A 57,671-nucleotide genomic window follows, 5' to 3' on the forward strand; every position below is an offset into this window, starting at 1 on the left:
TGTACCGCTACTTCGGCGGCTCGGGCGCGATGCAACTCCCGGTGCCGATGATGAACATCGTCAACGGCGGCGCGCACGCGAACAACAGCCTGGACATCCAGGAATTCATGATCGTGCCGGTCAGCCAGCCGACTTTCCGCGAAGCACTGCGCTGCGGCGCGGAAGTGTTCCACGCGCTGAAGAAGATTCTGAGCGACCGCGGCATGAGCACCGCTGTGGGCGACGAAGGCGGCTTCGCGCCGAACTTCGGCAGCAACGACGAATGCCTGTCGACCATCCTGCAAGCGATCGAAAAAGCCGGCTACCGCGCTGGTGAAGACGTGCTGCTCGCGCTCGACTGCGCCGCAAGCGAGTTCTACCACGACGGCAAGTACCAGTTGGCGGGCGAAGGCCTGCAACTGTCGTCGACGGAATTCGCCGACTATCTGGCAAATCTGGCCGACAAGTTCCCGATCGTGTCGATCGAAGACGGCATGCACGAAAGCGACTGGGCCGGCTGGAAGACCCTGACCGACAAGCTCGGCAAGAAGGTCCAACTGGTGGGCGACGATCTGTTCGTCACCAACACGCGCATCCTGAAGGAAGGCATCGAGAAGGGCATCGCGAACTCGATCCTGATCAAGATCAATCAGATCGGCACGCTGACGGAAACCTTCGCGGCGATCGAAATGGCGAAGCGCGCCGGCTACACGGCCGTGATCTCGCACCGCTCGGGCGAAACCGAAGATTCGACGATCGCGGACATCGCGGTCGGCCTGAACGCCGGTCAGATCAAGACGGGCTCGCTGTCGCGCTCGGACCGCATCTCGAAGTACAACCAGTTGCTGCGCATCGAAGAAGACCTCGGTGATATCGCCAGCTATCCGGGCAAGTCGGCGTTCTACAATCTGCGCTAATGGCCCGGATGCCAGACCGACCGATGAGCCGGTTCTCCTTCGTTTCTGATTGACCCCGCCGCCCTGCGTATAGCGCAGGGCGGCGTGTATTTATTGTGCTTACTTCATGCGGCTTGTCACTGCTGTCCTGATCGTACTGCTGGCGTTGATCCAGTACCCGCTTTGGTGGGGACACGGCGGTTGGTTGCGCGTGCACGAGTTGCAACAGCAACTGGCGCAGCAACTGCAAAAGAACGCCGATTCGAAGCTGCGCAATGAACGCATTCAGGGTGAAGTGCAGGATTTGCAGAACGGCACGGCCGCGGTGGAAGAGCGCGCGCGTTACGAAATGGGCATGGTGAAGGACGGCGAAGTGTTCGTGCAATTCGTGTCGCCGAACCAGTCGCTGCCGAACGCGAATGCGAATACGCCGGCGGCCAATACGTCGACGCGCGGTGAGATTTCGGCCGCACCGCTGCATGTGGTGCCGAATCCGGAATCGCGCGCGAAGCCGGAGCGCAAGCACGGCGGCAAGGCGGCGGCGAAAGACAAGAAGGCGACGCACTGAGTAGTGCTAGACCGATTGCGGCGCAGTGGGCTGGCAGGATGAAAAAAAGCGCGGTGTGAATGAACTCACAACCGCGCTTTTTCTTTGGGGCAATGAACGGCGATAAGGGCGATAAGGGCGATAACGACGATAAAACGGTCCAGGCAATCACCCAATCCGCCCAGCGGCTACCACGCCCAATACGGGCTATATCCCACTCCGATTCCCGTACCCCAGCCGCGTCCCCAACCGCCGCCGTAATAACTGCCGTACACGCTGACAGGCACCGGCTGCGAGTAATACCGCGAGTAAGCCTGCGCGGCGTTTTCGGCGGCGATCGCCTGATTCTGCTCGGCCATCGTCTGACGATCGATCGCGTCGTAGCGGGCGCGTTCTTCAGGCGTCAGGGGTTGCGCGGTGGCTGCAATGCCGGACTGATCGGCTGGCAGACGGCTATAAATCGGCGACGGACCCGGCGGGTCCATCACGCAACCGGCCAGCACCGCGCTGCCGGCCACGACGGTCAGCACGCTCAACGTGCGCGTGCGATGCATCAACGAAATAGCCAACGAAACAGGAATGTTCATTTTCGATCTCCATCGGCCGGATGCGTCGAGCAGCATGGTGTGCTCGCTGCGCATCGCCAATGATTCAACCCACTATTCAACGTTACCGCGCAATCTCACCGCGTCACGCCACCGCGCCGCCCGGAACCGCGGTTCAGTGCCGCTGATCCGCCGCCGGCGTCACGCCTTGTGAGAGCGCGTTAGCGACGAAAAGTTGCGCCACGTCGACCGGATCGAACTCGTAGCGCTGATTGCAGTACTCGCAATGAATTTCGACATGGCCGCGCTCTTCGATCACGCTGTCCACTTCGTCGCGGCCCAGCATCTTCAGCATCGCGCCGACTTTCTCGCGCGAGCAAGAGCATTCGAAGCGCGCGGTTGCCGGCTCGAAATGCTGGACATTCTCCTGCCAGAAAAGGCGGCGGAAGATCGTTTCCGGTTCTTCCTTCAGCAATTCGTCTTGCGACATCGTGCCGCCGAGCGTGCATACGCGTTCCCACGTGTCGACGTCGAGATCGCCCGGATGCGGGACGATGCCGCCGTCGCCGGGCAGCTTTTGCAGCAGCATGCCGACCGCGCGCTCGGTGTTCGCCGCGAGCCACAGGCGCGTGTCGAGCTGCTCGGAGTGGTGCATGTAGTGTTCGAGCACTTCCGCCATCGACTTGAGCGGGCCGTCTTCACCCGACAGCGGCACGATACTTTGATAGGGCTGCTGGCCGGGCTGCTTGTCGCGCGGATCGAGCGTGATCACGCAACGGCCGTGGCCGCTCGCGTTGACGAGTTCGATCATGGTGGCCTCGTCGCCGATCGTGTTGCCGTTCTCGCCGGACAGCTTGGCGGTGGCGCGCATCGACAGATCCGAGCTGCACTGCACCACCAGCATCTTGACCGGGCCGTCGCCGAAAATCTGCATGATGAGCGTGCCGTCGAACTTGAGATTCGCCGACAGCAGCGCGCAGGCGGCCATCATCTCGCCGAGAATCGTCCGTACGGGCGCCGGATAATTCCGGCGCGTCAGCACTTCCTGCCAGGTATTGCGCAGCGAAACGATTTCGCCGCGCACCGGCGCCGTGCTGAACATGAATTTTTGCAACTGGTCGCTCACAACTTTTCCTCGGTCGAATGACGCGGCCGATGCCGCGTCTTGCGCGCCGCGCGCCCGGCTGATCAGCCGATGCGCACGAGCTGCGCCTTGAAATACTCGCGGCGTTCGGCGTAACTTGCCGTGCCGCGCTGCATGTTGGCGATATCCGTCTCGGTCAGTTCGCGCACCACTTTGGCGGGCGCGCCGAGAATCAGCGAATTATCGGGAAAAACCTTGCCTTCGGTGACGACGGCGCCCGCTCCGACCAGACAGTTGCGGCCGATCACCGCGCCATTCAAGACCACGGCCTGAATTCCGATCAGCGAGCCGGCCTTGATCGTGCAGCCGTGCAGCATCACCTGATGGCCGATCGTCACGTTCGGCTCGATGGTCAGCGGGAAGCCCGGGTCCGTGTGCAACACCGCGTTTTCCTGCACGTTGCTGCCCGCGCCGACGGTGATCGGTTCGTTGTCGCCGCGAATCGTCGCACCGAACCAGACGCTCGCGTTTTCCTCGAGCGTCACATTGCCGATGATAGTGGCCGAATCGGCGACGAACACGCTTTCATGGATGGTCGGGGCTGCTTCGCCGAGCTTGTAAATGGTCACAGTGTCTCCTGTTGGTCGGTCGCCGCGCGGCTCGGGTGCGCTGTGCACGTTGCCGGATGCGCGGCCCGGGCGGCATTCGCCCGCCGCTCCGGCGCCCTGGGCGCGCGAGATGGTCGAATCGAGTATTGTAAACGGTTGTGTGGTTGGGCCGCTCGGCATTGCCGTCGGCCTGCCAGGCGGTGTGCAGCGGGCAGTGATATAGCCTGTGCCGTGCCGTGTCGATTATGCCTTTTGCGTGTTGCGCGCTCTCTTGCCGATCTGGTTGCCATGATGTCCGTCGTTCCGTCTGATTCACTTGCGTCCTGCTCCGGAAGCCCCGTCAATCGTTCGAATTGCGCGCGTAGCGGAGCGCTTGCCGCTTTACGCGAAACCGACCCGGCGACCAAAGCGGCAGCGGCCCGCGCGCTTCACGCCGCGGTACTCGACGGGAGCATGGTCAACTACGCCGATCTGACGCTAATCGAGCCGGAAGGACTGCCAGGCCGTCCGCCGCGTCCCGAACTGGTCGATCCACGTCAGTTGAAACGCCGCAGCATGCAATCTCCACAGGGGCGCGCGGTGCTGTTGCACGCGCTCGCGCACATCGAATTCAACGCGATCAACCTCGCACTCGACGCCGTCTGGCGCTTTGCCGGCATGCCCGCGTCGTTCTATGTCGACTGGCTCAAAGTCGCCGCGGAAGAGGCGTATCACTTCTCGCTGTTGAGCGCCCGGCTCGCGGAATACGGCCACGCTTACGGCGACTTCCCGGCGCACGACGGCTTGTGGGACATGTGCGAGCGCACCGCCGGCGACGTACTCGCGCGCATGGCGCTCGTGCCGCGCACGCTCGAAGCGCGTGGTCTCGACGCGTCGCCGCCGATCCGCGCCCGCCTCCAGCAGGCGGGCGATCAGGCGTCGGCGGCGATTCTCAACGTGATCCTGCGCGACGAAATCGGTCACGTGCTGATCGGCAATCGCTGGTTTCGTCATCTGTGCGACGACAGCGCGCTCGATCCGCACGACGCCTATACACGTCTCGCCGCCCAGTATCACGCACCGAAATTGCGTGGTCCGTTCAATTTCGACGCACGCCGCGATGCCGGCTTCGACGAAGCCGAACTGGCCGCGCTGGTCGCGGCGGCGGGTCTCGATATGGCGGTCGGCCTGTCTGCTGAAGCCGATTCGGCGGCCGGAGCCGTGAGGATTGCCAAGCCGTCCGATCCGGCACAGCGAACGCAGCCGCCAACGTCGCCGCCAGCAACCGACTGAAGCCTTTCAACCGCCCGACCTCACGCGTCGGTCGGCTATCTCGTTATAATCGAACGACCATTCTTTTTTCGGGCGTCCGCTCATGAATACCTCTCTGTCTGAATTCGTCACCGTGCGCGGCGTGCGTCTGCATGTCCGTCGCTGGGGTCATCCGGATGCGCCCCAACTGTTCATGCTGCACGGCTGGATGGATGTGGCGGCGTCGTTCCAGTTCGTCGTCGATGCGTTGAGCGGCGACTGGCAGGTGATCGCGCCCGATATGCGCGGTTTCGGGCTGTCCGAATGGCCGGTGGCCGAGCGCGGCGGCGGCAATTACTGGATCCCGGACTATCTCGCCGACCTCGACGCGCTGCTCGACCACTACGCGCCGTCCGGCGAGGTCAATCTCGTCGGCCACAGCATGGGCGCGAACATCGTCAGCATTTACGCGGGCGTGCGGCCGGAGCGGGTACGGCGTGTGGTCGACCTCGAGGGCTTCGGGCTTGCGCCGTCGCATGCCGCGCAGGCGCCCGGCCGTCTGCGCAACTGGCTCGACGAATTGCGCGATCCGCCGCAACTGAAGCGCTACGCGTCGCTCGACGAGGTCGCCGGGCGTCTGATCAAGACCAATCCGCGGCTCGACCCGCAGCGCGCGCAGTTCCTCGCGCAGCATTGGTCGAAGCCGGACGGGGAAGGGCGCTTCATGTTGCTCGCCGATCCGGCGCACAAGCTGCGTGGCCCGACGCTGTATCGTCTGGACGAGGTAATGGCCGTGTGGCGTAAGGTGAGCGCGCGGGTGCTGCACGTCGAAGCCGCGAATTCGCCGACGCTCGCGCAGATCGCCGGCGAGATTCCGCTCGACGAATTCAAGGCGCGCTTCCAGGCGTTCCCGAACTGGCGCGAAAAGATCATCGACGAAGCCGGGCATATGGTTCATCACGACCAGCCCGAACAGGTCGCGGCGCTGATCGAGGCGTTCTGCGCCTGAACCCGGCGGAAGCGGTGGAAGCGGCCGAAGCGGCAGAAGCGCCTGAAACGGCCCAAAACCGCAAAAGCGGCGCCGGATCGGCCCGGCGGCAAGAGATAGGTCTGCGCCCGCTTACTGCGTTGCAGTAAAATGGGCCGCAGACCCTTTTCAAGACAACGATGAACGCCGACCTCCACTGTCATTCCACCGTTTCCGACGGCCAGTTCGCGCCGGCTGAAGTCGCGCGCCGCGCGCATGCGGGCGGCGTGACGTTGTGGGCGCTGACCGATCACGACGAACTGGGCGGCCAGCGCGAGGCGAGGGCCACCGCCGACGCGCTCGGCATGGCCTACCTGAGCGGCGTCGAGATTTCGGTCACGTGGGCATCGCGCACCGTGCATATCGTCGGGCTGGGCATCGATCCGACTTCGTCGGTGCTGATCGACGGCCTTGCGCGCACTCGCAGCGGCCGCGCGGCGCGCGCCGAAGCGATCGGCGAGCAACTGGCCACGCTTGGCGTCCCCGATGCCTATCAAGGCGCACTGAAGTACGTGTCCAACCCGGACATGATCTCGCGCACGCATTTCGCGCGGTTCATGGTCGAAAGCGGCTACGCGAGTTCCACACAAGATGTCTTCACGCGCTTTCTCGGCGACGGCAAAGCCGGCTACGTGCCGCACCGCTGGGCCAAACTCGCGGACGCGGTCGGCTGGATCCAGGCGGCGGGCGGCGAGGCGATCATTGCCCATCCGGGGCGTTACGCGTACTCGCCGCTGGAATTCGACGCGTTTTTCGCCGAATTCATCGATCTCGGCGGAAAGGCGATCGAAGTCGTCACGGGTAGCCATACGCCCGATCAGTACCGCGAATACGCGGATGTCGCGCGCCGCTTCGGCTTCGAGGCGTCGCGCGGCTCCGATTTTCATGCGCCCGGCGAAGGCCGCGTCGATCTCGGCACGCTGCCGCCCCTGCCTTCCGATCTGAAGCCCGTCTGGGAACGCTGGCTGTGAGCGCGCGCCGTGCCGCGGCGGCACGACCTGCGCGAACGCCGTGTTGCCGGATGCGCGCTGGGCATCCGGCGCTTTTCGTCGGACCCGGCGCGCCGCAGCCCGCCTTCACCTTAGCCACACGTCGCCACCGTTAGTCATCATGTCCCAATACTTTCGGCTTCATCCGGATAACCCGCAGCCGCGACTCGTCAAGCAGGCGGTGCAGATCATCAACGACGGCGGCGTGGTCGCGTTGCCGACCGATTCGAGCTACGCGCTCGCGTGTCATCTCGACGACAAGGATGCGGTCGAACGTCTGCGGCGGATTCGCGGCCTCGACGAGAAGCAGTTGCTGTCGCTGCTGGTGCGCGACCTGTCGGAGCTCGCCAATTTCGCGATGGTCGATAACCGGCAGTACCGGCTGATCCGATCGGTCACGCCGGGCCCGTACGTATTCGTGTTGCAGGCCACCAAGGAAGTGCCGCGGCGCCTGTCGCATCCGTCGCGCAAGACGATCGGCCTGCGGGTGCCGGAGCACGCGATCACGCTCGCGATTCTCGAGGAACTCGGCCAGCCGCTGCTCGGCTCGACGCTGATCATGCCGGGCGAGACGCAGCCGCTGAACGACCCGGAGGAAATCCGCGCGCGACTCGAAAAGCAACTGGATCTGGTGATCGATGGCGGCCCGTGCGTGTGCGAACCGTCGACGGTGATCGATCTGACCGGGCCCGAACCCGTGCTGGTGCGCCCGGGCCGCGGCTCGCTCGCGCCGTTCGGTCTCGAAGAAACGGCATGAGCGAAAGCGGACAAACGCACGCAACCGCGTTGTTACAATAGCGAGTTATGGATTCTTCCCTGATACAGACCATTGCGGTCTATGCATTGCCGGTCATTTTCGCGATCACGCTGCACGAGGCGGCGCACGGCTACGTCGCGCGCTGGCTCGGCGATAGCACTGCTTACGTGCTCGGCCGCGTCTCCGTCAATCCGATGCGGCACATCGATCCACTCGGCACGATCGCGATTCCGTTGCTGCTCTATTTCGCGACCAGCGGCGCCTTCATGTTCGGTTATGCGAAGCCGGTGCCGGTCGCCTTCGGCAACCTGCGCAATCCGCGCTGGGGTAGTCTCTGGGTGGCGGCGGCCGGACCGGCCTGCAATTTCGTGCAGGCGCTGATCTGGGGCCTGTTCGGTGTCGCGCTCGCGGTGCTGGCCGTCGAGGAACCGTTCTTCACGCGGATGGCAGCGGCGGGTGTCGGCGTGAACCTCGTGCTCGGCGTGCTGAACCTGTTTCCGCTGCCGCCGCTCGACGGCGGCCGCGTGCTGATGGCGCTGTTGCCGCCGCGGCAGGCGATCGCGCTGTCGCGCCTCGAACCGTACGGCTTTTTCATCGTGATGGCACTCGTGATGACGGGCACGCTCACGCGTTACTGGCTGAACCCGCTGGTCACGCTCGGCTACGGCGCGATCACTGCAATTCTGACTCCACTTGTTTCGCTTTTCTAAATAACCATGTTCCCAGACCGTATCTTCTCCGGCATGCGGCCCACCGGGTCGCTGCACCTCGGCCACTATCACGGCGTGCTGAAAAACTGGGTGCGGCTGCAGTCCGAATACCCGTGCTTCTTCTGTGTGGTCGACTGGCACGCGCTGACCACGCACTACGAAACGCCCGAAGTGATCGAAAAGAACGTCTGGGACGTGCTGGTCGACTGGCTCGCGTCCGGCATCGATCCGGCTCAGGCCACGCTGTTCATCCAGAGCAAGGTGCCCGAGCATGCGGAGCTCGCGCTGCTGCTCGGCATGAGCACGCCGCTCGGCTGGCTCGAACGCGTGCCGACCTACAAGGAACAGCAGGAGAAGCTGAAGGACAAGGATCTGTCCACGTACGGCTTTCTCGGCTATCCGGTGCTGATGGCGGCGGACATTCTGCTGTATCGCGGCTCGCTCGTGCCGGTCGGCGAAGACCAGGTGCCGCACGTCGAAATGACGCGTGAAATCGCGCGCCGTTTCAACTACCTTTACGGCCGCGAACCGGGCTTCGAACAGAAGGCGAACGAAGCCGCGAAGAAGCTCGGCGGCAAGCGCGCGAAGCTCTATCACGAGCTGCGCAACGCTTACCAGCAGGAAGGCAACGACGAAGCGCTCGAGCAGGCGCGGGCGATGTTGCAGGAATCGCAGAGCTTGTCGATGAGCGATCGCGAGCGTCTGTTCGGTTACCTCGAAGGGTCGCGCAAGATCATTCTGGTCGAGCCGCAGGCCATGCTGACCGAAGCGTCGCGCATGCCGGGGCTGGACGGCCAGAAGATGTCGAAGTCGTACGGCAACACGATCGGCTTGCGTGAAGACGCGGAAACGATCACGAAGAAAGTCCGCACGATGCCGACCGATCCCGCGCGCGTGCGCCGCACCGATCCGGGCGATCCGGACAAGTGCCCGGTGTGGCAACTGCACCAGGTCTACACGGACGAAGCCACGCACGAGTGGGTGCAGAAGGGCTGCCGGACCGCGGGGATCGGTTGCCTCGACTGCAAGCAGCCGGTGATCGAAGGCATTCTGCGCGAGCAGCAGCCGATGCTCGAACGTGCGCAGAAGTACATGGACGATCCGTCGCTGCTGCGCGCGATCGTCGCCGACGGTTGCGACAAGGCCCGCAAGTACGCGACGGAAACGATGCGCGACGTGCGCGAGGCAATGGGTCTGTCGTACAACTGAGCGTCTGGAGCGATCCGATGAGTGCGCCTGCCGACACCGTATCTGCTTTGCCGCACGACGGCCCGCATGGCGGCCCGTCCGCTGGCGAGCCGTCGCGCTGGGTGCGCCATTGGGCGCATCTGGTCGTGGCGGGCGGCGCGGTGCTGGACGTCGCGTCGGGAGCGGGGCGGCACGCGCGCTTTTTCGCGTCGCTGGGTCATCCGGTGACCGCGCTGGACCGCAACGCGGCCGCGCTCGAAACGCTGCGCGCCGAACCGCTCGTCACCACGATCACGGCCGATATCGAAGGCGCCGCGTGGCCGTTGGCTGCCGGCGCGAAGTTCGCTGCGGTCGTGGTCACGCACTATCTGCACCGGCCGCTTTTCCCGCAACTTCTGGCATCGCTCGCGCCCGGCGGCGTACTGGTTTACGAGACCTTCGCGCAAGGCAACGAAAGCGTCGGCAAACCGTCCAATCCGGCGTTCCTGCTCGCGCCCGGCGAGCTGCTCGAGGTCGTGCGCGGGCGTCTGCGGGTGGTCGCATTTCAGGACGGTTTTCTCGCGCAGCCGCGTCCGGCTTATGTTCAGCGGATCTGCGCAATTCTGGAGGCGGAGCGCCCGGCCGGCACCGCGCAGGCGGCACCCCCGCCTTCTTACGAGCTGGCTGGCTAATCCGCTACAATCGCGGTTTACCTGATCAAATTCATGGCGTTTCATGACTAACGGCACCCAAAGCGGCACCCAGAGCGGCAACAGCACAAGCGGCGTTCAGATTCGCGGCAGCATTCCTGCCATCATCACCCCGATGCTCGAAGACGGCAGCCTCGATCTGCCGGCGTTTCGCGCGCTGATCGACTGGCACATCGCCGAGGGCACGAACGCGCTGGTCGTGGTCGGCACGAGCGGCGAATCGGCCACGTTGTCGGTGGACGAACACGTGCTGATGGTCAAGACCGCGGTCGAGCACACGGCGGGCCGGATTCCGGTGATCGCCGGCTCGGGCGGCAATTCCACCACCGAAGCGATCGAACTCACGCAGCAGGCCAAAGACGTCGGCGCGGATGCCACGCTCCAGGTCGTGCCGTACTACAACAAGCCGACTCAGGAAGGCATCTATCGCCACTTCGCGAAGATCGCCGAAACCGTCGACTTGCCGGTGATTCTGTACAACGTGCCCGGCCGCACCGTTGCCGACATGAGCAACGAAACGATCCTGCGTTGCGCGCAGGTGCCGGGCATCATCGGCGTGAAGGAAGCGACCGGCAACATCGACCGCGCCGCGCACCTGATCAAGTCGGCGCCCGCGCATTTCGGCATCTACAGCGGCGACGATCCCACCGCGATTGCATTGATGCTGCTGGGCGGTCACGGCAATATTTCGGTCACCGCGAACGTCGCGCCGCGCGCGATGAGCGAGCTGTGCAAGGCCGCGCTCGCCGCGGACGCAAAGACTGCCCGTGAAATTCATTTGAAACTCCTGTCGCTGCATAAGAACCTGTTCATCGAATCGAATCCGATTCCGGCGAAATGGGCGTTGCAGCAACTGGGTCGTGTGCAGGGCGGAATCCGCCTGCCGCTCACGCCGCTCGACGCGCAATACCACGAAGTGGTGCGTGCCGCGCTGCGCGAAGCGGGCCTGCTGGGTTAAGCGGACTTAGTCGCCACCTCAGCGCTCAGTAAAGAAAGCCTGCCACCGGCACTCCCTTAACCGACGTCGATCCAGCCCACGTTCCCGGCACACAGAACCAGGCACCGCGTTCCAGCATCACGAAGGACCTCATGAAACGTTCCGCACTTTCCCTCCACGCAACCCGCATGGCGGCGCTGGCGCTTGCCCTCACGACGCTCGCCGGCTGTGACACGCTGAACGACTGGTTTGCTTCCGACCGCGTCAACTACAAGGGCGCTGCCAGTGCACCGCCGCTCGCCGTTCCGGGCGATCTGAGCACCACGCCGACCGATGGGCGTTACGTGGCGCCGCCGGCCAATCTGGCGCTGGGCGGCTCGCCGAAGCGCGCGGTCACCGCCGCGGGCAACAGCACCGAAGGCCAGCCGAATGCGCAGGACCCGTTCGGCATGCACATCGAACGCGATGGCGATCGCCGCTGGCTGGTGGTCGACGGCCGCACGCCGGAACAACTGTGGCCGCAGTTGCAGGAGTTCTGGCAGGAAAGCGGCTTCGCGCTGAAAACAGACGCGCCGGCCACCGGCATCATGACCACCGACTGGGCTGAAAACCGCGCGAACATTCCGGACGACTGGTTCCGCCGCACGGTCGGCAAGGTCATCGATTTCGCGTACTCGTCGGGCACGCGCGACAGCTTCCGCACGCTCGTGTCGCGTGGGCCGTCGGACACCACGGATATCTCGATCACGCACAGCGCGATGGAAGAAATCCTGACCGGCCAGGACAAGACATCGTCGCGCTGGGAAGAGCGTCCGCGCGATCCGGCGCTCGAAGCGCTGTTCCTGACCAAGCTGATGCAGAAGTTCGGTCTGACCGAAGCGCAGTCGAAGCAATTGCTGACGGATGCGCACGCCGCTACCGCGCCGGCCACGATCGATCAGAACGCGGGCGCCTCGACGCTGGATCTGCCGGAATCGTTCGACCGCGCGTGGCTGCGCGTCGGTCTCGCGCTCGACCGCACGAACTTCACCGTCGACAACCGCGATCGCGCGAAGGGCATCTACTACGTGCGTTATGCCGACTCGATGCAGGAACTGAAGAAAGAAGGCCTGTTCGGCAAGCTGTTCTACAGCGGCAATTCGGCGAAGAAACCGGGTCAGGAATTCCTCGTCAATGTTCGCTCGAAGGGCGATGCGGCGACTCAGGTCGCGGTGCTGGACGCGAGCGGGCAGTTGGATAACTCGTCCGACGCGCAGCGCATCGTGACGCTGCTGCACGCGCAACTGAACTAGGCGGCTGTGCGCTTCGCCAGTCTCGGCAGCGGCAGTGAAGGCAATGCGTTACTGGTGGAAGCGCATAGCGGCGCGACCACCACGCGCATCCTGCTCGATTGCGGCTTTTCGGCCAAGGAAGTCGAGCGGCGCCTCGCGCGGCTCGATGCGAGCGTCGAAGGTCTCGATGCGATCCTGATCACGCACGAACATAGTGACCATATCGGCAGCGCGTTGACCCTGGCGCGCAAATGGTCGATTCCGCTGTACATGAGTTGGGGCACCGCCCGCGCGGTGGGCGCCGACGAAGCCGACGTCGACCTGCAGGTGCTGTGGGGCGATGAGCCGGTGGCGATCGGCGACCTCAGCATCCTCCCTTATACCGTTCCTCACGACGCCCGCGAGCCGCTGCAATACGTGCTTTCCAATGGCGCGAGCCGGCTCGGCGTGCTGACTGACGTCGGAACGTCGACACCGCATATCAGCGCCGTGCTGAGCGGTTGCGACGCGCTGGTGCTCGAATGCAATCACGACGTGCGGATGCTGGCGGGCAGCCGCTATCCGCAATCGTTGAAGGCGCGCATCGGTGGCAATCACGGGCATCTGAACAATGAGGCGGCGGCCGAGATTCTGGCCTCGCTCGATCGCTCGCGCTTGCGCCACCTCGTGGCCGCGCATCTGAGCCAGCAGAACAATTCGCCGGAACTTGCGCGCGCTGCGATGGCCGGCGTGCTCGGTGCGGCACCCACGGAGGTGGTGGTGGCGTCGCAAGACGAGGGATTTGCGTGGCTGAGCTTGTGATGTGCCGCTGACGGGTCGCATATCGCTGCATCCGCTAGTAGCGGCGCCACAATAAAAAACGCCCGTGACGATTGCTCGTCACGGGCGTTTTTTCAGGAGGGCGGTTTTACTGCCGCGCCTCGCTCAACTTAATTGCGGTTGCCGCCGAAGATACCGAGCAGCGCAAGCAAATTGACGAACACGTTGTACAGATCCAGATAGATCGCGAGCGTGGCGGTGATGTAGTTCGTTTCACCGCCGTTCACGACGCGCTGGACGTCGAACAGCATGTAGGCCGAGAAGATCACGATGGCGAGTACCGACACCGTCAACATCAGCGCCGGCAGGTGCAGGAACACATTCGCGACCGATGCCAGCAGCAGCACGATCACGCCCATGAACAGCCACTTGCCGAGACCCGAGAAGTCGCGCTTGCTGACCGTGGCGATCGTTGCCATCGACGCGAAGATCACGCCAGTGCCACCGAAGGCGAGCATGATCAGCGATGGGCCGTTCGAAAAACCGAGCACGAAGCTCAGGATGCGCGACAGCATCAGGCCCATGAAGAACGTGAAGCCGAGCAGCACGAACACGCCAGCTGCGCTGTCTTTGGTTTTCTGGATCGCGAACATGAAGCCGAAGGCGATCGCGAAGAACGCCAGCATGCTCATGGCCGGACTGGTGGCGGCGAACAGCGAAAAACCCGTAGCCAGGCCCACCCATGCGCCCAGCACTGTCGGAATCATCGACAGCGCGAGCAGCCAGTAGGTGTTCCGTAGCACGCGGTTACGCGTTTCGACCGTGCTGACCGCGCCATTGCGGCCAAAGCTATACGGATGATCGTTCATGGTCTCTCCTTACGTCAGAAGCGTGTTGCGTGGTTGTGCAGCGCCGGCCGGGATTTTTGCCGCCAGTCGCGTTGCTGCTGTCCCTAAGATTGGCGCGGTGGCGGGGAGTTTCAATGCTCCAGAAACATCCACTCGGCCTACGCTACCAGCAATCGGGAACTCCTGCTTGGAGTCTTTCAATGCTGTAAGGGTTCAATCACAATCATACACGGGAACATGCTACAATAGCGGATTCATTTGAATCTGTAACCTCTTAATTTTTTGGAGTTTTTATGGCAATCGAACGCACCCTGTCGATTATCAAGCCGGACGCAGTGGCCAAGAACGTGATCGGTCAGATCTACACCCGCTTCGAAAACGCAGGCCTGAAGATCGTTGCCTCGCGCATGGTTCACCTGTCGCGCGCAGACGCAGAGAAATTCTACGCAGTGCACGCCGCTCGTCCGTTCTTCAAGGACCTCGTGGATTTCATGATCTCGGGCCCGGTGGTCGTGCAAGCGCTGGAAGGCGAAAACGCAATCCTGAAGCATCGCGAACTGATGGGTGCAACGGATCCGAAGAAGGCCGAGAAGGGCACGATTCGCGCTGACTTCGCAGACAGCATCGACGCTAACGCAGTGCACGGTTCGGACGCAGCGGAAACGGCAGCTGTTGAAATCGCGTTCTTCTTCCCGCAAGTGAACGTTTACTCGCGTTAAGTTGTTGGTGTCGGGCGGGCGATTCGTCGGCAATCTCCGGATTGGTCACGCGAATCCGCCCGGTTACGCCGGCAAAGTAGTAAGGTAAAAGCAGCAGGAATGGGCGCGAACGGCATTGCGTTCATGCAGCTTGTTGCATGAATGTAGTCTCGCACTGAAATGGCAGGATTCGATATGACGAGCAGTCCCACCGTCAACCTTCTCGACCTCGACGCCCAAGGGCTCGTCGCTTATTGCGACAGCCTGGGCGAGAAGCCGTTTCGCGCCAAGCAATTGCAGCGCTGGATTCACCAGTACAACGCTGCCGACTTCGACGGCATGACCGATCTCGCGAAGTCTTTGCGCGAAAAGCTCAAAGGTCGCGCAACCATCGCGATGCCCGGCATCGTCAGCGACCATATTTCGACCGACGGCACACGCAAGTGGCTGATCGACGTCGGCAACAGCAACGCAGTCGAAACCGTCTATATCCCCGAAGAAACGCGTGGCACGCTGTGCGTGTCGTCGCAGGCCGGGTGCGCGGTGAACTGCCGTTTCTGTTCGACCGGCAAACAGGGCTTCTCCCGCAATCTCAGCACCGGCGAAATCATCGGCCAGCTGCGCATGGCCGAGTTCGCGCTGCGCGCGACGCGCGGCACGGACGGCGGCCGCGCCACCGGCGGCGACGGCAAGGGGGAGCGCGTCGTCACCAACGTCGTGATGATGGGCATGGGCGAGCCGCTGCTGAATTACGACGCGGTAGTGCCCGCCATGCGCCTGATGCTCGACGACAATGCTTACGGTCTGTCGCGTCGGCGCGTCACGTTGTCCACCTCGGGCGTGGTGCCGATGATGGACCGGCTCGGCGCCGATCTGCCAGTGGCGCTCGCGGTTTCGCTGCATGCGCCGAGCGATCCGCTGCGCGACATGCTGGTGCCGCTGAACAAGAAGTACCCGCTGCGCGAATTGATGGCCGCTTGTCAGCGCTATCTGAAAGTCGCGCCGCGCGATTTCATTACCTTCGAATATTGCATGCTCGACGGCGTGAACGACAGCGAAGCGCAAGCGCGCGAATTGCTGGCTGTCACGCGCGACGTACCGTGCAAGTTCAACCTGATTCCGTTCAATCCGTTCCCCGAATCCGGGCTGTTGCGCTCGAAGCCGGAACAGATCAAACGGTTTGCACAAGTGTTGATGGACGCGGGCGTCGTCACCACGGTGCGCAAGACTCGCGGCGATGATATCGACGCTGCCTGCGGTCAGTTGGCCGGTGCGGTGCAAGACCGCACGCGCCTTGCTGAGCGCACCGGGAAGGCAGCGAAAATTATCGAGGTTCGTGCCGTGTAAGCGCGCGAAAACGGGGCGCTAACGTGTTCGGCTCAGTTCGCGCGAACATGCGAAAACGCTCCCGCTCGGCGGCAATTGAAAAGAAAGTTTGCAGAAGCGATCGGAAGCGGCACACAAGGCCGCGCATTTTGTTATAAACGGTCTGCGATTCGGGCATGGGGCTGTGGTCTCGCCGGTCGCACGAGTGAAAAAGAATCGACGCGAAAAGGATTTGGGATGAGTGAGCCGCAGCACCCGCAGCCGCAGGACACAGACGCAAACGAAGGCCATCCGGCGCCGGTCGCCCGGGCGGCTGTGCAGCCTGTCGTGCAGTCCGGCTTGACGGGTTTGGACTCCCTGGCAGCGGTGGGCGCGCGCTTGACTCAATTGCGTGAATCGAAGAACTGGACGATCGACGACGTCTCGGCGCGTCTGAAGGTGTCCGCGACCAAGTTGCGTGCGCTCGAATCGGGCGATCTCACCCATTTGCCGGACACCACGTTCGCGTTGGGCGTCGTGCGCAGCTACGCGAAGATGCTCGGCGCCGATCCCACGCCGTTCACGCAGGCTTTGCGCCGCGAAAAGGGCGTGCCGGCGCCCGATTTGTCGATGCCGGCGTCATCAGGTAAAGATTTGCCGCGCGGCAAGGTGTCGTTGTCGCTCGGCGGTAGCGGGCAGAAGAGCCGCTCGTGGTTGTGGGGCGTCGCTGCGGTGATCGTCGCAGTGATCGCGCTCGGCATGTGGCATACCAACGGCGGCGAGTCGTCGGCCTGGCTGGCGCGGCTTAAGGCTAGCGCCGGCGGTGCGACGGGTGGCGCGACCGACGCATCGGGCGCGGTGGCGGCGGCCCCGGCGGCAGGGTCCGAAACAATGGCGGAAGATGCAGCGTCCGCGCCGGACACACAGGCTGCGGCGGATAATGCGGCGTCGGCCACGCCGATGCCGGCGCCGCTCGCAACCGGCACGGCATCGGCGCCGGCAGTGACTGCCATGGCTCCGGCCGCGGTACCGGCTGCGCCGAAGGCCGGCTCGCAGGCGCAGGCCGTGGCGGCTCCGGCCGCCAGCGCGCCGGCAGTCGTGGCGAGCGCCTCGGCACCTGCTGCGGGTGAAGCGATCGTCGCGCTGAGCGTGACGCAGGACAGTTGGTTCAGCGTGCGTGGCAGGGATGGCAAGGAGGTGTTCTCCGGCCTCGTGCACGCGGGCGATACGAAGGAAGTGACGGGCGTGGCGCCGTTCAAGGTCACGGTCGGCAACAAGGCCGGTCTCGAGTCGCTTACGCTCGACGGTCAACCGGTCGATCCGGCGAAATATTCGGCAGCCAAGGGCAATGTGGCGCGCTTCGCGCTGCCTTGACATGGTGTGCGTCGCAGCCGGAAGGTTGCGGCGCTTTTTCAATTCAGGCGCTACGTCTTTGTTTAGCGCATGCGGCGTAAATGGGTTTTTCGATGCAATCCGAAGCGCAATCCCAATCCAGTAGCAAGATCGTTTCGAACGAACCGGTGTTCGGCGGCCACGCGGCGCGGCGCAAGTCGCACGCGGTCGATATCCGCTGGGGCGGTCAGCTTGTGACCGTCGGCGGCGACGCGCCGGTGCGCGTTCAGTCGATGACCAACACCGATACCGCGGACGCGATCGGCACCGCCATCCAGATCAAGGAGCTCGCGCAAGCCGGCTCGGAACTGGTGCGCATTACCGTGAACACGCCGGAAGCGGCGGCGGCCGTGCCGGCCGTGCGCGAGCAGCTCGATCGCATGGGCGTGTCGGTGCCGCTGGTCGGCGATTTTCACTACAACGGCCATCTGTTGCTGCGCGATTACCCCGCGTGCGCCGAATCGCTGTCGAAGTATCGGATCAATCCGGGCAACGTCGGCCACGGCGCGAAGCGCGACACGCAATTCGCGCAGATGATCGAAACCGCCGCGAAGTACGACAAGCCGGTGCGGATCGGCGTCAACTGGGGCAGTCTCGACCAGGATCTGCTCGCGAAGATGATGGACGAAAACGCCGCGCGCGCCACGCCGTGGGAAGCGCAAAGCGTGATGTACGAAGCGCTGATCCAGTCGGCGATCGGCTCGGCGGAACGCGCGGTCGAACTCGGCCTTCCCCGCAACAAGATCATCCTGTCGTGCAAGGTCAGCGGCGTGCAGGATCTGATCGCGGTTTATCGCGAGCTCGCGCGCCGTTGCGAATTCGCGCTGCATCTGGGTCTCACCGAAGCGGGTATGGGATCGAAGGGCATCGTCGCGTCCACGGCGGCGCTTTCGGTGCTGCTGCAGCAGGGCATCGGCGACACGATCCGTATTTCGCTGACGCCGGAACCCGGCGGCCCGCGTACCGGCGAAGTGATCGTCGGTCAGGAAATCCTGCAGACCATGGGCCTGCGTTCGTTCACGCCGATGGTGATCGCGTGCCCCGGCTGCGGTCGTACCACCAGCACGCTGTTCCAGGAACTGGCGTCGCAAATCCAGACTTATTTGCGCACGCAGATGCCCGTGTGGCGCGATCAGTATCCTGGCGTCGAGAAGATGCACGTCGCGGTAATGGGCTGCATTGTCAACGGTCCGGGCGAATCGAAGCAGGCGAATATCGGCATCAGCTTGCCGGGTTCGGGTGAGAACCCGGCCGCGCCGGTGTTCATCGACGGCGAAAAGGTCAAGACGCTGCGCGGCGACAATATCGCGCAAGAATTCCAGCAAATCGTGAGTGATTACGTCGAGCGCAGCTACGGTCGCGGTAAGGCCGGCAGCGACGCGAGCCACGCCGAAGCACTCAACTAAACCGTCAATCGAAGACAGATGACTGAACAGAAGAAAAAGCTCGACAAGCTGTCCGGCGTGAAGGGGATGAACGACATCCTTCCGCAGGAAGCCGGGCTGTGGGAATTTTTTGAAACGACCGTCAAGTCGATGCTGCGTTCGTACGGATACCAGAATATCCGTACGCCGATCATCGAGCATACGCAGTTGTTCAAGCGCGGGATCGGCGAAGTGACGGACATCGTCGAGAAAGAGATGTACAGCTTTACCGACGCGCTGAACGGCGAAAATCTGACGATGCGCCCGGAAAATACCGCGGCCGTCGTGCGCGCGACGATCGAGCACAACATGCTGTACGACGGCCCGAAGCGTCTGTGGTATATCGGCCCGATGTTCCGGCACGAGCGTCCGCAACGCGGCCGTTATCGCCAGTTCCATCAGGTCGGCGTCGAAGCGCTGGGCTTTGCCGGTCCGGATGCGGACGCTGAAATCATCATGATGTGCCAGCGTCTGTGGGACGATCTGGGCCTGATCGGCATCAAGCTCGAACTCAATTCGCTGGGTCTCGTCGAAGAGCGCGCGGCGCACCGCGTCGAATTGATCGCGTACCTCGAAAAGCACATGGACGTGCTCGACGAAGAAGCGAAGCGTCGTCTGTACACGAACCCGCTGCGCGTGCTGGATACCAAGAATCCGGCGATGCAGGAAGTCGCGCAGAACGCACCGAAGCTGATCGATTTTCTCGGCGAGGAATCGCGTGCGCACTTCGAAGGTTTGCAGCGCATTCTGAAGGCGAACAACATCCCGTTCACGATCAATCCGCGTCTCGTGCGTGGTCTCGATTATTACAATCTGACCGTGTTCGAATGGGTGACCGACAAGCTCGGCGCTCAGGGCACGGTGGCGGCCGGCGGCCGCTACGACCCGCTGATCGAACAGCTCGGCGGCAAGCCGACGGGCGCGTGCGGCTGGGCGATGGGTGTCGAACGGATCCTCGAATTGCTGAAGGAAGAGCAGCTCGTGCCGGAAGACGAAGGTTGCGACGTGTACGTGGTCCATCAGGGCGACGCGGCGCGCGAACAGGCCTTCATCATTGCCGAGCGTTTGCGCGACACGGGGCTCGACGTGATCCTGCATTGCAGCGCCGACGGTCAGACGGCCAGCTTCAAATCGCAAATGAAGCGTGCCGATGCAAGCGGTGCGGCATTCGCGGTGGTGCTCGGCGAGGACGAGATCGCGAACGGCACGGTCGGCGTCAAACCGCTGCGTGATACAGGTTCTAACGGCGGTAAAAACGAGCAACAAAACGTGCCCGCCGAAGACTTGACCGAATTTCTAATCAATGCGATGGTTGCAACCGCCGAAGAGGGCGACGACTGATCGCGATGTCGTCGGGCCGATTGGCTCGACACGCACACGTATCAAGAAAGAGGAAATCGCCGGGCGATGAGTTACCACGACGAACAAGAATCGATTGAAAGCCTGAAGGCCTGGTGGACGCAGTGGGGCAATGCGACCACGTGGGTCGTGCTGGTGGTATTGGTTGCCGCAGCCGGCTGGAACGGCTGGAATTTCTGGCAACGCCGTCAGGCCGCGGAAGCCGCGGTGCTGTACGACCAGGCGCAGCAAGCCGTGGCATCGGGCGACAAGGCGAAAATCACGCGCGTCGCCACTGACATGGAAGACAAGTTCAGCAGCACGGCTTACGCGCAAATGACCGCGCTGGGCGCCGCCAAAGCGTTGTACGCAGCGGGCGACGAAGCCGCTGCGAAGAGCCAGTTGCAATGGACCATCGATCACGCCAAGGACGACGAGTTCAAGCAGATCGCGAAGCTGCGTCTCGCTTCGCTGCTGCTCGACGACAAGGCGTACGACCAGGGTCTCGCGCTGCTCGCCGAGCCGCAGTCGGATGCCTTCAAGGGTCTCGTGGCCAATGGCCGCGGCGACCTGCTTGCCGCTCAGGGCAAGCGTGACGACGCGCGCACGGCTTACAAGCTGGCGCTCGACTCGCTGTCGACAAACGATAGCTCGGCCCGCCAGTTGATCCAGTTCAAGCTGGACGCGCTGGGCGGCTAAGCGCCGCACGCAGCGCACCGCGTGCCACGAGCAACTGCTCTCCTTTAATCCATTTCCTGAATGCTTCGTCCACCGATGAATCTGCTGAAACGTTACGCTGTGCCCGTTGCCTGTGCGATGACTGTCCTCACGATGGCGGCTTGCTCATCCACGAAAGACGACCGCCGCGTGCCGACGCCGCTCACCGAGTTCAAACCCGTACTCGACGTGCAGCAGGCGTGGAAGGCTAGTGTGGGCAAGGCGGGGCGCTATCTGTTCTCACCGGTTGCGGTCGGCAATGCGGTGTATGCGGCCGGCGCGAACGGCTCGGTCGCGAAGATCGACGCGCAAACCGGCAAGGACATCTGGCGCGTGAAGCTGCGCGACGATCTGTCGGCCGGTGTCGGCAGCGACGGTACGTTGACGGCCGTCGGCGGCCTGAAGGGCGACGTCTACGTGCTGGGCGCGGATGGCAAGCAGTTGTGGACCGCGAAGGCGCCGGGCGAAATCATTTCGCCGCCGCTGGTCGGCAACGGTCTCGTCGTCGTGCGTACGGTCGACGGCCAGATCGTCGCGTTCAACGCGCAAACCGGCGAGCAGAAGTGGAACTACCGCAACCGCGCGGTGCCGCTCAATCTGCGTGTGTCGTCGGGTATGACGTTCGCGGGCGACGCGGCCGTGCTGGCGGGTTTCCCGGGCGGCGCGTTCGCGGCGATCAATCTGCAAACCGGCGACAACTACTGGCAAACGCCGGTGTCGTATCCGAAGGGCGTGACCGAAGTGGAGCGCATCAACGACGTGACCGGTCCGCCTACGCTGGTCGGTTCGGAAACCTGCGCGGTGACGTTCCAGGGCCAGATTGGCTGCTTCGACGCGAACTCGGGTCGCGCGGTGTGGGAAAAGGCGTTCTCGAGCACGAGCGGTCTCGCGCAGGATGAAACTGCTGTCGTCGCGGCCGACGACTGGTCGGTGGTGTCGGCGTTCGACGTGAACAGCGGCGCGCCGCTGTGGAAGAACGACAAGCTGAAGAACCGAGAGCTCGGTGTGCCGTACATCCTGGGTCATGCAGCGGTGCTGGGCGACTATCAGGGTTACGTGCATTTCCTGTCGCGTGACGATGGCACGCTGGTGGCGCGCGTCAAGACTGACGGCAGCGCGATCACCGCGGCGCCGGTGCTCGCCGGCGAAACGCTGGTCGTGCAAACGAAGGACGGCGACCTGTACGGTTATCGTCCGCGTTGATATTGCCGCGCCCTTAGCTCGGGTGCGGTAAAGCGTGCAGGCCGGCTTAGCCGGCCGCACGTGTTTTTGATGGTTGAAGGTACCCAGAGTCAAGAAAAAATATTGCGCCGGACTGGCTGGTCCGGCAGTCGGATCAGAAACGGCCCACGTGGCCAGCGGTGGCTGCTTGCGGCGCCACCTTCGGCGGTAACTGAAAAGCTTCGCACCCAATGGGCGTGCGAGCCGTCGAGCAAGAAAGACTGAATCGGGCGGCCCTGTTGGCGCTGTCCATCCAGCCAAATCCCCGTCCGCCCGGGCGCGCATATTGACAGTGCATCCGGGGCTGGCCGAATTCGTGATAATTTTCGTCAAACGCTGCCCAACTGTCATGTGGCGGCCGCATGGCGTCGCTACGCGGCCGGTCGATTTCGATCCCGCGTTTCACCGTGAACAACATCTGATGAAACCCGTTATTGCCCTCGTCGGGCGCCCCAATGTGGGGAAATCCACGCTGTTCAACCGTCTCACGCGTACGCGCGATGCGCTGGTTGCCGACCTGCCCGGTCTTACCCGCGATCGTCACTATGGTGAAGGGCGCGCCGGCGACCGGCCGTATCTGGTCGTCGATACCGGCGGCTTCGAGCCGGTCGCGAAAGACGGCATCCTGCATGAGATGGCGCGACAAACCCGCCAGGCGGTCGAGGAATCGGACATCGTCGTATTCATCGTCGACGGCCGTAACGGGCTCGCGCCGCAAGACAAGTCGATCGCCGACTATCTGCGCAAGGTCGGCCGGCCGATCTTCCTCGTCGTCAACAAGGCGGAGGGGATGAAGTACACCACGGTGGCCGCCGACTTCTACGAACTCGGTCTCGGCGATCCGCGCGCGATTTCCGCGGCGCATGGCGACGGTGTCACCGAAATGATCAACGAGGCGCTCGCAGTCGCTTACGCGGGCCAGCCGGAAGAAGACGACAGCGAGAAAGAAACGCGTGGCGTGAAGATCGCGATCGTCGGCCGGCCGAACGTCGGCAAGTCGACGCTGATCAACGCGCTGGTCGGCGAAGAGCGCGTGATCGCGTTCGACATGCCGGGCACCACGCGCGATTCGATCTACGTCGACTTCGAACGCGGCGGCAAGCCGTATACGTTGATCGACACGGCCGGGTTGCGTCGTCGCGGCAAGGTGTTCGAAGCGATCGAAAAATTTTCAGTCGTGAAGACGCTGCAATCGATCTCGGACGCGAACGTCGTGATCCTGTTGCTCGACGCGCGTCAGGACATCTCGGAGCAGGACGCTCACATTGCCGGGTTCGTCGTGGAGCAGGGCCGCGCGCTGGTTGTCGGCGTGAACAAATGGGACGGCCTCGATCCGCATGTGCGCGAGCGCACCAAAGCCGATCTCGAACGCAAACTAAAATTTCTCGACTTCGCTAAATTCCACTTCATTTCCGCAGCGGAAAAGACGGGCATCGGTCCGTTGATGCGTTCGGTCGACGACGCTTACGCTGCTGCAATGGCCAAGTTGCCGACGCCGAAATTGACGCGCGCGTTGATCGATGCGGTGGAATTCCAGCAGCCGCGCCGACGCGGTCCGGTGCGGCCGAAATTGCGTTACGCGCACCAGGGCGGACAGAATCCGCCGATCATCGTGATTCACGGCAACGCGCTCGATGCGATCACGGAAACGTACAAACGCTACCTCGAAAACCGCTTCCGGGAAACTTTCAAGCTGGTGGGGACTCCATTGCGCATAGAGTTCAGATCGTCGACGAACCCTTACGCGGATAAAGGCTGAAGATCGGGCCGGGAGTCTGTTTCAAACCCGGCCTCGAACCCGGGCTGAAATCCAGCCCGAGGCCAAGGCTGAAACCCGCGTGTGTGCTGGGTTTGGCCGCTTGGGTCATGCCCTCGCGCGAAAACGAAAATCGGCTATAGTGTAGCGGTTGACGGCGGATCTCTTTTTCTTCGCCGTCAATTCAGTCAACCTGCAAAAAAATACGGAGTTTGCTATGAGCAACAAAGGGCAATTGTTACAAGACCCGTTTTTGAACGCACTGCGTAAAGAGCATGTGCCGGTGTCGATCTACCTGGTCAACGGCATCAAGCTTCAAGGGAACATCGAATCGTTCGACCAGTACGTCGTGTTGCTCCGGAATACGGTCACCCAGATGGTCTACAAGCACGCAATCTCGACTGTCGTGCCTGCCCGTCCGGTGAATTTCCACCCGGATTCCGAACAGTCCTAACCCTCGACGCGGCCGGCGTAGCGTCGCCCGTTGGCGAATACTCCCGGCCGCGTCATTTTGATACCCTCCAATTTGATCAATGCAGCGCTTGTCGGCATCGACTTCGGTAAGATCGATTTCGAAGCCAGTCTCGAAGAACTCAGCCTGCTCGCACAAAGCGCGGGCGCGAATCCTTTAGTCACCCTCACCGGGCGTCGCTCGAGTCCGGATGCGAAGATGTTCGTCGGCAGCGGCAAGGCCGAAGAGCTGCGTCTCGCGTGTGAGGCGAACGACATCGAACTCGTCATTTTCAATCACGCATTGGCTCCCGCGCAGCAGCGCAATCTGGAGCAGGCGCTTAATCGCCGCGTGATCGATCGCACCAGTCTCATTCTCGATATTTTTGCGCAACGCGCCCGCAGCCATGAAGGCAAGCTGCAGGTGGAGCTCGCGCAGTTGCAGTATCTGTCCACGCGACTTATCCGCGCATGGACCCACCTCGAGCGCCAGAAAGGCGGTATCGGTTTGCGCGGCCCGGGTGAAACGCAGCTCGAAACCGACCGCCGGTTGATCGGCGAGCGGATCAAGGCGTTGAAGACCCGGCTCGAAAAACTGCGCCGGCAGCATGGCACGCAGCGTCGTCAGCGTTCGCGCAATCAGACCCTGTCCGTGTCGCTCGTCGGTTATACGAACGCGGGCAAGTCCACGCTCTTCAATGCGCTGACGAAAGCCCAGGCGTACGCCGCCGACCAGTTGTTCGCCACGCTGGACACCACTTCACGCCGTGTCTATCTCGGTGACGAAGCGGGGCAGGTGGTGGTGTCGGATACGGTCGGATTCATTCGCGAACTGCCTCACCAACTGGTGGCGGCGTTTCGCGCCACGCTCGAAGAAACGATTCACGCCGACCTGTTGCTGCACGTGGTCGACGCATCGAGCGCCGTGCGGCTCGACCAGATCGACCAGGTGAACGAGGTGTTGCGCGCAATCGGCGCGGACACGATCCGCCAGGTGCTGGTGTTCAACAAGATCGACGCGGTGCCCGAGTTGGCGGCCCGTGGCGACGCGGTTGAGCGGGATGAGTATGGTAATATTTCGCGCGTCTTTTTGAGCGCGCGCACGGGGCAAGGGCTGGATACATTGCGCGCTGCCATCGCTGAAATCGCTACTGCCGAACCTCTTCCCGATATGCTGGTCGATCAATCGGAAGAAGACCGGTCGGCAGCACCACGCGACGACCATAAGGTCACAGAACTCGGGCACTGACCCGCTCCAATTGCACTGACCCGCTGTCTACTCTGGTGAACGAACACAGGTGAACGATTACAACGAGCGGAGTATCTGGCTGCGCATGCGCGCCATGCTTTCATTGAACGATCCGCGCTGGGGCCGGGGCGACGGCAATGGCAATGGCGAGCGTCAACGGCCTAACGAACCCAAACGTCCGCAGGGCAAAGACGGAGAAGGTCCGCCCGATCTCGACGAGATGTGGCGCGATTTCAATCGCCGTTTGAGCCGGGTGTTCGGGCGCAAGGGTGGTGGCGCGGGCGGCGGCCGCCCGGATAACGGCCGCGGTGCGCGCATCGGCGTGGGCATCGTGATCGGTGTGCTGATCGCGATCTACCTCGGCAGCGGCGTGTTCGTCGTGCAGGACGGTCAGGCCGGCGTCGTGCTGCAGTTCGGTCAATATCGATACACCGCGGGGCAGGGTGTTCACTGGCGTCTGCCGTATCCGTTCGAAACGCATGAACTCGTCAATGTCGGTCAGACCCGTCAGGTGGAGATCGGTCGCAACAACGTGGTGCGTCTCGCGAACGTGAAGGACGCGTCGATGCTCACGCGTGAAGCCGATATCGTCGACGTGCGCTTTGCCGTTCAATACCAGATCCGCAAGCCGACCGATTACCTGTTCCGCAGCGTCGATCCCGATCAGAGCGTGATGCAGGCCGCGCAAGCCGCGGTGCGCAGCATCGTGGGTACGCGCAGCACCAACGATATCCTCAATCAGGATCGCGAAACAATTCGTCAGCAACTGACCGCGTCGATCCAGCAGTCGCTGGACGAATATCAGTCCGGGCTCGCCGTGACCGGTGTGACGATCCAGAGCGTGCAGGTGCCCGATCAGGTGCAGCCCGCTTTCGACGCCGCCGCCAAGGTGCGCCAGGACAACGATCGCGCGAAGAGCGAAGCAGAGGCCTATGCGGCCGATCTGCTGCCGCGCGCGCAGGCCGACGTCGCGCATCAGGTCGACGAAGCGAAAACGTACAGCGAAAAGACCGTGGCGCAGGCGCAAGGCGATGCCGACCGCTTCAAGCAGGTCTACGCACAGTACTCGAAAGCGCCCGCTGTGATTCGCGAGCGCATGTACCTGGAAACCATGCAGCAGATCTATTCGAAGACAACCACGGTGTTCGTGGACAGCAAGAGCGGCAACAACGTACTGTATTTGCCGCTCGACAAGCTGGTCGAGCAGACCCGCCAGCGTGCCGACGCCGCGGCTGCTGCAACTGCCGCTGCTGCGGCCGGCCAGGCTTCCGGCTCCGCTGCTGCTCCCGCACCGCAAACAGCCGCCAACGGCGCCGCTGCCGTGTCCTCCGCAGCGCCGGGCGCGGGTCAGGCCGCGAGCCAGCCGGCAGCGCCCGGCGTCGCGGCCTCCGCAACGCCCGCGAGTCAGCCTGCCGCAAGCAGCGACGCGCTGCGTTCACGCGACTCCTTCCGCAGCCGTCTGCGTGAAGACGACGTTCAATAAGGAGCGCACACCATGAACAAGATCATTGCGCTCGTCGTGGCTATCGTCGTCGTGCTGTTTGCTGCGTCGTCGATGGTGTTTGTCGTCGATCAGCGGCACATGGCCGTGCTGTCGTCGCATGGCGACACCGCGCCCAGCCTGCTCGGCCCAGGCTTGCATGTAAAGCTGCCGCCGCCGTTGCAAACGCTCACGCTGGTGGATAACCGCATCCAGTCGCTCGACGCACCGGACGAAGACCGTTACGTCACGTCCGACAAAACCGATCTGCTCGCGAACCCGGTCGTCAAATACCGCGTCAGCGATCCGCTCAAACTGCTTGCCGAAACGAAGGGCGACGTGCAAAGCCTGCCGGATCGTCTCGCGCTGCTGTCGCGCAGCGCGATCGGCGATGCGTTCGCGAAGGTCACGTTGACCGATGCGCTCGCCAAACAGCAGGCCGTCGCCGACGAGGCGCGCGGTGCGATGGATAAATCCGCGGCGTCGCTCGGCGTGCAGGTGGTCGACGTGCAACTCACTCGCGTCGATTTCCCCGCGGCAATGACCGATTCGGTCTACAAGCGGATGATCGCAGCGCGCGAACAGGCTGCGGCCGACGAACGCGCGAAGGGCGCGGCGCAAGCCGACCAGATCAAGGCGGATGCGCTCGGCCAGCAACAGGCGATTCTCGCCGACGGCTACAGCCAGGCGCAGACGATCAAGGGCGAGGGCGACGCCAAGGCAGCGGAAATCGCCGCCGCGGCGTACGGCAGCGACCCGCAGTTCTACCAGTTTTACCAAAGCATGCAGGCGTACAAGAACACCTTCAAGCCGGGCGACGTGATCGTCGTCGATCCGAGCAGCGAGTTCTTCCGCTTCATGCGTAGCCCGACCGGTGGCGCAGCCCCGGACGCTCCCGCGGTACCGCGCAAACACTGACAACCGGAACGCCGCGGCACTCGCATCGCGGCCCTTTCATTCGCATGGACATAGCCGGCTCGTTACTGCTCGCGATCGCATTGATGCTGATTATCGAGGGGATGTTTCCCTTTGTGTTCCCGAGCGCCTGGCGCGACACGTTCCGTAAAATAGCGGAACGGCCCGCGCATCAGATCCGCATCGGCGGACTGATCGTGATGGTGCTCGGTTTGATCCTGCTGTTTATCGTGACCTGACAGCGCGCTTCGCAGGCGGCTGTCGCGAGGCGCAGCGCACGTTGAGCTTGCGGCCGGCTGCCGTGCTTAATGCACCGACCCGGCGCCGACCCGGCACCAAGCCCGGCATCGAGCGAGGCAGCCGTGCGGCGTGCGCAAGATGACTGCGCTGCGGCAATTCCAGCGGTAAATCTGCGGTTCTGTCCTTCCGCCCGCCGCCAGAATCGAGTCGCTGTCCGCCATTCACTTATCACTTACGGCGCCCCTGGCCGCCGTGTTCAACGTCGTAGGACTGTATCGATGTCGACCTGGTTACTTCCCGAGAATATTGCCGACGTGCTGCCGTCGGAAGCCCGCAAGATCGAAGAGTTGCGTCGTCACCTGCTGGACCGTTTCCGTTCGTACGGCTACGAAATGGTGATGCCTCCGCTGCTCGAGTACCTCGAGTCGCTGCTGACCGGCGGCGGCCACGATCTGAACCTGCGCACGTTCAAGCTCGTCGACCAGTTGTCGGGCCGCACGCTCGGTCTGCGCGCGGACATTACGCCGCAGGTCGCGCGTATCGACGCGCATCTGCTCAACCGGCAGGGCGTCACGCGTCTTTGCTACGCGGGCAATGTCGCGCATACGCGTCCGCGCGGGCTGCACGCGACGCGTGAACAGATCCAGATCGGCGCGGAAATCTATGGCCACGCCGGACTCGAAGCCGACCTGGAAATCCAGCAATTGATGCTCGACGCGCTGCGTCTGGCGGGCCTCGCTAAAGTGCGGCTCGATCTGTGCCACGCGGGCGTGCTTGCCGCGCTGATCGAAGCGGAGCCGGCGGCGGCCGACCTCGGCCAATCGCTGTACGACGCGCTCGCCGGCAAAGATGTGCCGCGTCTCGTCGAACTGACGGCGAACCTCACGCCGCTCACACGCGACGCGTTGCGCGCGCTGCCCACGCTGTACGGCGACGCCTCCGTGCTCGACGAAGCGCGCGCGCGTCTGCCGAACGTGCCGGCGATTTCCCGTGCGCTGGACGATCTCGCGTTCCTCGCCACGCAGGTGGACGGCGCCGAAGTGATGATCGACCTCGCCGATTTGCGCGGCTACGCGTACCACAGCGGTGTGATGTTCTCGGCTTATGTCGACGGCGTACCGAATGCGGTCGCCCGCGGCGGCCGTTACGACCACGTGGGCCAGGCCTACGGCCGGGCGCGCGCGGCCACCGGCTTCTCGCTCGATCTGCGTGAAGTGGCGCGCATTTCGCCGGTCGAAGCGCGCAGCAGCGCGATCCTCGCGCCGTGGCAACACGACGACGCGTTGCGCGTGAGCGTCGCCGCATTGCGCGACGCCGGCGAAGTGGTGATCCAGGCGTTGCCGGGTCACGAGCATCATCTCGACGAGTTCGCGTGCGACCGCGTGTTGGTCGAGCGCAACGGCGCGTGGGTTGTCGAAACGCGCGTCTGACCTGCATGACGAGGGCTGCGCCCGTTGCGGGCGCAGCCCTTTTTTCTGGGCGGCGCGAGCGCTGTCAGATCCCGGCACGGCTGCCTGCCGCGCTATTTCGCTATCTCCAACATAACGTGCATACCGTTGAGCGGAAACGGAAAAATTCGGAAGGTTCCGCGAACATAGGTAGAATACGTTTTTAACCAGCTTACGAAACAACATGTCTGCTAGCGCAGTGAATGTGAACCCCGGGCGTAACGTCGTCGTCGTGGGGACCCAGTGGGGTGATGAAGGCAAGGGCAAGATCGTCGACTGGCTGACGGACCACGCCCAAGGCGTCGTTCGCTTCCAGGGCGGTCACAATGCCGGTCACACGCTTATCATCGGCGGCAAGAAAACCATCTTGCGCCTGATTCCGTCGGGCATCATGCATCCCGGCGTCGCGTGCTACATCGGCAATGGCGTCGTGTTGTCGCCGGAAGCATTGTTCAAGGAAATCGGCGAGCTCGAAGCCGCCGGAGTCGACGTTCAGAATCGACTCTTCATTTCCGAAGCCACCACCCTGATCCTGCCGTACCACATCGCCATCGACCAGGGTCGCGAAGCGCGCCGTGGCGCGGGCAAGATCGGCACCACCGGCCGCGGCATCGGCCCGGCATACGAAGACAAGGTCGCACGTCGCGGCTTGCGCGTGCAGGACCTGTTCGATCCGGTCACGTTCGCCGAACGTCTGCGTGAAAACCTCGATTACCACAACTTCGTGCTGACGCAATACCTCGGCGTCGCCGCGGTCGACTTCCAGCAAACGCTCGACACGATGTTGAGCTATGCCGATCGTCTGAAGCCGATGGTGACCGACGTGTCGCGCCGTCTTTACGACGAAAACGCGGCCGGCAACAACCTGCTGTTCGAAGGCGCGCAAGGCACGCTGCTCGATATCGATCACGGCACCTATCCGTACGTCACGTCGAGCAACTGCGTGGCCGGTGCGGCCACCGCGGGCGCGGGCGTCGGTCCGCAAAAGCTGAACTACATTCTCGGCATCACCAAGGCGTATTGCACGCGTGTCGGTTCGGGCCCGTTCCCGAGCGAGCTGTACGACGCGGACAACGCCGAGCGTCAGGAAGCGATCGGTCTGGAACTGGCCAAGGTCGGCAAGGAATTCGGTTCGGTCACCGGCCGTCCGCGCCGCACGGGCTGGCTCGACGTCGCCGCGCTGCGCCGCTCGATCCAGATCAACGGCGTGTCGGGTCTGTGCATGACCAAGCTCGACGTGCTCGACGGTCTCGACGAAGTGAAGCTGTGCGTCGGCTATACGGTCGACGGCAAAGCAGTCGATCTGCTGCCGCGCGGCGCCACGGAAGTCGCGCGTTGCGAACCGGTGTACGAAACCTTCGCGGGCTGGAAGGAAAGCACCGTCGGTATCAAGGAATGGGACAAGCTGCCGGCTGCCGCGCGTGCTTATCTGTCACGCGTGCAGGAAGTCGCGGGTATTCCGATCGATATGGTGTCGACCGGTCCGGATCGTGACGAAACCATTCTGCTTCGTCATCCGTTCAAGGTTTAAGTGATGGTTCAAGGTGTGCCCATGATTGCGATGAAAGATCCGCGCAACGACGACAAGAACCTGTGGGTCGGCTGGGACGAGTATCACCGGTTGATCGAAGTACTCGCGTTGCAGGTGCACGAGTCGGGCTGGAAGTTCGACAAGATCCTGTGCCTCGCGCGTGGCGGTCTGCGCGTCGGCGATCAACTGTCGCGCATTTACGATCTGCCGCTCGCGATTCTCGCCACCAGTTCGTATCGTGAGGCGGCAGGTACGGAGCAGGGCGAACTCGACATCGCGCAATACATCACGATGACGCGCGGCGAACTGCACGGCAACGTGCTGCTCGTCGACGATCTGGTCGATTCGGGCGTGACGCTCGCCCGCGTGCAGCAGCATCTGAAAGAGCGCTATCTGGCCATTACGGCGGTGCGCTCGGCGGTGCTCTGGTACAAGGGCTGCTCGAAGGTGAAGCCCGACTATCACGTGCAGTATCTGCCCACTAACCCGTGGATTCATCAGCCGTTTGAGGAGTGGGACACGGTGCGTCCGCACAACCTCGGCGCGTGGATCAAGCGCGGCACGGCGCAGGAATCGTCAGGGAAGTAAGGTTTCGCCGCGCTGTGTGCAGCGATTCATATTCAGGATTCGTACTCAGAAAAGGAGCCCCGCCGGGCTCCTTTTTTTATGCGTGCGGAAAGCACCGCCGTGCAGCCCGAACAGCGCCGTCGCCGTTGCAACGCGTCGCGCAGCAGACGCGGTCAAATCGCAGTGCTACACTGCGCGGACCATCCACGTGGTGTATCCACAACAAGCCGGGCGGCGCTAGGCGAGCAGTTTAGAATAGCGATCGTTTTTTCCGCCCAGGGAACGGATTTCCTCGCGTTTATGACAAATAACAATCACGAGCACAAACAGCCATTGCCATCCCTCGCGCTGGCCGCGATCGGAGTGGTGTTCGGCGATATCGGCACGAGCCCGTTGTACTCGCTGAAAGAGGCATTCAGCCCTTCCCATGGCATTCCGCTAACCGACCAGTCGATTCTGGGTGTGATCTCGCTGCTGTTCTGGGCGATCGTGATCGTGGTCGGCATCAAATATGTTCTGTTCGTGATGCGCGCCGACAACAACGGCGAAGGCGGTGTGCTCGCATTGATGGCGCTCGCGTTGCGCTCTCTGGATCCCAAATCGAAAATGGCCGGCTTGCTGATGATGCTCGGCATTTTCGGCGCATGCATGTTCTATGGCGACGCGGTGATCACGCCTGCGATCTCCGTGATCTCGGCAGTCGAAGGTCTGGAGATCGCCGCCCCGAAACTGTCGCATCTCGTGCTGCCGTTGACGATGGTGATTCTCGTGCTGCTGTTCTGGATTCAGCGGCACGGCACGGCGATGGTCGGCCGCCTGTTCGGGCCGATCATGGTGGTGTGGTTCGTGGTGCTGGCAGCGCTCGGCCTGTGGCACATCCTGCAGTCGCCGAACGTGATCCGCGCGCTGAACCCGTACTACGCGTACAGCTTCATGGCCGCGCACGTTCTGCAGGCATACGTGGTGCTGGGCTCGGTCGTGCTGGTGCTGACCGGTGCCGAAGCGCTCTACGCCGACATGGGCCACTTCGGCGCAAAGCCGATCCGCATGGCCTGGTATTTTCTGGTAATGCCTTCGCTGGTGCTCAACTATTTCGGTCAGGGCGCGTTGCTGATGCACGACCCGAAGGCGATCGAAAACCCGTTCTTCCTGCTCGCGCCCGATTGGGCGTTGCTGCCGCTCGTGATTCTGTCGACGGTGGCGACCGTGATCGCTTCGCAGGCCGTGATTTCCGGCGCGTATTCGCTGACGAGCCAGGCGATCCAGCTCGGCTACGTGCCGCGCATGAAGATCCTGCACACGTCGGAACTGGCGATCGGTCAGATCTATGTGCCGGTGGTGAACTGGATGCTGCTGTTCATCATTCTGTGCATCGTGATCGCGTTCAAGAGTTCGGACAATCTCGCCGCGGCCTACGGTATCGCGGTGACCGCGACCATGGTGATCACCACGATCCTCGCGTGTGTGGTGATGGTGAACGTATGGAAGTGGAACAAGCTGCTGGTCGGGCTGATCATCGGCGTGTTCATGGTGGTCGACGTGGGCTTTTTCGGCGCCAATCTGCTGAAGGTCGAGGAGGGCGGCTGGTTGCCGCTCGGCATCGGCGCGTTGCTGTTCTTCCTGCTGATGACATGGTTCAAGGGCAGGATGATCGTCAAGGAGCGCACGGCCGCCGACGGTATTCCGCTGATGCCGTTCCTGCAGGGCCTGCTCGCGCATCCGCCGCATCGCGTGTCGGGCACGGCGATCTATCTGACCGGCAGCGACTCGCTCGTCCCCGTCAGCTTGCTGCACAACCTGAAGCACAACAAGGTGCTGCATGAGCGCACGATTTTCCTGACCTTCGTCACGCGCGACATTCCGTATGTGGACGACGCGGAACGTGTGACGGTCAAGGTTATCGACGGTGGTTTGTATCTCGTCAAGGCGTCGTACGGTTTCAACGAAACGCCGGACGTGAAGGCGGTGCTGCTGGAGGTCGGCCGCACGCACGACATGACCTTCGAGTTGATGGACACGTCGTTCTTCCTCGCGCGCGAAACGGTGGTGCCGACGCAGTTGCCGGGTATGTCGGTGTGGCGCGAACGTGTGTTCGCGTGGATGCATCAGAACGCCGCGAAGCCGACGGACTTCTTCAGCATTCCGGCGAACCGGGTGGTGGAGTTGGGGACGAAGATCGAGATCTGATTGCGCGTGAATCGCGCGTGAAAGCCCGCCTGAAATCGCGAGCGCCTCGTTTGATGCATCGAGGCGCAAAAAAGCCCACGCAATGGTGAAGTGCGTGGGCTTTTTTGTTGCGTGCTGTTCGAGTTGGCGCGTGAATCGATCACGCGCCAACGCGGCATATGCAGCGCTTACTTCTGCTTGAGCTTGGCAAACGCAGCGGCCATTGCGCCGCCTGCTTCCGGCTCGCGCGAACGCTGTTGCTGGCCGCCCCGGTTGCCGCCGCCCGGGCGGTTGAAGCCGCCACGGTCCTGCTGTGCGCCACCGCTGCGCGGGGCCGCGGACGCGCCGAACTCATCGTCCAGACGCATGGTCAGCGCGATACGCTGACGCTTCACGTCGACTTCGAGCACCTTCACCTTGACGATCTGACCGGCCTTGACGACCTCGTGCGGGTCCTTGATGAATTTCGTCGACATGGCGGACACGTGTACGAGACCGTCCTGATGCACACCGATGTCGATGAACGCGCCGAACGCCGCCACGTTCGTCACGACGCCTTCGAGCACCATGCCCGGCGTCAGATCGCTGACCTTCTCGACGCCTTCGCGGAACGTCGCTGTCTTGAACTCAGGACGCGGATCGCGGCCCGGCTTTTCGAGTTCGACCAGAATGTCGCGCACGGTCGGCAGACCGAAACGTTCGTCGACGAATTCCGCCGGCGACAGCCCGCGCAGCGCGTCGCGATTGCCGAGCACGTCACCGACATGCTTGCTGATCTTCGCGAGAATGCGTTCGACGACAGGATACGCTTCCGGGTGAACCGACGAGCGGTCGAGCGGATTCTCGCCATTGTTGATGCGCAGGAAGCCGGCGGCCTGCTCGAAGGTTTTGTCGCCGAGACGCGGCACCTTGCGCAGATGCTCGCGCGACGGGAACGGACCGTTGGCATCGCGATAATCGACGATGTTGCGCGCCAGTGTCGCGTTCAGGCCGGACACGCGTGCGAGCAGCGCGACCGACGCGGTGTTCGCATCCACGCCGACCGCATTCACGCAGTCTTCGACCACCGCGTCGAGCGAGCGGGCCAGTTCGCGCTGATTCACGTCGTGCTGGTACTGGCCGACGCCGATCGCCTTCGGCTCGATCTTCACCAGTTCCGCGAGCGGATCCTGCAAGCGGCGCGCGATCGACACGGCGCCGCGCAGCGACACGTCCATATCGGGGAACTCCTTGGCCGCGAGTTCGGAGGCCGAGTAAACCGACGCGCCCGCTTCGGACACGACGATCTTCTGCAGCTTGAATTCCGGATGACGCGCGATCAGTTCGCTCGCGAGTTTGTCCGTTTCACGCGACGCGGTGCCGTTGCCGATACTGATCAGCTCGGCCTGCGTCTGCGCGCAGATGCGCGCCAGTTTCGCGATCGAGCCGTCCCAGTCGCGGCGCGGCTCGTGCGGATAGATCACGTCGGTGGCGAGCACCTTGCCGGTCCGGTCGACCACGGCGACTTTCACGCCGGTGCGCATGCCCGGATCGAGGCCGATCACGGCCTTCGGGCCGGCAGGCGCGGCCAGCAGCAGGTCTTTCAGGTTGCGCGCGAACACGCGAATTGCTTCGTGCTCGGCTTCGTCGCGCAGCTTGGTCAGCAGTTCGTTTTCGATGTGCGGCTGCACCTTCACGCGCCAGCACCAGCGGCACACGTCCGACAGCCATTTGTCGGCCGGGCGGCTCTGATTCGCAATGCCGAAGTGGCGCGCGATCAGCGCTTCGCCCGGATGCGGCACCAGCGCGTCGAGTTCCTCGCCGAGGCCGAGCTTGACCATCAGCACGCCCGCATTGCGGCCGCGGAACAGCGCCAGCGCGCGATGCGACGGCACGGTGCGGATGGTTTCCGCGTAGTCGTAGTAATCGCGGAATTTTTCTTCTTCGGCGTTTTCCTTGCCTTCCACCACTTTCGACGACACCACGCCCTGGTTGAACAGGTAATCGCGCAGTTTGCCGAGCAACTCGGCGGTTTCGCCGAACTGCTCCGACAGGATGTCGCGCGCGCCGTCGAGCGCGGCTTTCACATCGGCGACGCCTTTCTCGGCGTCCACGTAGGCAGCGGCTTCGGTTTGCGGGTCGAGCAGCGGATTGGCCAGCAGCGCGTCGGCGAGCGGCTGGAGGCCGGCTTCGCGGGCGATCTGCGCGCGCGTGCGGCGCTTCGGCTTGTACGGGAGATACAGGTCTTCCAGCACCTGCTTGCTGTCGGCGCCTTCGATCGCGATGCGCAGTTCGTCGGTGAGCTTGCCCTGTTCGTCGATGCTGGCGATGATCGCCGCGCGCCGGTCTTCCAGTTCGCGCAGATACAGCAGACGTTCCTCGAGATTGCGCAGTTGCGTGTCGTCGAGATTGTCGGTCACTTCCTTCCGGTAGCGGGCGATGAACGGAACAGTCGCTCCTTCGTCGAGAAGTTGCACCGCGGCCGCGACCTGGCGCGGCTGGACGGACAGTTCGGCGGCGATGCGCTGTACGATCTTGAGTGCTACGGTTTCCGTCATAGGTCCTGGTGTTCCTGCTGCTCAATCAAAGGTCGCGTGCGAACGCACTCGGGAGCGCGTCCGGCCGCGCCGGACGGCGCGCCGCGACCAGGTTGCTGGAGCGGGGCATTTTGCCATAAATGCCAAAGGGCTCAACCGCAGGGTGATAGAATTTCGGGCATGTTCCGTTGACCCTCTACGACGTTGCCGATCTCCTTGTCCCTCAACCGCCTGGGCTCCCGCTTGGTCTCTCGCCTGTCACAACTGCCGCCGTTTTCATTGCGCTCACCGCTTGCTTTGCCGCTTCTTTTGCCGCCTGTTTCTCTCATCCCGGCGTCGCGGTCCCTGTTCAGGTTTGCGCTCGCGTCCTCACCGGCATCTTTGGTAGCGCGTTTCGCGTGCGTGATCGCGGCTTCGGTGGCGTTGGCCGCGCCGGCGGCCGCGCAGGAATCCGCTGCGCAACCCGGCGGCAACGCGCCGGTAGCCGCTTCGGGTGCCGCGGGTGCAATGGCCGCGGATGCGTCGGGCACGGCCACGGCCAGCGCTGAACAGGCCGACGCGCTGAACAGGTCGTTCGACGCGCGGCAAAAAACGCTCGACCAGCGCAGCGAGGAAAACAACTACCGTTACGGCGTCGCCGAGCACGACTGCTACAGCAGGTTCTTCGTGAACCACTGTCTCGGCAAGGCGCGCGACGAGATGCGCGTGGTGCAGGCGGACATCCGCAAGGAACAGCTCGCGCTCGACGGCGAACAACGCGCCGCGCGCGCCCGTCAGCGTGACGAGCAGGCCGCGCTCAAACGCGCACAGGACGAAGCCAGCGCGCCGCAGCGCGCCGCCGACGACGCGCGCAACGCGCAGGCCTACGAAGACAAGCAGCGTCAGCACCAGATCGATCAGACGCAACGTGCGGCCGAGGCGCCGCAACGCAGCGCGAACGCGCAGGCGTATCAGGACAAGCAGCGTCAGCACGCACTGGATCAGGCGCAGCGCGGGATCAGCCCGGCGCAAGCCGCCACCAACCAGCAAGCGTACGATCAGAAGCAGGGCGATTTCCAGAAGAAGCTTCAGGAAGCGCAGCAACAGGGCGCGCAGAAGGCTCAGGAGCGCGTCGAGAAGCAGCAGAGCTTCGAGAAGAAGCAGGCCGACGCGGCGCAGCACAAAGCAGACGTCGAAGCGCGGCAGAAGCAGGCGGCCGAGAAAGCCGAGCAGAAACGTCAGGAGCAGTTGCAACAGCAGCAGCAACTCGAACAGCAGAAGCAGCAACAGCAGCAGGCGCAATAGCCATTGTGTCCGTCGTGCTGGAGCGGTCTCTGGTAGGGTTGTGGGAGTGCCGTAGTCGCCGTAACGCGTTTTAGCCGGACAGCAACCTCAGGCATCGGGCCGCGCCACGCAGCCCGTGCCGCTTACGGGAGGAGGCGAGCATGCGCGATCAACATCACGTCATCACCGCGGACACACTTCGCGATCGCATTCTGCAGCTGGAATCGGAGCACAGTGGGCTCGATCGGTTGATCGAACGAATGTCGAGCGAGCCCGGCATCGACGACTTCGAGTTGCAGCGTCTGAAAAAGCGCAAACTCAAAGTCAAAGACACCATCATCTTGCTGCAATTGCAGCTCGAACCGGACGCACGCGCCTGAGTTCGCGGCCTGGCAGGCGCCGGGTCGCGCGGCGCGCACCGGAATTTGCAGGAAACGCTTGCCTTGAATTCACCGCTTGAAACTTCATCCCGTGCCGGGTCGGGCAGCGACGCTTCGCCGGCCGGCGCAGGTGCCGTCGCGCCGCGTGCGAATGCGTCGCCGCTCTCCGCGGCGCTGAATCCGCGCCGCGGCGCCGAACTCGACCAGATCTTCGCCGACAACGGCCTGCTCGCGCGGCAGATCGACGGCTATCGTTCGCGCGCGTCGCAGATCGAGATGTCGCGCGCCGTCGCCGCGGCCATGGAAGCGTCCGGCCGCGCGATGCCCGAGCCCGCGATGTTCGAGGCGCAGAAGCGTCCTGCGCGGCGTCTGCAAGGAGCGGCCGACGCGGCCGCAGAGGCGCCGGACGCCGACGAATCGAACGGACTCGACGGCAGCGAAAACACGCTGATCGTGGAGGCGGGCACGGGCACCGGGAAGACCTATGCCTATCTGGTGCCCGCGATGCTGTGGGGCGGTAAGGTGATCGTCTCTACCGGCACCAAGCACTTGCAGGACCAGCTGTTCCAGCGCGACATTCCGACCGTGCGCGATGCGCTTGCGGTGCCCGTGTCGGTCGCGATGCTCAAGGGCCGCGCGAATTACCTGTGCCATTACTACCTGCAGCGCACCGCTGACAACGGCCGCCTGCCGTCGCGTCAGGAAACGTCGTATCTGCAGGACATCATCCGCTTCGCGAAAATCACCCGTACCGGCGACAAGGCCGAACTCGCGAGTGTGCCGGAGACGGCGGCGGTGTGGTCGATGGTCACGTCCACGCGCGAGAACTGTCTCGGTCAGGAGTGCCCGCATTACAAGGAGTGCTTCGTGATGCAGGCGCGCCGCGAGGCGCAGCAGGCCGATATCGTGGTGGTCAATCACCACCTGTTTTTCGCGGACATCATGTTGCGCGACACCGGCATGGCCGAGTTGCTGCCCACCGCGAACACGATCATCTTCGACGAAGCACATCAACTGCCCGAAACCGCGACGCTGTTTTTCGGCGAGACGCTATCGACCACGCAGTTCCTCGAGCTCGCGCGCGATTCTGTCGCCGAAGGCCTCGGTCACGCGCGCGAAACGGTGGATTGGGTCAAGCTCGGCGCGACGCTGGAGCGCGCGGCGCGCGACGTGCGGCTTGCTTTCAAGGAAGACTCGGTGCGTCTGTCGATCGGCCAGCTTGCCGACGACCATCCGCTGTTCCCGGCGCTCGAAACACTCGAAACCGAACTCGATGCATTGGCGTCCGCGCTGGCCGGGCAGGCGGAGCGCGCCGAATCGATCGGCGCGTGTCTGCGCCGTGCGCGCGAGCTGCAAGGCGTGCTCGCGGGCTGGACCTCGCCGCCCACTGAAATCGAACGTGAGAAGGCCGAAGCCGCCGCTTCCGATGCGAAAGCCGAGCGCGTCGATCCAAACGAAAAAGTGCGCTGGATCGAGGTGTTCTCGCATACGGTGCAGTTGCACGAAACGCCGCTCTCGGTCGCGCCGATCTTTGCGAAGCAGCGCGCCGGCGTGCCGCGCGCATGGATCTTCACGTCGGCGACCTTGTCGGTGCGCGGCGACTTCACGCACTACGCCGCGCAAATGGGCCTGAACGCGAAACGTTCGATGACGCTGCCGAGCCCGTTCGACTATCCGACGCAAGGCTTGCTATACGTGCCGCGCAATTTGCCGCAGCCGTCCTCGCCGATGTTCACCGACGCCGTGTTCGACGCCGCGTTGCCCGCGATCGAAGCGTCCGGCGGCGGTGTGTTCATGCTGTGCACGACGCTGCGCGCGGTCGACCGGATTTCGGCCAAGCTGCGCGACACGATCGACGCACGCGGCTGGAATTACCCGTTGCTCGTGCAGGGCGACGCGAGCCGCACGGAGTTGCTGGATCGCTTCCGCGCGTACGGCAACGCGATCCTGGTGGGCAGCCAGAGTTTCTGGGAAGGGGTGGACGTGCGTGGCGATGCGCTGTCGCTGGTGGTGATCGACAAGCTGCCGTTCGCCCCGCCCGACGATCCGGTCTTGTCCGCGCGACTCGACGCGCTGACCAAGAAGGGCTTGAGTCCGTTTGCCGTGCATCAGTTGCCGCAGGCGGTCATTACGCTAAAGCAGGGCGCAGGCCGTCTGATCCGCGCTGAGACCGATCGCGGCGTGCTGATGATCTGCGACACACGTCTCGTCGACAAACCGTATGGGAAGCGTATATGGCAGAGCCTGCCGCCATTCAAACGCACACGTGAGATCGAAGTGGTGCGCGAGTTCTTCGAAGAGAAGACGGCGCAATAAATCTATTCGGTGATTACCGTTGAGGGCCGTTGAAAAAGCGGCTCCCAAAACGACAAAACGCCACGGATGTGAATCCGTGGCGTTTTGCTTTACTGACCGGGAAATCGCGATGATTTCCCGATGCAGTTTTCGCCCAGAGGCGAACCCTATGCGACAGCTTACTGGCTTGCGCCCGAAGCCGGAGCAGCAGCCGAAGCCGATGCGTCCGAAGCAGCAGCGCCAGCGTCCGAAGCAGCGGACGTAGCCGAAGCAGCAGCGTCGCTCGCAGCAGCAGCCGCACCCGAAGCAGCAGCAGCCGAATCCGAAGCTGCAGCAGCCGGTGCCGAAGCAGCAGCTGCGTCGCTAGCCGGGGCAGCGGCTTGATCGTTGCTCTTGTTGCATGCAGCCAGTGCCACAGCTGCCAACAGGGATGCTACGAGGAGGGATTTCTTCATGATCACGTCCTTTTATGGTTTAAAGGTAAGCAACAGCGCAAAATAAAACCGGTAATGTGCTCCAACACCGACCTGGGCCGCTGGTGGAGACGCTCTTTTGACGAGCTGGAATCTTCCCTACGGCTTGGGCGGAAATTATATGCACTTTCGTACTGACAATCCATAAATCCGGGGTCAATACGTTGTCTTTCTCATACAAAAAATCATAGTACGGGGTATAGCAGGCAGGCGGAGTTACGCAAGCTCGCCCACTTGTATCCAGCCCGCACAATACCACTCGTGTAGCAGTGCTGTCACCGACGAATCGTGTGAGAGTGTTACAAAGCGTTTCGCACTCATGCAGCGGTGGTCAGCGAGTTCAAACAGCCACTTTTTTGCGCCATCGAATGATGTTTCTTCTCCATTTACGAAGAAAAAACGGCGGTTGTACAACAGATTAGTCTTGCGGTCCAGTCGAATACCTGACTTCGATGCTTCATTAATGAAACGGGCTTCGTTGAGCGGCTTTTGCGGCGGATCAAAGACGACACTCGGCTTAGGTTCGCTGAGATAAGTACCAAGGAACGACGCAATATCCTGCTCATTCCATTTAATTTGAGCAAGGATCGCGCCAACCCGCTCGATTAATCCCGCGGGCAACTCGGCCGGGTGGTCGACGGCGGCCTGTTTCGGGTCGCGATACAACGCTCCCGATCGTTCCGCCGACTCACCGCGCTCGGCCAGATGGTAGAGGAACTGCGAGGTCAACTCGCTCGTGGAAGGCGCGCGAAAACCGATCGAGCAGGTCATGCATTCGCCCTCGGCGATACCGTCATGCGCAATGTGCGGCGGCAGGTAAAGCATGTCGCCTGGCTCGAGCAGCCATTCTTCTTCCGGTTCGAAATGCTGTAAAACTTTCAAAGGCAGGCCGGGTTGGAGCGTCAGATCTTTCTGCGCGCCGATGCGCCAACGGCGCTTGCCTTTGACCTGCAACAGGAAGACATCGTAAGAGTCGAAGTGCGGACCGACGCCGCCGCCGTCGGTCGCATACGAAATCATCAGATCGTCCAGACGCGCGTCCGGCACGAAGCGGAAGCGGTCGAGCAGCGCGCGCGCGCGGTCGTCGTAAAGGTCGACGCCTTGCACCAGCAGCGTCCATGCGCGCTGCTTCACGGACGGCAGTTCGTCGGCCGCGAACGGGCCGTGCTCCAGTTGCCATTTATTGCGAAAGTGCGTGATCAGGCGCGCTTCGACTTCGTCCTGATCGGCCAGTTCGAAAAACTCGTCGCGCGTGAGCGGCGACTCGACATTCGGGATCGCCTGACGAATCAGCAGCGGCTTTTTCTGCCAGTAACGGCGCATGAATTGCGACGGCGTCAGATTGCCGAGCAATGGCGTGGGCGTGTCGGGCGAGGGCGGCAGAACGGGCTGCGCGGGCAGCGCCGGCTTCGAAGCCGATGAAGGATTGCGTGCCGAAGCTGCGTCGGCCGGGTGGTCAGTGGGCCGCTTGGGCATCGTATAATGTGAGTTGTATTCTGGAGAATCGAATGAAAATCGCAAAGAACACCGTCGTGTCGGTCGCTTACAAGCTGTCGGATGCGCAGGGCAATCTGATTGAAGAAAGCGACGAGCCGATGGTCTATCTGCACGGCGGCTATGATGGCACGTTCCCCAAGATCGAGGAAGAGCTCGACGGCCACGAGGCCGGCTTCGAGACCCAGATCCAGCTGGAGCCGCAAGACGCGTTCGGCGAGTACGATCCCGATCTCGTGAAGATCGAGCCGCGCAATCGCTTTCCGGAACCGCTCGAAGTCGGCATGCAATTCGAAGGCACGCCGGAAGAAGGCGACGAAGATCTCGATTCGCTCGTCTACGTCGTGACCGACGTCGCTGAAGACAAGGTCGTGCTCGACGGCAACCACCCGCTTGCCGGCATGGCGCTGCGTTTTGCGCTGACTGTGAAAGACGTGCGTCCGGCCACGGAAGACGAAATCCAGCACGAACACGCGCATGGCGCCGACGGCCTCGAAGTCCTCGATGAAGACGACGACGAAGAGGAAGACGACAAGTCAGGGCCCACGCTGCACTGAACTCGCGGGCGCGCTGCCGGGGGCGTTGGAAGAAGCGCCCGGCGTGCGCGGCATTGTTGTCGATGCGGGCGGCGCGGACATGGCGGGCCCATAGGGTCCATTGCCTTCGCCGCTACCGGTTGCCGGGTTGTACTGCTGATCGAACGGTTGCGAGTCCGATTGCGGCTGAGCGGGCGCCGGCAGCAGTGGCGGCAACTCGGAAGCGGGCCCGAGCGCCGGCACGGCCGGCATCGAAGCAGCCGGTTCGTCATGAGGCGAAGTAAGCGGTGCGCTGGGCATCGGCATCTGTTTGGGCACGTCGCGCACACTTACGCGGAATGGCGGTTTTCTGCCGAGATCCGCTTCAATCTGAATCCACTGGTTAAGACGGTCATGCGGCGCAAGCGCGACCCGCGTGAGATTCGTCACCAAAATCCCTTTGTCGTTGCGTAGCGGCTGATCGATCGTGAAGCCGGCGCTCGCGCGCTCGTCGTCGCAATGAATCACCAGCACCGGGCCGCGGAAAACCTGCGCGAGTTTGACGAGGCTGCGCTTGAATTCCAGAAAGCCGTCGCGGCGTGTGTTGCGCGCAAAGCGCAACCACGCGAAACGGTCGGGTCTTTCGTAACGCTCCGGATCGAAGTCGCCTTGAAGCAGCACGACGATTGCTCGTGCGTCGCGCCGTTTCGCATATTCCGCCGCATGCTCGAGCCAGAATGCATTGGCGATCGCGCGGTCTTCGAACTCGCCGTTACGGCCGCCCGCGGTCAGATAGTGATTGTTCGGGCTCGGCGCGTTCAGCGCGACGAACACGGTGTCGCCGACTTGCCAGCGCACGTTCTCGCGATACGGATGAAAGCGCGACACTTCGCTTTCGCGCGTCAACGCGATCGGGTTCTGCCCCATCGAAGACTGATCGGCGAATAGCGTCTGGCGCAACAAGTCGAGCCGTTCGACCGGATCGAAGCCGCCGGCCTCGGCAGTCCCGCAATCGGCCCAGTCGTGTTGCCCCGGAATGAAAAAGAGCGCGGTGCGCGCGGTTTCGAGCACCGCGTGGCGCCGATCGTAAAGGGCATCGCGGCAGGCTTCCCTGGCGCCCTTCAGATTGCCGTCGTAGACGATGAACGACACGTTGCGCTCGCGGTTGATCGCTTCGATCAGGCGTTGCGTAGCGGCTTCGTCGGCGGTGCTTTGCATCGTGTTCGCGATCACCGCGAACGCGTAGCGCGGCGATTCGGCGTGCGCCGCCTGCGACATGACTGAAAGCGCCGACCCGAGCAGCGCGAGCGAAACAACGACGCCGGCCGCCCGCGTGCCGGCAAAACTCAGCGCCGCGCGTGGTCGGCGCGGGCGCAGCGGGAGCGCGGACGCGTCAGTGATCCGCATCCGGCGCGGCGGCCAGGTCGTGGAGCTCGTACAGCAGGTCGAGTGCTTCGCGCGGGCGCAGATCGTTCGGATCGAGCGAGCGCAGACGTTCGACGAGCGCTTGCAACGCGGGCGGCACTGCCGCTTCGGGCTTGCTGTCGCGTTCGTCGTCGGCGTCTTCGAGCAGCATCGGCAGCGGCGCGGCGAACAGATCGAGTTGCGGCGCGGGTTGCGCCGCCGATTGCTGTTCGAGATGCGCGAGGTGCTTGCGCGCCGCGCGAATCACCGCGTTCGGCACACCGGCCAGTTGCGCGACCTGCAAACCGTAGCTCTGATTCGCCGGGCCTTCGTTGACCGCGTGCAGGAACACGATGCCGTGCCCATGCTCGACTGCGGACAAATGCACGTTGGCCGCATGCGGAAACTCGGCCGGCAGTTGTGTCAGTTCGAAGTAGTGCGTGGCGAACAGCGTGTGGCAGCCGTTGTGCGACAGCAGATGCCGCGCGATTGCCCAGGCCAGCGCGAGGCCGTCGAACGTCGATGTGCCGCGGCCGATCTCGTCCATCAGCACGAGACTTTGCGGTGTCGCGTCGTTCAGGATCGCGGCCGCTTCGGTCATCTCGACCATGAAGGTCGAGCGGCCGCCGGCCAGGTCGTCGGCCGCGCCGATCCGCGTGAAGATGCGGTCGATCGGACCGAACGACGCACGCCGCGCCGGCACATAGCTGCCCACATACGCGAGCAACGCGATCAGCGCGGTTTGCCGCATGAAGGTCGATTTACCGCCCATGTTCGGGCCGGTGATCAGCAGCAGCTTGCGATCGGCGGTGAGCGTGCAGTCGTTGGCGATGAACTGCTCGACCTGTGCCTCGACGACCGGATGGCGCCCCTGCTCGATTTCGATGCCGGCGTTGGGTGAGAACGTGGGCGCGACCCAGTCGAGCGCGCGCGCGCGTTCCGCGAACGCTGCCAGCAGATCGAGCTCGGCGAGCGCCGCCGCGACGCGCTGACAATCCGGGATGAACGGCAGCAGCGCTTGCAGCAACGCGTCGTAGAGCGAACGCTCGCGGGCGAGCGCGCGTTCCTGCGCGGACAGCGCTTTGTCTTCGAACGTTTTCAGTTCCGGCGTGATGTAGCGTTCGGCGTTCTTCAAGGTCTGACGGCGGCGGTAGTCGTCCGGCACTTTGTCCGTTTGGCCGCGCGTGACTTCGATATAGAAGCCGTGCACCTTGTTGTACTCGACGCGCAGATTGCCGATGCCGGTGCGAGCACGCTCGCGCGTTTCGAGATCGATCAGGAACTGTCCGCAGTTCTCCGAAATATCCCGCAACTCGTCCAGTTCCGCGTCGTAGCCGCGCGCGATCACGCCGCCGTCGCGCACCATGGCGGCGGGCTCCTGCGCGACCGCGCGCGCGAGCAGGTCGACGCAAGCTTGCGGCGGTTCCAGCGACGCGTCGATACGCGCGAGCGAGTCCGCATTCGGCGACACGGCCGCAAGCCGCGTGCGCAGTTCAGGCAGCGCGATGAAGGTATCGCGCAGGCTCGACAGGTCGCGCGGCCGTGCCGACAGCAAAGCCAGCCGCCCAGTGATCCGTTCGATGTCGGAGATGTGCCGCAGCGCGCCGCGCAGCGAATCGACGCTCGCGTCCGGCGGCGCGTCGAGCAACGCGCCGATCGCCTGCTGACGCGCTTGCGCGAGCGCGGCTTCGCGCGGCGGATGATGCAGCCAGTGACGCAGCAGACGGCTGCCCATGGTCGTGCAGCAGGTGTCGAGCAGCGAGCACAGTGTGGGCGATTCGGTGCCGCGCAGCGTTTCGGTGAGTTCGAGATTGCGGCGGGTGGCGGGGTCGAGGCCGATATATTCGGACTCGTACTCCACCTTCAGGCTGCGCACATGGCGCAGTTGCTGGCCTTGGGTAGCTGCCGCGTACAGCAGCAGTGCGCCGGCCGCGCCGCACGCGCAGGTGAGCGAATGCGCGCCGAAGCCGTCGAGGCCGGCCACTTCGAGCTGGTCGCACAGGCGTTGCGTGCCCGACGCGATATCGAAGTGCCAGACCGGCACGCGCGTGAGGGCGCCGGCGTTCACGGGTGGGGTCCAGGTGGCGGAATCGGTGGGTGTGTCGGCCACCAGTATTTCCGCGGGACGAATCCGCTCGAGCGCGGCGGCCACCTGGTCCGGCGCGACTTCTGCGAGACGCAGGTTGCCGCTCGCCAGATTCAGCCACGCGAGGCCGACGCTGGTCGCGACGCCGCGGCGGTTGTGCGCGACGCACAGCGCCATCAGGTACACGTCGCTCTTGTCCGACAGCAGCGCGGCGTCCGTGAGCGTGCCCGGCGTGACGACGCGCACCACTTTGCGCTCGACCGGACCTTTCGACGTAGCCGGATCGCCGATCTGTTCGCAGATCGCGACGGATTCGCCGAGCTTCACCAGTTTGGCCAGATATTGCTCGACCGCGTGATGCGGAACGCCCGCCATCTTGATCGGATTGCCGGCCGACGCGCCACGCTGCGTCAAGGTCAGATCGAGCAGACGCGCGGCCTTTTCCGCGTCTTCAAAAAAGAGTTCGTAGAAGTCGCCCATCCGGTAGAACACCAGTGTGCCCGGATGATCTCCTTTGATGCGCAGGTACTGCTGCATCATCGGCGTATGTTGTGCGACCTCGGAAGCCGCTGCGGTTTGAATGCCCATCCTCGGTGTCTTCTTGCGTTAGCTGTTCAGGGCGTGAGTTTAACCTGCCGGCACCGCGCGCGGACCCTGGCCGGACGGCCAATCGCGAAAGCGAACGGCATACCGCCGCGTGCGGCGCGAAAATTTGCACGAAGGCGGCACGCAGCGCGCCAAAGCCGTCATTCCCCGACCATGTCCCGCATGTTCACCGTGCGCTCGTTCACCGCGCTGCGCCGTTTCGCGAGCCACATCATGAACGTGATGAAACTGCCGAACACGACGATGATCCACTGCGCCGGCATCTTCGCGGTCAGCAGCAGCGCGTACGCGCCGAGCATCAGCAGCACGGCCAGATTCTGGTTGAAGTTCTGCACGGCGATCGAGTGTCCGGCCGACAGCAGCGTCGCGCCGCGATGCTGCAGAATCGCGTTCATCGGCACGATGAAAAAGCCCGACAGCGCGCCGAGCAGGATCATCAGCGGATACGCGAACAGGATGTAGATCGGCAGCACGTAAGTACCGATGCGAATGCCCGCGCCCGCTGGAAACAGGTCCTTGTTGTAGAACGCCACCGCGATCGCGACAAGCCCCGTGACAATGCCGACCGGCAGCACGCGCAACGATTTGTGCAACGGAATCAGCGCGGCCGCCCCCGCCGCGCCGACCGCGATGCCGAGGCCCGTCACGCCTTGCATCACCGCGGCCTTCGAGAGCGTCAAGCCGAGGTTCACGTTGGCCCATTTGAGCACCAGCAGTTGCAGCGTGACCGCGCCGCCCCACATCAGCGTCGTGACCCACAGCGCGATCTGCGCGAGCTTGTCGGCCCACAGCACGTTGAAGCAATGATAGAAATCGCCGACCAGCTTCTTCGGTTCGCTGAGGCGGTTCGGATAGCGCGCGCCGGTGTCGGGAATGAAGATGTTGATCGCGGCGGCGATCGCATAGGTGAGCATCACCGCGAACATCGCCAGATCGGCGGACGAGCGGATCAGCGGCCAATGCGCATGCGCGACGAAGCGGTCGGCGAGCGTGCTGATCAGCGCGCCGCCGACCATCGTGCCGACGATCGTCGACAGAACGGTGGCCGATTCGAGCCACGCATTCGCCTTGACCAGTTTTTCCGCGGGCAGCAGTTCGGTGAGAATGCCGTATTTCGCCGGCGAATACGCGGCCGCGCCGAAGCCGACCACGCCGTACGCAATCATTGGATGAACGCCGCAGATCATCATCAGGCAGCCGCTCGCCTTCAGTGCGTTGGAGACGAACATCACGTGGCGCTTTTGCATCGAGTCGGCGAATGCGCCGACGAACGGTGCGAGCAGCACGTAAGAAACGGTGAAGAAAATCTGCAGAAGAGGCGTGACCCACGCGGCCGACCGGATCACCGAAAGCAGCGCGATTGCGGCGATCAGCAGTGCATTGTCCGCCAGCGACGAAATGAATTGCGCCGCAATGATTGTGTAGAAGCCTTTTTTCATGAAGCGGGTCGGAAGCTGCGCGGGTGATTCGCGCGAAGCGGGCGCGATGGAAAACGCGCGAAACACACCCGGCGTGTCGTGTCGATGCCGGCGCGGCCTCCCGCTTTGTAGCACGAACGCCGCGCGCATGCCGGTGCGCCAACGAAAAAGCGGCCGAAGCCGCTTCCTCTTGAATTTCCTGTCGGACCTGGGCCGCTCCGCGTGGCCGCATCGGACCCGGGCCGCGCTCGGCCTTACCTCAAGCCGCTTGCTGACGCGTGCGGCTGTAGCGCGACAGGATCGGGACCATCTGCGCGTACACCTTCGGATTGCCCGCGACGATTTCGCCGACGTGCAGGAAGTCCGAGTCGCCCGTGTAGTTGCCGACCAGACCGCCGGCTTCCGTAATCAGCAGGCTGCCCGCGGCGACGTCCCACGCATTCAGACCCTGTTCGAAGAAGCCGTCCATGCGGCCGGCGGCGACGTTCGCCAGATCGAGCGCGGCCGCGCCCGGACGGCGCAGGCCGGCGCAGGCTTCGGTCATTTCGGCGAACTGGCGGCCGTAGGCTTCGAGGCCGTCTTTTTCACGGAACGGGAAGCCGGTGCCGATCAGGCCGTCGGCCAGACGGTCGCGCTTGCCCACGCGAATGCGGCGGTCGTTCAGGAACGCGCCGCGGCCGCGTGAAGCGGTGAACAGGTCGTTGCGGGTGGGATCGTAGACCACGGCCTGCGTGACGATGCCCTTGTGCGCAAGCGCGATGGACACGCAGTAGTACGGGAAGCCGTGAATGAAATTGGTGGTGCCGTCGAGCGGATCGATGATCCACTGATATTCGGACTCGTTGTCCGACTTGCCGGATTCTTCGGCGAGGATCGCGTGATCGGGGTAGGCGGTCTTCAGCGTGTCGATGATTGCCGCTTCAGACGCTTTGTCGACCTCCGTGACGAAATCGTTGTGCTGTTTCTTGCTGACCTGGATCAGATCGAGGTCGAGCGACGCGCGGTTGACGATCTGGGCTGCGCGGCGCGCGGCCTTCACAGCGATATTGAGCATGGGATGCATGAGACTGGATCCTTGTGCCGGGGCAGCACGGCTGCTGACCGGTAAAAAGCGCCCTCAGACAGGCGCGGAAACAGCACGGAACGCCCGCCCGGTACAAGACACGGTGCGCATTCCGCCGACGGAGACGAATTGAATAAGAACGGGGCGACCATGCAAAGCTGGACGCGAATATCGGTATTTTACCTGAGTGGCGCATCGTTGGCGCTACCATACGCGTTCTTTAGCTTGCTCAACGCCATCGTGGACCATACCCACCATTCTTCCGATCCGACCGTCGCCGATCTGCGCGGCGGCTTCACGTCGACGCGTTTCGTGCTCGTCGAGCCGAGTCATCCGGGCAATGTCGGCGCTGCCGCGCGTGCGTTGAAGACCATGGGTTTTGCGCGTCTGGTGCTGGTGGCGCCGCGCGTGCCGCATGTGCAGAGCGACCCGGAAGCGATTGCAATGGCGAGCGGCGCGGACGACGTGCTCGCCACCGCGCACGTCGTGCCGACGCTCGCCGATGCGCTCGCCGGCGTGCACTGGTCGATCGCGCTGACCGCGCGGTTGCGCGAATACGGTCCGCCGCAATGGACGCCGCGTGCCGCCGCGGGCATCGCGCGCGACCAGGCGCTGCACGGCGAGATCGCGCTGGTGTTCGGCAACGAGCGCACCGGTTTGTCGAACGAGGATGTCGAGCGCTGCAGCGCGCTCGCGCATATTCCGGCCAATCCGGCCTATAGCTCGCTCAATCTCGCGCAGGCCGTGCAGGTGTTGGCTTATGAGTTGCGCACCGCGTATCTGACTGGCCAGGATCCTGTTTCGCAGGCTGCGCCTTCGGTAACGGCAGAGCAGGGCGAGCCGCTCGGTGCCCGCGCGGCGAGCGACGAAATCGAGAGCATGTACGCGCATCTGGAAAGCGCGCTGGTCGCGCTCGAGTTTCTCGATCCTGCCAATCCGAAAAAGCTGATGTCGCGCCTGCGGCGTCTGTTCGCGCGCTCGGGGCTGGAGCGCGAAGAGGTGAATATCGTGCGCGGCATCGCCAAGCACATTCTGCTCAAGACCCGCCGTCCTGGCGGCGACGCGTCTTAAGCGGCGGCCGGGCAAGAGCGCGGGTGCCGCACGCGCCCCACGATACCGGACGCTGACGACCTTGTCGGCAGCGTGGGCTTGCCGCAGGTTTTTCCGCGTTCGTCCTACAATCGCTCGAAACGTTCTAAGCAAAGCTGTCGATCTGCTATGCGGATACGATCGCGAGCCGTCGCGCGTGGTGTCGAGCGCCGGCGGTTTTTACATCCCCCAAACCCAGGTCCCTGTCATGTTCACGAGACTTCGCGAAGACATCGCCACGATCCGCGAGCGCGATCCCGCCGCCCGCAGCGCCTGGGAAGTCCTCACGTGTTATCCGGGTTTGCACGCGCTCGTGTTGCACCGGCTCGCGCATGCATGCTGGCGCGCGCAGCGCCGCTGGCTCGCGCGCTTCGTCTCGCAGATGGCGCGCTTCATGACCGGCATCGAAATTCATCCGGGCGCGACGCTCGGGCGGCGCGTGTTCATCGATCACGGGATGGGTGTCGTGATCGGCGAAACCGCGGAGATCGGCGACGACTGCACGATCTATCAGGGTGTGACGCTCGGCGGCACGTCGCTCACGCGCGGCGCGAAGCGTCATCCGACGCTCGAGCGCGGTGTGATCGTCGGCGCGGGGGCGAAGGTGCTCGGCGGTTTCACGATCGGCGCGGACGCGAAGATCGGTTCGAACGCGGTGGTCACCAAGCCGGTGCCGGCGCGCGGTACGGCGGTGGGTAATCCGGCGCGGATCATCGTGCCGGCGGCGGCTGCCGTGGCGGTGTCTGCGGGGGCGGCTTCCGGTGCGCCGCGCGTGAATCGGGATGCGAAAAATGACACCCAAGCCGCGCCTGAACGCAGCGCGTTCTGCGCGTATGGGATCACGCCGAATGCGGACGATCCGGTGTCGCTGGCGATCCACGGTCTGATCGACCACGCGGCGACCCAGGCGCAACGTATCGATGAAATCGTCGTCGCGCTGGAGCGGCTCGGCACGAGCCTCGAAGGTTTGCAAGGCGCCGACGCGGCGTTGCTCGATCTGCGGCGTCTGTCGGCCGCGATCGCGGGGAAAGTGGAAGGGGCCGTGGCGGAGCGTTGACGCGCCGCACACCGCTCAATCGAGCGGCAACGCCCGAATCCCTTCTGCATCGATTCGCAGATAACCGCCACGGCGCTCGCCGTGGTCGAGATCCCAATCCGGTAACACCCAACGCACGCCGTCGGGTTCGCGATGACGCGCGGGCCGATGCGTGTGCCCGTGAATCATCGTCGCGGTTTTGGTCGACTTGAACAACGCCGCAACGCCTTGACGCGTCACGTCGTACTTCGGCGACACCGGACGCGAGCGGCCTTGCTGGCTTTTCGAGCGCATCCGTTCGGCGAGTGCGTGGCGCCAGCGAAACGGCCACGCGAGGAACAGCGTCTGCGCGATACGGCCGCGCGCAAAACCGCGGAACAGTTGATAGCCGCGATCCTCGGTGCACAGCCCGTCGCCATGCGCGAGCACCACGCGCGTGCCGAACGCGGTGATCACGAACGGATCGGGCAGCCAGATCGCGCCGGCCGCTTTCATGAAGCGCTTGCCCAGTAGAAAGTCGCGGTTGCCGTGCATGATATAGAGCGCGATGCCGCGCTCGGACAGCGTGTGCAGCAGGGCCGCCATCCGCGCGACGAACGGCTCGACGAGCATGTCGTCGCCGATCCAGTACTCGAACAGATCGCCGAGAATGAAGACCGAATCCGCCTGCTCGGCGGTGACGCGGATGAAGTGCTCGAACGCGGCGACCGTGCGCGGAATCGCCTCGCTCAGATGAATATCGGAGAGGAAATAAAACGGGCGTGCGGCGTGCGGGCGTTTGCCCTCGCCAGGCACGCCCGCGGCGACGCTTCGCAGCGGCGTTTCTTGCAGCATTGAAGGTGCCTGATATCGGTTCGAACGGGTCGACGCTTCGTAAAAAACGTTAGTCGACGATCACGGCCTTTTCGATCACGACGTCGTCCACCGGCACGTCCTGATGGAAGCCCTTCGAACCCGTCTTGACCTTCTTGATCTTCTCGACGATGTCGAGGCCCTCGACCACCTTGCCGAACACCGCGTAGCCCCAGCCCTGCGGCGTCGGCGACGAGTGGTTCAGGAAGTCGTTGTCGTTCACGTTGATGAAGAATTGCGCGGTAGCCGAATGCGGGTCGTTCGTGCGAGCCATCGCGATCGAGCCGTTGACGTTCTTCAGGCCGTTGTTCGCTTCGTTGGTGATCGCTTCAGCCGTCGGCTTCTGCTTCATGCCCGGCTCGAAACCGCCGCCCTGGATCATGAAGCCGTCGATCACGCGGTGGAACACCGTGTTGTCGTAGTGGCCGGCTTTCACGTAGTTGAGAAAGTTCTCAACCGACTTCGGTGCCTTCTCAGCGTCGAGTTCGAGTTTGATGACGCCGTGGTTCGTATGCAGTTCAACCATGATGGAATCCTTTGATGAACGGGTGGATAAAAGTTGCGTTACTTGCCGACCACCGTAGCCGACTCGATCACGATCGGCTTTTGCGGCACATCGCTCATCGGGCCGCGCGTGGTGGTGGGCGTGCCCTCGATTTTCTTCACGACGTCGAGGCCGCTCGTGACCTTGCCGAACACCGCGTAGCCGTTGCCGTCCGGATTCGGATAGTCGAGGCCGGCGTTGTCGACCGTGTTGATGAAGAACTGCGCGGTGGCCGAATTCGGATCGCTGGTGCGCGCCATCGCGAGCGTGCCGACGCTGTTCTTCAGACCGTTACGGCTTTCGAGCGGAATCGGCGCGCGCGTGGGCTTCTCAGCGAAGCTCTGCGTGTAGCCGCCGCCCTGAATCATGAAGCCGCGAATCACGCGATGAAAAATCGTGCCGCTGTACTGGCCGGACTTCACGTAGTCGAGGAAGTTGGCGACGGTTTTCGGCGCTTTCTCAGGATACAACTCGACGCGAATGTCACCTTCCGTCGTCTTGAAGAGCACGGACGGATGCGCGGCCTGCGAACCGTTCTGGGCAAAGGCGGGGGCGTTTGCGATCAGGGCGGCGCTGCCGAGCGCCAACATCAACCATTTCATGAAGATCCTCAGGGTTGGAAAAAACGTATTGGCGAAAATCTGAAAATGAATTCCGGGTGCGATTCTGCTGAAGCCGGCGCAGCTTTATCTCGACGGCGCCATGTACGGCGGCATGGCGAGCGAGCCGGTCGGGCCGCCGTACTGGAAGCTCGGCGTTTCCGTCATGTTCGACGTGGCGCGCGACGTGTAATCATCCGTTGCGGCGGCGGCCTTTCTGACCGGCGTGACGGTTTTCGGCGGCGAGACGATCTTCTGGATGTCGGCGAGGCGCTGCGTGGTCGTGGCGCTCGCTTTGCCGAGACCCTGCGCGCGGCGGTACGCTTCATTGGCCATGCGCAGATACAGGTCGCCGAGATTTTCGTACGCGAGGCCGTAGCCCGGGTTCACCTTGGTGGCCGTTTCCAGTGCGGCGCGCGCTTCCGTGTACTGGCCGTGCTTTGCGTAGAGCGCAGCAAGGTTGTTGTACGGCTCGGGCAGTTCGGGGTACAACTGCGTGAGTTCGGTGAAGGCGGCGATCGCGTCGTCGTCGCGATTCAGATGGGCGAGCACGGTGGCGCGTTTGAATTTGGCCTGCGCGTCGTGCGGGTTCGATGCGATGCGCGCGTCGAGCTGGGTGAGCGATGCTTGCCAGTTCTTCTGCGTAATCGACGCGTCGATCTCGGGCGTATTGTCGCGCACGGCGGGGCCGGTGGGCATCGCGGCAGCTTTCTGCGCGTAGGCCGAGGCGCCCGGCAAGACCGTGAGAACGACGGCGCAGAATGCCGTCGCGGCGAGGGTCGCAGCGCTGCGCGCGCGGCCGCTGGAAGGTTTCATAGGCTCAGGTCTGGATGTTATACTCCGACCCATTCTAACAAAAGGTCTGCGCGTTCCGTCGAACCGCATACTGTCTTTCGCCACTCGTGGTCGTCTCCGCCATGATCGCAGCCTGAGCGCCGCACCCGGCGCACCGGTTTGCTGCTGTGCAGGTTGCAGTACAGGTCACACCCGTTGTCGGCTCGCGGGGCGCCTCTCGCACACAACACATTGCGGATCTCTTTCGGCCCACGCACCGTTCTCTATGGAATCACTGCGCATCTACAACACGCTCGCGCGTGAGAAGCAAACTTTCGTGCCGCTGCAAGAAGGCGTCGTGCGGATGTACGTCTGTGGGATGACCGTGTATGACTATTGCCACGTCGGTCATGCGCGGGTGATGGTCGTGTTCGACATCGTGCAGCGCTGGTTGCGCACGCTCGGCTACGACGTGACCTACGTGCGCAACATCACGGACATCGACGACAAGATCATCCGGCGCGCAGTCGAGAACGGCGAGACGATCAAGTCGCTGACCGATCGCTTCATCGACGCATTGCATGAAGACGCGGACGCGCTAGGCATCCAGCGTCCCGACCTCGAACCGCGCGCCACGGATTTCATTCCGCAGATGCTCGGCATGATCGAGGCGCTCGAAGCGAACGGCTACGCGTATCAGGCGGCCGACGGCGACGTGAACTACGCGGTGCGCAAGTTCAAGGGCTACGGCAAGCTGTCTGGCAAGTCGCTCGAAGATCTGCGCGCGGGCGAGCGCGTTGCCGCGAACGACGCGAAGCAGGACCCGCTCGACTTCGTGCTGTGGAAGCAGGCAAAACCCGACGAGCCGGCCGACACCGGCTGGGAGTCGAAGTACGGCCGCGGCCGTCCCGGCTGGCATATCGAATGCTCGGCAATGGGCTGCACGTTGCTCGGCGATCAGTTCGACATTCACGGCGGCGGTCAGGACCTGCAGTTTCCGCACCACGAAAACGAAATTGCACAAAGTGAAGCCGCTACCGGCCAAACCTTCGTGAATTACTGGATGCACAACGGCTACGTGCAGATCGACAATGAGAAGATGTCGAAGTCGTTGAACAACTTCTTTACGATCCGCGAAGTATTGGCGCAGTACGATGCCGAGGTCGTGCGCTTCTTCATCGCGCGCGCGCATTACCGCTCGCCGCTGAACTACAGCGACGTGCATATCGACGACGCCCGCAATGCGCTGGCGCGTCTGTACACGTCGCTGAAAGATGTCACGTCCGACGGCGCGCCGCTCGACTGGAACGAAGCGCACGCGCAGCGTTTCCAGGCGGCAATGAACGACGACTTCAACACGCCGGTCGCGGTCTCGGTGCTGTTCGAGTTGGCAACCGAAGTCAACCGCACGCGCGACCCCGCGCTGGCCCGTCAATTGCGCGAACTCGGCGCGGTGATCGGACTGCTCGGGCGCGAGCCGCGTGCATACCTGCAGCAGGCAGCGGGCGCGGCCGTCGAAGGCGCGCTCGAGCCCGCCGCGATCGAAGCGAAGATCGCCGCGCGCGTGGCCGCCAAGCAGGCGAAGGACTATGCGGCAGCAGACCGGATCCGGGCCGAATTGCTCGAGGCCGGCGTTGCACTTGAAGACAAACCCGGCGGGGCGACCGAGTGGCGGCGCGTGTGAGCGCACCTCGTTGTTCCCTCTGATCGACTCGCCAGGCAGGAGGCAGGATGGCAACGGCCACGAAGACGCCGGCTAAACGCGCCGCGTCTCAATCAACCGCAGCAGCCGCGGTCAAGTCGACACGTACGTCGGCACGCGGCGCAAGCGGTACGGTAAAGAAAGCTTCGTCGAAGTCTTCCGGGGTAGCGGCCACGACCGGCGCGAGTGCCGCAACGGGTGCCGCGACCCGTGCCGCAAAGAAGGCGGTGGCGAAGCGCGCGCTCAATGGCGCATCGGCGCCTGCGCCTGCCGCGAAGCGCGCAAAGACATCGCGTGCGAAAAGCAACGGCGTGTTGCCGGAAGCATTGAGCGGCGACGTGCAGGAACTCGCACGCGTCACCACGGAAGGGCATGAGATCGAAGTCGTGCGCAAGACGCGTGCGTCGTCGAGTACGGGTGGCGAAGCGGCCGGCGCGAGCGAAGCGGTGGTGCCGGTGCAGATCGGCGGCCTCACGCCTGAAGTCACGCGCCCCGCGTATTGGGACAAGGCGTGTGCGGACCTCGTCAAGCGCGACCGCATTCTGAAGAAACTGATTCCGAAATTCGGTCCCGTGCATCTGTTGAGTCGTGGCGATCCGTTCGTCACGCTCGCACGTTCGGTGGTCGGGCAACAGATTTCGGTTGCGTCCGCGCAGGCGGTCTGGGCGAAAGTCGAAGCGGCCTGTCCGAAGCTCGTGCCGCAGCAGTTCATCAGGCTCGGTCAGGAGAAGCTGACCGCGTGCGGGCTGTCCAAACGCAAGGCCGAGTACGTGCTCGATCTCGCGCAGCATTTCGTGTCGGGCGCGCTGCACGTCGGCAAGTGGACGTCGATGGAAGACGAGGCGGTGATCGCGGAGCTTACGCAGATTCGCGGCATCGGCCGCTGGACCGCGGAGATGTTCCTGATCTTCAATCTGTCGCGCCCCGATGTGCTGCCGCTCGACGACCTCGGCCTGATCCGCGCGATCAGCGTCAACTATTTCAGCGGCGAGCCGGTCACGCGCAGCGAAGCGCGCGAGGTCGCGGCGAACTGGGAGCCGTGGCGCACCGTCGCCACCTGGTATATGTGGCGTAGTCTGGATCCGTTGCCGGTCGACTACTGAAGAACAAGAAGCGAGGTCGTCCGCGAAACTATCGAATGCAGAAATCGATAGTTGCGAGACGGTTTTGACATCGGCGAGCGCGGTTAGAATACGCGCTGCCGGTAAGTCCAAGGATTACAACCAATGAAGACCACCTTTCTGGATTTCGAACAGCCGATCGCTGAACTCGAAGCGAAGATCGAAGAATTGCGCTTCGTGCAGGACGATTCGGCCGTCGATATTTCGGAAGAGATCGAGCGGCTGTCCAAGAAGAGTCAACAGCTCACCAAAGATCTTTACGCGAACCTGACCCCGTGGCAGGTGTCGCAAATCGCCCGTCATCCGCAACGCCCGTACACGTTCGACTACGTGAGCGAGTTGTTCACCGATTTCCACGAACTGCATGGCGACCGCAATTATGCGGACGACCTATCGATCGTCGGCGGCCTCGCGCGCTTCAACGGCCAGGCCTGCATGGTGATCGGCCATCAGAAGGGGCGCGACACGAAGGAGCGCGCG

52 protein-coding genes and 1 pseudogene (2 of these 53 cut by a window edge) are annotated in these 57,671 nt (G+C 63.4%); 38 read left to right on the plus strand and 15 right to left on the minus strand.

The features are described from left to right. Both eno and ftsB read left to right on the plus strand, forming a co-directional pair. Positions 1-896 carry the 3' portion of a phosphopyruvate hydratase gene (gene eno / locus PQQ51_RS23785; RefSeq protein WP_042322785.1) on the plus strand. The gene continues 388 nt to the left of window position 1, outside the view, so the window shows 896 of its 1,284 coding nt (coding positions 389-1,284); the start codon falls outside the window, past its left edge; it ends in the stop codon at positions 894-896. A gap of 106 nt (positions 897-1,002) precedes the next feature. Then, positions 1,003-1,443 carry a cell division protein FtsB gene (ftsB, locus tag PQQ51_RS23790; protein ID WP_408499310.1) on the plus strand — a complete coding sequence of 147 codons (441 nt, stop codon included), beginning with the start codon at positions 1,003-1,005 and terminating at the stop codon, positions 1,441-1,443. A 167-nt stretch (positions 1,444-1,610) separates the two neighbouring features. Here ftsB and PQQ51_RS23795 read toward each other — a convergent pair whose 3' ends face one another. The 3 genes from PQQ51_RS23795 to PQQ51_RS23805 all read right to left on the minus strand — a co-directional run bounded on the left by PQQ51_RS23795 (position 1,611) and on the right by PQQ51_RS23805 (position 3,680). Further along, the gene (locus PQQ51_RS23795; RefSeq protein WP_408499311.1) at positions 1,611-2,009 is read right to left on the minus strand and encodes a hypothetical protein; all 399 of its coding nucleotides are present in this window, start codon (positions 2,007-2,009) and stop codon (positions 1,611-1,613) included. Positions 2,010-2,142: 133 nt separating this feature from the next. Then, positions 2,143-3,093, minus strand: a complete 951-nt coding sequence (gene hslO, locus PQQ51_RS23800) for an Hsp33 family molecular chaperone HslO (RefSeq protein WP_408499312.1) — start codon at positions 3,091-3,093, stop codon at positions 2,143-2,145. Positions 3,094-3,155: 62 nt separating this feature from the next. Beyond that, positions 3,156-3,680, minus strand: coding sequence for a gamma carbonic anhydrase family protein (locus PQQ51_RS23805; protein WP_408499313.1), 525 nt, complete (start codon positions 3,678-3,680; stop codon positions 3,156-3,158). Positions 3,681-3,950: 270 nt separating this feature from the next. Here PQQ51_RS23805 and PQQ51_RS23810 point away from each other — a divergent pair. The 10 genes and pseudogenes from PQQ51_RS23810 to PQQ51_RS23855 all read left to right on the plus strand — a co-directional run. Beyond that, a pseudogene (locus PQQ51_RS23810) lies at positions 3,951-4,814 on the plus strand (ferritin-like domain-containing protein); the annotation flags it as partial. A gap of 199 nt (positions 4,815-5,013) precedes the next feature. Beyond that, on the plus strand, positions 5,014-5,898 hold the full coding sequence (locus PQQ51_RS23815) for an alpha/beta fold hydrolase (protein ID WP_408499314.1): 885 nt from the start codon (positions 5,014-5,016) through the stop codon (positions 5,896-5,898). Between the two features lie 158 nt (positions 5,899-6,056). After that, positions 6,057-6,887, plus strand: a complete 831-nt coding sequence (locus tag PQQ51_RS23820; RefSeq protein ID WP_408499315.1) for a 3',5'-nucleoside bisphosphate phosphatase — start codon at positions 6,057-6,059, stop codon at positions 6,885-6,887. Positions 6,888-7,026: 139 nt separating this feature from the next. After that, on the plus strand, positions 7,027-7,662 hold the full coding sequence (locus PQQ51_RS23825) for an L-threonylcarbamoyladenylate synthase (protein ID WP_408499316.1): 636 nt from the start codon (positions 7,027-7,029) through the stop codon (positions 7,660-7,662). Between the two features lie 47 nt (positions 7,663-7,709). After that, positions 7,710-8,372 carry a site-2 protease family protein gene (locus tag PQQ51_RS23830; RefSeq protein WP_408499317.1) on the plus strand — a complete coding sequence of 221 codons (663 nt, stop codon included), beginning with the start codon at positions 7,710-7,712 and terminating at the stop codon, positions 8,370-8,372. Between the two features lie 6 nt (positions 8,373-8,378). Next, positions 8,379-9,581 (plus strand): tryptophan--tRNA ligase, encoded by a 1,203-nt coding sequence (locus tag PQQ51_RS23835; RefSeq protein WP_408499318.1) that lies wholly within the window; start codon positions 8,379-8,381, stop codon positions 9,579-9,581. Positions 9,582-9,598: 17 nt separating this feature from the next. Continuing rightward, positions 9,599-10,231 (plus strand): class I SAM-dependent methyltransferase, encoded by a 633-nt coding sequence (locus PQQ51_RS23840; RefSeq protein ID WP_408499319.1) that lies wholly within the window; start codon positions 9,599-9,601, stop codon positions 10,229-10,231. 43 nt (positions 10,232-10,274) lie between these two features. Next, positions 10,275-11,207: a 4-hydroxy-tetrahydrodipicolinate synthase gene (gene dapA / locus PQQ51_RS23845; protein ID WP_408499320.1), complete on the plus strand. Its 933-nt coding sequence runs from the start codon at positions 10,275-10,277 to the stop codon at positions 11,205-11,207. A 131-nt stretch (positions 11,208-11,338) separates the two neighbouring features. Next, entirely contained in the window at positions 11,339-12,478 is a 1,140-nt protein-coding gene (locus PQQ51_RS23850; protein ID WP_408499321.1) for an outer membrane protein assembly factor BamC, read from the plus strand. Between the two features lie 6 nt (positions 12,479-12,484). Next, positions 12,485-13,258, plus strand: coding sequence for an MBL fold metallo-hydrolase (locus PQQ51_RS23855; protein WP_408499322.1), 774 nt, complete (start codon positions 12,485-12,487; stop codon positions 13,256-13,258). A 128-nt stretch (positions 13,259-13,386) separates the two neighbouring features. On the opposite strand, the gene PQQ51_RS23860 is transcribed toward PQQ51_RS23855, so the two are convergent. After that, positions 13,387-14,085, minus strand: a complete 699-nt coding sequence (locus PQQ51_RS23860) for a Bax inhibitor-1/YccA family protein (RefSeq protein WP_007181342.1) — start codon at positions 14,083-14,085, stop codon at positions 13,387-13,389. Between the two features lie 272 nt (positions 14,086-14,357). On the opposite strand from PQQ51_RS23860, the gene ndk reads away from it, so the two are divergent. The 17 genes from ndk (at position 14,358) to PQQ51_RS23945 (ending at position 33,982) form a co-directional block, all read left to right on the plus strand. Beyond that, a complete protein-coding gene (ndk, locus tag PQQ51_RS23865; protein ID WP_408499323.1) occupies positions 14,358-14,783 on the plus strand; it encodes a nucleoside-diphosphate kinase in 426 nt (141 codons plus the stop codon). Between the two features lie 174 nt (positions 14,784-14,957). Further along, positions 14,958-16,109, plus strand: coding sequence for a dual-specificity RNA methyltransferase RlmN (gene rlmN, locus PQQ51_RS23870; protein WP_408499324.1), 1,152 nt, complete (start codon positions 14,958-14,960; stop codon positions 16,107-16,109). A 216-nt stretch (positions 16,110-16,325) separates the two neighbouring features. Further along, the gene (locus tag PQQ51_RS23875) at positions 16,326-17,441 is read left to right on the plus strand and encodes a helix-turn-helix domain-containing protein (RefSeq protein WP_408499325.1); all 1,116 of its coding nucleotides are present in this window, start codon (positions 16,326-16,328) and stop codon (positions 17,439-17,441) included. A gap of 80 nt (positions 17,442-17,521) precedes the next feature. Then, positions 17,522-18,865 carry a flavodoxin-dependent (E)-4-hydroxy-3-methylbut-2-enyl-diphosphate synthase gene (gene ispG, locus PQQ51_RS23880; protein ID WP_408499326.1) on the plus strand — a complete coding sequence of 448 codons (1,344 nt, stop codon included), beginning with the start codon at positions 17,522-17,524 and terminating at the stop codon, positions 18,863-18,865. Between the two features lie 18 nt (positions 18,866-18,883). Continuing rightward, on the plus strand, positions 18,884-20,224 hold the full coding sequence (gene hisS, locus PQQ51_RS23885) for a histidine--tRNA ligase (RefSeq protein ID WP_408499327.1): 1,341 nt from the start codon (positions 18,884-18,886) through the stop codon (positions 20,222-20,224). 66 nt (positions 20,225-20,290) lie between these two features. Continuing rightward, complete coding sequence (locus PQQ51_RS23890; protein WP_408499328.1) at positions 20,291-20,920, plus strand: YfgM family protein; 630 nt, start codon at positions 20,291-20,293, stop codon at positions 20,918-20,920. A gap of 75 nt (positions 20,921-20,995) precedes the next feature. Then, the gene (gene bamB, locus PQQ51_RS23895) at positions 20,996-22,141 is read left to right on the plus strand and encodes an outer membrane protein assembly factor BamB (RefSeq protein ID WP_408499329.1); all 1,146 of its coding nucleotides are present in this window, start codon (positions 20,996-20,998) and stop codon (positions 22,139-22,141) included. Positions 22,142-22,580: 439 nt separating this feature from the next. Then, positions 22,581-23,918, plus strand: coding sequence for a ribosome biogenesis GTPase Der (gene der / locus PQQ51_RS23900; RefSeq protein ID WP_408499330.1), 1,338 nt, complete (start codon positions 22,581-22,583; stop codon positions 23,916-23,918). A gap of 214 nt (positions 23,919-24,132) precedes the next feature. Further along, positions 24,133-24,369: an RNA chaperone Hfq gene (gene hfq, locus PQQ51_RS23905; RefSeq protein ID WP_006051315.1), complete on the plus strand. Its 237-nt coding sequence runs from the start codon at positions 24,133-24,135 to the stop codon at positions 24,367-24,369. Positions 24,370-24,441: 72 nt separating this feature from the next. Next, a complete protein-coding gene (gene hflX / locus PQQ51_RS23910; protein ID WP_408499359.1) occupies positions 24,442-25,614 on the plus strand; it encodes a GTPase HflX in 1,173 nt (390 codons plus the stop codon). Between the two features lie 49 nt (positions 25,615-25,663). Then, on the plus strand, positions 25,664-27,097 hold the full coding sequence (hflK, locus tag PQQ51_RS23915; protein WP_408499331.1) for an FtsH protease activity modulator HflK: 1,434 nt from the start codon (positions 25,664-25,666) through the stop codon (positions 27,095-27,097). Positions 27,098-27,109: 12 nt separating this feature from the next. Continuing rightward, positions 27,110-28,012 (plus strand): protease modulator HflC, encoded by a 903-nt coding sequence (gene hflC, locus PQQ51_RS23920; protein ID WP_408499332.1) that lies wholly within the window; start codon positions 27,110-27,112, stop codon positions 28,010-28,012. A gap of 44 nt (positions 28,013-28,056) precedes the next feature. Then, entirely contained in the window at positions 28,057-28,248 is a 192-nt protein-coding gene (locus tag PQQ51_RS23925) for a DUF2065 domain-containing protein (RefSeq protein ID WP_144146272.1), read from the plus strand. A 279-nt stretch (positions 28,249-28,527) separates the two neighbouring features. Then, positions 28,528-29,679 (plus strand): ATP phosphoribosyltransferase regulatory subunit, encoded by a 1,152-nt coding sequence (locus tag PQQ51_RS23930; RefSeq protein ID WP_408499333.1) that lies wholly within the window; start codon positions 28,528-28,530, stop codon positions 29,677-29,679. Positions 29,680-29,881: 202 nt separating this feature from the next. Continuing rightward, positions 29,882-31,228 (plus strand): adenylosuccinate synthase, encoded by a 1,347-nt coding sequence (locus PQQ51_RS23935; protein ID WP_408499334.1) that lies wholly within the window; start codon positions 29,882-29,884, stop codon positions 31,226-31,228. Between the two features lie 3 nt (positions 31,229-31,231). Then, positions 31,232-31,816: a phosphoribosyltransferase gene (locus PQQ51_RS23940; RefSeq protein ID WP_408499335.1), complete on the plus strand. Its 585-nt coding sequence runs from the start codon at positions 31,232-31,234 to the stop codon at positions 31,814-31,816. Between the two features lie 279 nt (positions 31,817-32,095). After that, positions 32,096-33,982 (plus strand): potassium transporter Kup, encoded by a 1,887-nt coding sequence (locus tag PQQ51_RS23945; protein WP_408499336.1) that lies wholly within the window; start codon positions 32,096-32,098, stop codon positions 33,980-33,982. Between the two features lie 167 nt (positions 33,983-34,149). Here PQQ51_RS23945 and PQQ51_RS23950 read toward each other — a convergent pair whose 3' ends face one another. After that, positions 34,150-36,498, minus strand: coding sequence for a Tex family protein (locus PQQ51_RS23950; RefSeq protein ID WP_408499337.1), 2,349 nt, complete (start codon positions 36,496-36,498; stop codon positions 34,150-34,152). A 360-nt stretch (positions 36,499-36,858) separates the two neighbouring features. Between PQQ51_RS23950 and PQQ51_RS23955 the strand changes: the two genes are divergently transcribed. The 3 genes from PQQ51_RS23955 (at position 36,859) to yoaA (ending at position 40,436) form a co-directional block, all read left to right on the plus strand. Next, on the plus strand, positions 36,859-37,761 hold the full coding sequence (locus tag PQQ51_RS23955) for a hypothetical protein (protein WP_408499338.1): 903 nt from the start codon (positions 36,859-36,861) through the stop codon (positions 37,759-37,761). Between the two features lie 140 nt (positions 37,762-37,901). Further along, positions 37,902-38,120, plus strand: coding sequence for a DUF465 domain-containing protein (locus PQQ51_RS23960; RefSeq protein ID WP_408499339.1), 219 nt, complete (start codon positions 37,902-37,904; stop codon positions 38,118-38,120). A 63-nt stretch (positions 38,121-38,183) separates the two neighbouring features. Continuing rightward, the gene (yoaA, locus tag PQQ51_RS23965; RefSeq protein ID WP_408499340.1) at positions 38,184-40,436 is read left to right on the plus strand and encodes a DNA repair helicase YoaA; all 2,253 of its coding nucleotides are present in this window, start codon (positions 38,184-38,186) and stop codon (positions 40,434-40,436) included. A gap of 158 nt (positions 40,437-40,594) precedes the next feature. Here yoaA and PQQ51_RS23970 read toward each other — a convergent pair whose 3' ends face one another. Next, positions 40,595-40,870 (minus strand): hypothetical protein, encoded by a 276-nt coding sequence (locus PQQ51_RS23970; RefSeq protein WP_408499341.1) that lies wholly within the window; start codon positions 40,868-40,870, stop codon positions 40,595-40,597. A 234-nt stretch (positions 40,871-41,104) separates the two neighbouring features. Further along, positions 41,105-42,364 (minus strand): JmjC domain-containing protein, encoded by a 1,260-nt coding sequence (locus tag PQQ51_RS23975; RefSeq protein ID WP_408499342.1) that lies wholly within the window; start codon positions 42,362-42,364, stop codon positions 41,105-41,107. Between the two features lie 32 nt (positions 42,365-42,396). On the opposite strand from PQQ51_RS23975, the gene PQQ51_RS23980 reads away from it, so the two are divergent. Continuing rightward, positions 42,397-42,939: an FKBP-type peptidyl-prolyl cis-trans isomerase gene (locus PQQ51_RS23980; RefSeq protein WP_408499343.1), complete on the plus strand. Its 543-nt coding sequence runs from the start codon at positions 42,397-42,399 to the stop codon at positions 42,937-42,939. Here the strand turns inward: PQQ51_RS23980 and PQQ51_RS23985 are convergent. The 4 genes from PQQ51_RS23985 to PQQ51_RS24000 form a co-directional block, all read right to left on the minus strand. After that, entirely contained in the window at positions 42,919-44,304 is a 1,386-nt protein-coding gene (locus PQQ51_RS23985; RefSeq protein WP_408499344.1) for a hypothetical protein, read from the minus strand. The genes PQQ51_RS23980 and PQQ51_RS23985 overlap by 21 nt on opposite strands. Continuing rightward, the gene (gene mutS, locus PQQ51_RS23990; RefSeq protein WP_408499345.1) at positions 44,291-46,975 is read right to left on the minus strand and encodes a DNA mismatch repair protein MutS; all 2,685 of its coding nucleotides are present in this window, start codon (positions 46,973-46,975) and stop codon (positions 44,291-44,293) included. Before mutS ends, PQQ51_RS23985 begins: the two co-directional genes overlap by 14 nt. Positions 46,976-47,133: 158 nt before the next feature. After that, positions 47,134-48,432 carry a lysophospholipid transporter LplT gene (gene lplT / locus PQQ51_RS23995; protein ID WP_408499346.1) on the minus strand — a complete coding sequence of 433 codons (1,299 nt, stop codon included), beginning with the start codon at positions 48,430-48,432 and terminating at the stop codon, positions 47,134-47,136. Positions 48,433-48,670: 238 nt separating this feature from the next. Beyond that, positions 48,671-49,474, minus strand: a complete 804-nt coding sequence (locus tag PQQ51_RS24000; protein WP_408499347.1) for an inositol monophosphatase family protein — start codon at positions 49,472-49,474, stop codon at positions 48,671-48,673. A 240-nt stretch (positions 49,475-49,714) separates the two neighbouring features. On the opposite strand from PQQ51_RS24000, the gene PQQ51_RS24005 reads away from it, so the two are divergent. Further along, positions 49,715-50,545, plus strand: coding sequence for an RNA methyltransferase (locus PQQ51_RS24005; protein ID WP_408499348.1), 831 nt, complete (start codon positions 49,715-49,717; stop codon positions 50,543-50,545). 226 nt (positions 50,546-50,771) lie between these two features. Further along, positions 50,772-51,620, plus strand: a complete 849-nt coding sequence (gene cysE / locus PQQ51_RS24010) for a serine O-acetyltransferase (protein WP_408499349.1) — start codon at positions 50,772-50,774, stop codon at positions 51,618-51,620. A gap of 15 nt (positions 51,621-51,635) precedes the next feature. Here cysE and PQQ51_RS24015 read toward each other — a convergent pair whose 3' ends face one another. The 4 genes from PQQ51_RS24015 to PQQ51_RS24030 all read right to left on the minus strand — a co-directional run bounded on the left by PQQ51_RS24015 (position 51,636) and on the right by PQQ51_RS24030 (position 54,410). Beyond that, positions 51,636-52,433, minus strand: coding sequence for a UDP-2,3-diacylglucosamine diphosphatase (locus PQQ51_RS24015; protein ID WP_408499350.1), 798 nt, complete (start codon positions 52,431-52,433; stop codon positions 51,636-51,638). 49 nt (positions 52,434-52,482) lie between these two features. Next, positions 52,483-52,977 (minus strand): peptidylprolyl isomerase, encoded by a 495-nt coding sequence (locus tag PQQ51_RS24020; RefSeq protein WP_408499351.1) that lies wholly within the window; start codon positions 52,975-52,977, stop codon positions 52,483-52,485. 38 nt (positions 52,978-53,015) lie between these two features. Beyond that, positions 53,016-53,597, minus strand: a complete 582-nt coding sequence (locus tag PQQ51_RS24025; RefSeq protein ID WP_408499353.1) for a peptidylprolyl isomerase — start codon at positions 53,595-53,597, stop codon at positions 53,016-53,018. A gap of 84 nt (positions 53,598-53,681) precedes the next feature. Further along, a complete protein-coding gene (locus PQQ51_RS24030) occupies positions 53,682-54,410 on the minus strand; it encodes a tetratricopeptide repeat protein (protein ID WP_408499354.1) in 729 nt (242 codons plus the stop codon). Between the two features lie 244 nt (positions 54,411-54,654). On the opposite strand from PQQ51_RS24030, the gene cysS reads away from it, so the two are divergent. The 3 genes from cysS to PQQ51_RS24045 all read left to right on the plus strand — a co-directional run. Further along, complete coding sequence (cysS, locus tag PQQ51_RS24035) at positions 54,655-56,052, plus strand: cysteine--tRNA ligase (RefSeq protein ID WP_408499355.1); 1,398 nt, start codon at positions 54,655-54,657, stop codon at positions 56,050-56,052. 47 nt (positions 56,053-56,099) lie between these two features. After that, positions 56,100-57,173, plus strand: a complete 1,074-nt coding sequence (locus PQQ51_RS24040) for a DNA-3-methyladenine glycosylase family protein (protein WP_408499356.1) — start codon at positions 56,100-56,102, stop codon at positions 57,171-57,173. A 123-nt stretch (positions 57,174-57,296) separates the two neighbouring features. Continuing rightward, on the plus strand, positions 57,297-57,671 hold the beginning of the coding sequence (locus PQQ51_RS24045) for an acetyl-CoA carboxylase carboxyltransferase subunit alpha (protein WP_074283028.1). 597 nt of this gene lie beyond the right edge of the window; 375 of the gene's 972 nt are visible here — the first part of the coding sequence; it begins with the start codon at positions 57,297-57,299; its stop codon lies beyond the right edge, outside the window.

The sequence above is a fragment of the Paraburkholderia xenovorans genome, from assembly GCF_046030735.1.
Lineage (GTDB): Bacteria > Pseudomonadota > Gammaproteobacteria > Burkholderiales > Burkholderiaceae > Paraburkholderia > Paraburkholderia xenovorans_A.

Coding starts and splice junctions, on each gene's coding strand:
- ftsB (WP_408499310.1), top strand. CDS start 1,003: ATGCGGCTTGTCACTGCTGTCCTGATCGTACTGCTGGCGTTGATCCAG.
- PQQ51_RS23795 (WP_408499311.1), bottom strand. CDS start 2,009: ATGAACATTCCTGTTTCGTTGGCTATTTCGTTGATGCATCGCACGCGC.
- PQQ51_RS23815 (WP_408499314.1), top strand. CDS start 5,014: ATGAATACCTCTCTGTCTGAATTCGTCACCGTGCGCGGCGTGCGTCTG.
- PQQ51_RS23820 (WP_408499315.1), top strand. CDS start 6,057: ATGAACGCCGACCTCCACTGTCATTCCACCGTTTCCGACGGCCAGTTC.
- PQQ51_RS23825 (WP_408499316.1), top strand. CDS start 7,027: ATGTCCCAATACTTTCGGCTTCATCCGGATAACCCGCAGCCGCGACTC.
- PQQ51_RS23830 (WP_408499317.1), top strand. CDS start 7,710: ATGGATTCTTCCCTGATACAGACCATTGCGGTCTATGCATTGCCGGTC.
- PQQ51_RS23835 (WP_408499318.1), top strand. CDS start 8,379: ATGTTCCCAGACCGTATCTTCTCCGGCATGCGGCCCACCGGGTCGCTG.
- PQQ51_RS23840 (WP_408499319.1), top strand. CDS start 9,599: ATGAGTGCGCCTGCCGACACCGTATCTGCTTTGCCGCACGACGGCCCG.
- dapA (WP_408499320.1), top strand. CDS start 10,275: ATGACTAACGGCACCCAAAGCGGCACCCAGAGCGGCAACAGCACAAGC.
- PQQ51_RS23850 (WP_408499321.1), top strand. CDS start 11,339: ATGAAACGTTCCGCACTTTCCCTCCACGCAACCCGCATGGCGGCGCTG.
- PQQ51_RS23860 (WP_007181342.1), bottom strand. CDS start 14,085: ATGAACGATCATCCGTATAGCTTTGGCCGCAATGGCGCGGTCAGCACG.
- ndk (WP_408499323.1), top strand. CDS start 14,358: ATGGCAATCGAACGCACCCTGTCGATTATCAAGCCGGACGCAGTGGCC.
- rlmN (WP_408499324.1), top strand. CDS start 14,958: ATGACGAGCAGTCCCACCGTCAACCTTCTCGACCTCGACGCCCAAGGG.
- PQQ51_RS23875 (WP_408499325.1), top strand. CDS start 16,326: ATGAGTGAGCCGCAGCACCCGCAGCCGCAGGACACAGACGCAAACGAA.
- ispG (WP_408499326.1), top strand. CDS start 17,522: ATGGGTTTTTCGATGCAATCCGAAGCGCAATCCCAATCCAGTAGCAAG.
- hisS (WP_408499327.1), top strand. CDS start 18,884: ATGACTGAACAGAAGAAAAAGCTCGACAAGCTGTCCGGCGTGAAGGGG.
- PQQ51_RS23890 (WP_408499328.1), top strand. CDS start 20,291: ATGAGTTACCACGACGAACAAGAATCGATTGAAAGCCTGAAGGCCTGG.
- bamB (WP_408499329.1), top strand. CDS start 20,996: ATGAATCTGCTGAAACGTTACGCTGTGCCCGTTGCCTGTGCGATGACT.
- der (WP_408499330.1), top strand. CDS start 22,581: ATGAAACCCGTTATTGCCCTCGTCGGGCGCCCCAATGTGGGGAAATCC.
- hfq (WP_006051315.1), top strand. CDS start 24,133: ATGAGCAACAAAGGGCAATTGTTACAAGACCCGTTTTTGAACGCACTG.
- hflC (WP_408499332.1), top strand. CDS start 27,110: ATGAACAAGATCATTGCGCTCGTCGTGGCTATCGTCGTCGTGCTGTTT.
- PQQ51_RS23925 (WP_144146272.1), top strand. CDS start 28,057: ATGGACATAGCCGGCTCGTTACTGCTCGCGATCGCATTGATGCTGATT.
- PQQ51_RS23930 (WP_408499333.1), top strand. CDS start 28,528: ATGTCGACCTGGTTACTTCCCGAGAATATTGCCGACGTGCTGCCGTCG.
- PQQ51_RS23935 (WP_408499334.1), top strand. CDS start 29,882: ATGTCTGCTAGCGCAGTGAATGTGAACCCCGGGCGTAACGTCGTCGTC.
- PQQ51_RS23940 (WP_408499335.1), top strand. CDS start 31,232: ATGGTTCAAGGTGTGCCCATGATTGCGATGAAAGATCCGCGCAACGAC.
- PQQ51_RS23945 (WP_408499336.1), top strand. CDS start 32,096: ATGACAAATAACAATCACGAGCACAAACAGCCATTGCCATCCCTCGCG.
- PQQ51_RS23950 (WP_408499337.1), bottom strand. CDS start 36,498: ATGACGGAAACCGTAGCACTCAAGATCGTACAGCGCATCGCCGCCGAA.
- PQQ51_RS23960 (WP_408499339.1), top strand. CDS start 37,902: ATGCGCGATCAACATCACGTCATCACCGCGGACACACTTCGCGATCGC.
- PQQ51_RS23970 (WP_408499341.1), bottom strand. CDS start 40,870: ATGAAGAAATCCCTCCTCGTAGCATCCCTGTTGGCAGCTGTGGCACTG.
- PQQ51_RS23975 (WP_408499342.1), bottom strand. CDS start 42,364: ATGCCCAAGCGGCCCACTGACCACCCGGCCGACGCAGCTTCGGCACGC.
- PQQ51_RS23980 (WP_408499343.1), top strand. CDS start 42,397: ATGAAAATCGCAAAGAACACCGTCGTGTCGGTCGCTTACAAGCTGTCG.
- PQQ51_RS23985 (WP_408499344.1), bottom strand. CDS start 44,304: ATGCGGATCACTGACGCGTCCGCGCTCCCGCTGCGCCCGCGCCGACCA.
- mutS (WP_408499345.1), bottom strand. CDS start 46,975: ATGGGCATTCAAACCGCAGCGGCTTCCGAGGTCGCACAACATACGCCG.
- lplT (WP_408499346.1), bottom strand. CDS start 48,432: ATGAAAAAAGGCTTCTACACAATCATTGCGGCGCAATTCATTTCGTCG.
- PQQ51_RS24000 (WP_408499347.1), bottom strand. CDS start 49,474: ATGCATCCCATGCTCAATATCGCTGTGAAGGCCGCGCGCCGCGCAGCC.
- cysE (WP_408499349.1), top strand. CDS start 50,772: ATGTTCACGAGACTTCGCGAAGACATCGCCACGATCCGCGAGCGCGAT.
- PQQ51_RS24015 (WP_408499350.1), bottom strand. CDS start 52,433: ATGCTGCAAGAAACGCCGCTGCGAAGCGTCGCCGCGGGCGTGCCTGGC.
- PQQ51_RS24020 (WP_408499351.1), bottom strand. CDS start 52,977: ATGGTTGAACTGCATACGAACCACGGCGTCATCAAACTCGAACTCGAC.
- PQQ51_RS24025 (WP_408499353.1), bottom strand. CDS start 53,597: ATGAAATGGTTGATGTTGGCGCTCGGCAGCGCCGCCCTGATCGCAAAC.
- PQQ51_RS24030 (WP_408499354.1), bottom strand. CDS start 54,410: ATGAAACCTTCCAGCGGCCGCGCGCGCAGCGCTGCGACCCTCGCCGCG.
- cysS (WP_408499355.1), top strand. CDS start 54,655: ATGGAATCACTGCGCATCTACAACACGCTCGCGCGTGAGAAGCAAACT.
- PQQ51_RS24040 (WP_408499356.1), top strand. CDS start 56,100: ATGGCAACGGCCACGAAGACGCCGGCTAAACGCGCCGCGTCTCAATCA.